Below are 54,653 nucleotides of genomic sequence, written 5' to 3' on the forward strand. Positions count from 1 at the left end.
GCGTTGAGCTAACCCATACTAATTGCCCGTGAGGCTTGACCATATAACACCCAAACAATCTGCGAAGGCATAGGCCGGAGACAGAGGGTGTCGATGGTGAAGTCGACAGAAAGCCGAAAATTTGCAAGAACTACAAATCATCTATCACGTATCCAAGGGATAGCGTCTAATCGCGAGATCCCAACCGAATTGCTTGACGACCATAGAGCGTTGGAACCACCTGATCCCATCCCGAACTCAGTAGTGAAACGACGCATCGCCGATGGTAGTGTGGTGCTTCACCATGTGAGAGTAGGTCATCGTCAAGCTCCTATACGAAACCCCAGATCGCCTAGCGGTCTGGGGTTTCTTCTTTGCAGCGCGGAAAACAGAGCTTCGCGAGCAGAGCTCGCTCCTACAGGCTTGGGGCACGCACCAATAAAAGCGCCGCTCGGGTAGAATGCGCGAATTCTGCTGGGGACTTTCATGTCTGACTCGCCGTCCGAACCTTCCTTGTCATCCTTGACGATCGAGCAGTTGGTCGCCTGTCATGAGTGCGATCTGTTGATGCGCAAGCCGGTGCTGCAGGATGGTGAGAGCGCCGAGTGCCCGCGTTGTGGTTATGAGTTGTTCAGCCACCGTCATCGCGTGGTAAGGCGCAGCCTGGCCCTAGTACTGACGGCTCTGCTGCTCTATGTCCCAGCCAACTTCCTGCCGATCATGCAGCTCAACCTGTTGGGGCAGACCTCGCAGGACACCGTCTGGAGCGGTGTAATCGGGTTGTATGAAAGCGGTATGCAGGGCATCGCTGTTGTAGTGTTTCTGTGCAGCATGGCGGTGCCATTGCTCAAGTTGCTTTGCCAACTGCTGGTGCTGCTCAGTATTCGTATGGATTTCGGTCGTAGCTACGGTCTGTTGCTCTACCGGATCTACCATCACATGCGTGAGTGGGGAATGCTCGAGGTCTACCTGATGGGCATCCTGGTGGCGATGGTCAAGCTGATGGACCTGGCTGACTTGAGCCTCGGCTTGGGCCTGTTCTGTTTCATCGCGCTGTTGCTGGTGCAAGTCTGGCTGGAGGTGACCATGTCACCGCATCAGATCTGGGAAGCCTTGTCCGGGGAGGATATCCATGCGGGCGATTGAGGCAGGATTGCTGGTCTGTCACGAATGTCATCAACTCAATCCGGTCGACGTTGATGCCAAGCACCAGTACTGCAGCCGCTGTGGTGGTCAGATTCATGCCCGGCGGCCCAATAGCCTGATCAGAACCTGGGCATTGCTGCTGACGTCGGCGATTCTCTACATCCCAGCTAATCTGCTGCCTATCATGACCGTCAACAGTCTCGGCAAAGGTGCGCCAGCGACCATAATGGGCGGCGTACTGGAGCTCATTAACTTTGGCATGCTACCTATTGCGGCGGTGGTATTTATCGCCAGCATTCTGGTGCCAACCTTCAAGTTGGTGGGGATTGCTCTGCTGTTGTATTCCGTGCAGCGCCATCAACCGATGTCTGCGCGCCAGCGGATCCTCATGTACCGCTTCATCGAATGGATTGGCCGCTGGTCGATGCTCGATATTTTCGTCATCGCCATTCTGGTGGCAGTGGTGAATTTTGGCAGCCTGGCCAGCATCGAAGCTGGAGCCGGCGCCGCTGCCTTTGCCAGTGTGGTGATACTGACCATGCTTGCCGCATTGACTTTCGACCCTCGCCTTATCTGGGATAATACGGAAACCGATCATGACTGACCTTCCTCTGGCCAAGACGCGTCCTGCTTCGAACTGGTCAGCCATCTGGGTTTTGCCTCTTATTGCACTGCTCATTGGCGGCTGGTTGGCGTGGCGTGCATACAGCGAAGCCGGCATTCAGGTGGAGCTGATATTCGCCAGCGGCGAGGGTATTCAGGCCGGCAAGACCGAACTGATGTACAAGGGTATGGCGGTGGGGAAGGTAACGGCCATCAGTCTTGATCAAAGTGGAAAGAATCGCGGTGTTGTCGCTCAGTTGGAGGTCAATAAGGAACTCGAGCAGTATCTGCGTGAGGGCACTCGCTTTTGGTTGGTCAAACCGAATGTCAGTCTGGCGGGTATCAGCGGTCTGGAGACACTGGTTTCAGGTAACTACATTACCTTCAGTCCCGGTGAGGGCGAATCTACCCGCAGCTTCACCGCCTTGGCTCAAGAGCCGCCGATGGGTGACGATGTACCGGGGCTGCACATCACGCTGAAAGCTGAGCGGCTCGGCTCGCTCAACCGCGACAGCCCGGTTTTCTATCGGCAGATCCAGGTTGGCCGAGTGAAGAGTTACACCCTGGGTGATGACCAGAGCACCGTAGAGGTGAAGGTGTTCATCGAGCCCGCTTATGCGCATCTGGTGCGCAAACATACGCGGTTCTGGAATGCCAGCGGGATCAGCGTCGATGCCGACCTGTCCGGCTTCAAACTGCGCAGCGAGTCGCTAGCCAGTATCGTCGCTGGCGGTATCGCCTTCGCCACGCCTGAGCATCGCAAGGACAGCCCGCCCACTGATCCAGCGCTGCCGTTCCGTCTCTATGAGGACTACGACGAGGCTCAGGCGGGTATCAAGATCGTCGTGAAACTCAGCGATTTCGATGGGCTGCAGGAAGGTCGAACGCCGGTCATGTACAAGGGCATTCAGGTCGGTTCGCTGAAAGCCATGAAGGTCGACCGCGACCTCAATAGCGCCACGGCCGAGCTGACCATCAATCCACTGGCCGAAGAGTATCTGGTGGAGGGCTCGGACTTCTGGGTGGTCAAACCCTCCATTTCGCTGGCCGGTATCACTGGCCTCGAGGCGTTGGTCAAAGGTAACTACATTGCCGTGCGTCCAGGTGAGAAGGGCAATCCGCCGGCGCGCAACTTCGTCGCGCGGAGCAAGGCGCCGCCTTTGGATCTCGGTGCGCCAGGACTGCATCTGGTGCTGTTCACCGATCAGCTCGGCTCTATCGAAGTCGGCAGTCCGGTGCTTTACAAGCAGATCAAGGTGGGCTCGGTACAGAGTTTCCAGCTTGGCCGCGACAATAGCCAGGTCGTGCTCGGGGTGCATATCGAGCCTGACTACGTACACCTGATCAATACGTCCACACGTTTCTGGAATGCCAGTGGCATCACCCTAAGGGGTGGATTGTCCGGTGTAGAGGTGAAGAGCGAGTCGTTGCAGACCCTGCTGGCGGGCGGCATTGCTTTCGAGACGCTTGATCTGCAAGCCGCCAGGTCGGATCGCCAGGTGCAGCGTTTCGCCTTGCATGCGGACCGCGAAAGCGCCTTGCAGCTAGGGCAGCAGATCACCATTCGGCTGGCTGATGGTGACGGTCTGCAACCAGGCACCCTGGTGCGCTACAAGGGGCTGGAGGTTGGCAAGGTCGAGAGCCTCAGCCTGACCGCTGACCTGCAAGCGGTGATCCTCAACGTGCGTATCAGTCAGGCAGCCGAGCAGATCGCCCGTGAGGGGACGCGCTTCTGGGTGGTGAAGCCGGAACTTAGCCTGATCCGTGCCGCGAATCTCGGCACGCTGGTCAGCGGTCAGTATCTGGAGGTACAACCGGCTGCGCAGAAAGGAGCGCGACGTACCGAGTTCGTCGCCCTGGCTGCTGCGCCGAATCAGGCCGTGCGTGAGCAAGGCTTGCGCCTGGTGCTGAGCGCGCCGCGGCGAGGCTCGATCAAGCCGGGTGTGATCGTCAGCTACCGCGAGGTGCCGGTGGGCAAGGTGGTGGATTTCGAGCTGGGGCCGACCTCGGATCGCGTATTGATCCATGTGCTGATCGAACCGCGTTATGCGCCGCTGGTGCGTTCGGGCAGCCGCTTCTGGAATGCCAGTGGCATCGGAGTGGATGCCGGGCTGTTCAAGGGCGTGAAGGTGCGGACCGAATCGCTGGAGGCGTTGCTCGAAGGCGGCATCGCCTTCGCCACGCCGAACAACCCTGAGATGGGTGGGCCGGCGCAGCCGGGGCAGACCTTTGCACTGTTCGACGAGCCGCAGGATGTGTGGATGCAGTGGGCCCCGAAGATCGTGCTGGAGCAGTGAGCAAACCACAGAAATGAAAGGGGCCGCATTGAGCGGCCCTTTCACTTTGGGTTGATAAAAGCTCGCGGCCGAAGCCGCTCCTACGGTCGTGTGGACCTTGGGAGGGGCTTGAGCTTCAAGCCGGCTCGACCGCCTCTTCCTGCTGAGGTGCCTGGGCCTTGGCACTCTCGCGCGGTTTGATGAACTTCCAGTCCGCCTCGTCGATATAGATGCCGTTGGGGCCGCTGCCGCCTTCCAGGTCGATGGCCACGTGGGCCGAGACCTGCGGCTTTACCGATGCCAGGATCGGCACGAAGCCGAGCTGCAGGCTGGTTTCGATCAGTGCCTGCTGGTTACGCTCGTCGATGTCCGCCGCCTCGTCGAGGTAGTAGGGCAGGCGCACGCGCCCGGCCTGCTCGCGATCCATCAGGTGCAGCAACAGGTACATGTTGGTCAGCGCCTTGATGGTCATGGTGGTGCCGTTGGAGGCGGCGCCATCGATGTCGGTGTGGATGATCGGCTGGCCATGCACCTTGGTGATCTCGAAGGCCAGTTCGAACAGATCCTTCAGGCCCAACTGGTTGCCGTTGGCAGCCACCAGGCGCGACAGGTAGTCCTTGGCTTCCTCGTTTTTGGCGTCCTGATCGGCCGACTGCGACAGGTCGAACACCGACAGGGTCTCGCCTTCCTCGTACTGGCCGGCGCTGTGAATGATCTGATCGATATGGCGCAGCGCTTCCTTGTTAGGCGCCAGGACGATACGGAAGCTTTGCAGGTTGGACACCTGGCGCTTGTTGATCTCGCGGTTGAACAGCGCCAGCTGGTGCTCGAGGTTGTCGTAGTCGCTGCGGATATTGCGCAAGGTGCGGGCGATATCGGTGACCGCCGCACGGCGCGCCTTGGCCAGGGTCAGGGCTTCGTCCTGACGGTGGGCGTAGGCGTTGACCAGCAGTTGCAGGCGGCGCTCGACATCGTCCTCGCTGTCGAACTTGGCCACGCCCTTGAGGCGTACCTGGGCATAGAGTGCTTCGATCTGGCCGTCGATGCGCTGCAGCGCCTGCCAGGTGTCCTGGTAGTCGTTGAGCAGCGGCAGCAGGTTGTCCAGCGAGTCGTCCACCGGCTCCATGAACGGCGTGCCGAAGGGCAGATCGGCTGGCAGCAGCTGGCGACGACGCAGGGCGTCTTCCAGGGTGCGCTCCTTGGCTTCCAGATCGGCCAGTTGGCGGCCGACCAGTTGCAGCTTGGCCGAGAGTTGCTGCACGCGCTCGGCGAAGGCATCGCTGGCACGCTTGAGTTCGTCCTGGGCGCCTTCCAGTTCGGCCAGGCGCTCCAGCTTCTGCGGCTCTTCGGCAGTCAGGGTCTGGCTCTTGCGGAAGTCTTCCAGGGCCTTCTGCGCGTCCAGCACGGCCTGGTACAGGGTTTCAGCCTGGGCCTTGCTGGCGGCGCGGTCGGCGGCGACCGATTGCTGGGTCTTGAGCTGCTTGAGTTCGCGCTCCAGGCGATCCTTCTGGTCGCGCAGGGCGGCGCGGTCGGCCAGTGCCTGCAGCGCCGGCGGCTCGATATGACTGAGGTCGATGGACAGGCCCGGCACGGCGAAGGTGTCGCCCTTGAAGCGATCCAGCACCGCTTCGACCGCCTTGACCCAATCGTCGCCCTCGGCCTGGATGCCTTTTTCACCCAGCGGCAGGCTGAACAGCTGGCCGTTGAACAGGCGCATCAGGCGATCGACATCGGCCTGGCTGAATTCCTCGCGCAGGCGCGAGTAGCTGTTGTTGTCGGCGTGGTCGAGTTGCTGCTTGACCGACTTGAGGCGTTTTTCCAGATCGCGCAGGCGCTCGTCCAGGTCTTCGCTGGAGAACTGCCGCGACTGCGCCAGGGCGCCGGCCAGTTCGTCGTGGGCGTCCTTGGCGGCGAGCAGTTGCTCTTCCAGCACCTTGGCGTTTTCCACCAGGGCGAAGCGGTTCTTCAGTACGGACAGCTCGCCAAGCCAGCGCTGGATTTCGCTGATCTCACGCTCCAGGCGCATCAGCTCGGTGGTGCCGCCGCGCTGTTCGTTCTGCAGGCCGTCCTGCTCGTTGCGATAGTGCTCGGCCTGGATCACCAGCTCTTCCTTGCGTGCATCGGCGTAGTCGTGCCAGGTGCCGAGCAGGTTGTCGAGCAGCGGCGAGAGACGATGCAACTTGCCGCGCAGCAGTTCGCGCTGACCAACGCCGGCCGCCAGTGCCTCGATCTGCGGGCCGGCAGTCACCAGGGCCTGGTAGTCCTGCTCCATGCGGCGCACATCGCGGAAGGCCTCTTCGGTGGCCGCGATGTAGTCGACGCTGCCGGAGCGCAGGCTGTGCTCGAAGGCGTCGAGGAACAGCTGCTTGAGCTTGGCGGCGGTGATCTCACGCATGTGCAGCAGGTTGATGAACAGCGCGCGGAAGGTCTTCAGGCTCTGCTCGCTGGTCGAGCGCAGCGGGATCAGGGTCAGATCCAGCGGGATACTGGTGTGCCCGCCGACCAGCAGGCGACGCAGTTCGTCGGGTTTCAGTTCGTAGGCGGTGATGCCGGCCTGGCCGAGGTTCTTGAACAGTTCGCGCTGACGCAGGCAGGTGCCGTTGCTCTGGTAGTGCTCCAGATCCAGCTCTCCGGCGTAGGCGAAGAACTGGTGGCCGAAACCGCCACCTGGGCCGCGACCAGCCACGCCGATCACGTGCGGGCCGTGGGGCAGGGCGACTTCGACGAGGATGTAGCTGGTGTCGCTGGCGAAGTAGAACTTGCGCGAGGCTTCCAGGCTGTACTTGCCGAAGCTCATGTCCGACATGCGCGCCAGGATGGGGAACTGCAGGGCGTTGATCGAGGCGGATTTACCCAGGTTGTTGGCGCCGTAGACCGACAGCGGGTTTTCCAGCGGGAACAGGCCGAGGCTGTAGCCGGCGGTGTTCAGCAGGGCGAAGCGGCGGATGCCGTAGCGTTCCTGGCTCATGCGTCCATCTCCTGTGCGGCGCGTTCTTCGGCCATGGCGCGGGCCAAGGCGTCTTCCTCGGATTCTTCGATATCGATGACAGCGGTCGCGTCGGCGTCGGCGTCGGCGTCGCCGTCATCGTCCAGCAGTACCGGCGCCGGCAGCGGCAGGTCGCTGCTGTGCAGGCTGGCGGCCAGGTCGCGGTCGTGCTGCACCGACAGGCAGACGTCGAGGAAACGGTGCATCGGCGGCAGGAAGCGGTACACGCCGTTGCTGTCCTCGGCGAAGCCGAGCTGGGTGAGGCGGCGGATGATCTTGTCTTCCAGCTCTTCGAAGGTGGTGACTTCGGCCTGCAGGAACAGGTCGCGGTATTTCTCCAGCAGCGCTGGCAGCTCGTCACGGCCGATGCTGCCGCCGTCGAGTACGGAGAGCGGGTCGCGGCCCTGGTCGGCCAGATGCTCGACCAGGATGAAGGTGAACAGCGCCAGGCGTTGGGCGGTCTTGTTCACCTGTGGGGCGACCTGCTCGGGGACGAAGTAGTAGAAGCCGCGCGGGTCGCACACCAGCTCGAAGCCGAGGGCGCGGAACAGCGCGCGGTACTGGTCCTGCATGCTGGACAGCTGGGCGTAGCACTCCGGCTCGCTGCGGGAGATGTGGTAGCCCTTGAACAGGTCGCGGAAGGCGGCCGCGAGCTGGGTCATTTCTTTCAGATCGATGTTCATACGCAATGCTCACGGGCAGTCGTAGGGTGCGCTGTGCGCACCAGGTCGTCGGTTGCGGTGCGCACAGCGCACCCTACGGGTAGCTCAGCCATTGGGCTGGCCTACCAGGGCGAAGGAGGCGAGGCTGACCTCGTGCTCGCGGGTCAGGTACTGGCGGCGCTCCAGGCGTTCACGCTGGAAACGCGACTCGCGCGACAGGCGCGAGAACCAGTAGAGCAACTCGTCGGTGGCACCTTCCGGCTCCTGCTCCAGCAGCCAGGCCATCAGATCCGGCAGTGGCAGGGCCTGTTCGCAGCGTTCGATCATTTCCCGCGCGGTCTTCGGCGCCTTGGGCGCGCCGCCCTTGCGGCTGCCGCTGGCCTTGGGGAAGTGCGCCGGCTTGGCCTCGAAGCGTGCCAGGGCGTAAACGTAGGCCTCGACCTGGCTGGCCGAACCGAGGAAGTTGCTCTGCGGCCGGGTGAACAGCGGCATGGCCGCTTGCGGCACGGCGTCGATGCCCTTCTTGCGGATCACCGACAGCGCCAGTGCGGCGCCGCGGGTCACTGCGTTGTGCCGACGCGCTTCTTCGCGCAGCGGCAGCAGCAGTTCGCGGGCCTTGCGCAGCGTCAGTTGGGCGGTGGTCTGCATCTCCAGGATGCGCGCGTGGGTGCGCAGCAGCAGGTCATCGTCGACCAGTTGGCCGAGGCGCTGCTGATCGCCGAGCAGGCGCAGCAGCACCTGTTCGACGCGGCGTACGCCCTGCTCGAAGGCGCCGTCGGCGGCGACCAGCTGGATCATCGGTTCGACGTATTCGTCCCAGGTGGCCAGCACCTCGGCGTAGCGCTGGCGCAGTGGAATCTGCCGGTCGCTGGTTTTGGCGCGGTCGGCCACGCTGACCAGCGCCTGTTCGTCGTTGGCCAGCTTCTTCAGCACGTCGCGCACGCGCATGTCGAGCAGACGCAGCTGGCGCGCCAGGTCGTTGGCATCGCGCACTTCGAAGGCGTCCTGGATATAGCCGGCCAGGCGCTCCAGGTGGCGCAGGTAGGCTTCGATCTCCAGGCACAGGCCGAGGCGGTGCTCGCGGCGCAGGTAGGCGAGAAAATCGTGGATCTGCGCGTTGAGCTCGAAACGGTTGGGGCTCTTGGCCACTGGCACCAGGATGTCCAGGCGAATCCAAGTGTCGAGCAGGGCAGTGGTGTCGCTGGGCGTGGCGTCGGGCAGTTGCGCGGCGAGCTGGCCACGCAGCTCGACCAGGCTCAGGGTGCCGGCGTCGAAGCGCTCGCAGAGCGGTTCGAGCAACGTCCAGTGTTCGGCGAGGGCGCGCAATACGCGCTTGGGATCGATCATCGAGGCGCCGGTTCCAGGCAGGTTAAAAGCGACGATTGTACTGCAAGGTGGATGCCGGGTTTGAGTCCGAATCGATCAGAGGCAGGTGACGCGATTCGGCACATTGGGACGGGCTGTGCGCAGGAAACCCTGGCAAGTGCCTGAAAAGCCGGGAAAACCTGGGTTGGAGAGGTGGCACACTTTCTGCCGTGGCAACAGCGAACCGGTTTTTGGAGTCCCTGATGTCTGCCCTTGCCCTGAATGTCGATGCCCGTTGGCATGAGCTGCAGCACCAGCGCGATCTGAACTGGGAGCTGCACGCGATTACCGATCGTGCTCAGGCCATCGCGTTTCTACGGCGGTTCGAAAACCGCCTGTGCATCTACTCCAGCTATGTCGAGAAGCTCTACAGCAACTACAGCTTCGTGGTGCCGCAGGACGAGCAGGGCGGTATCACCATCCTGCCGGACGAGATGGCCTGGCATGACACCTTTCACGATATTCCCGCCGATGCGGTGGAGCCCACCGGTGTGCACATCCTGCCAGGTGAAACGGTGGGGTTCGACGGCCTATATATGAAGGTACCGGGTGAGTCGCGTCTGATTGCCTCGCGTGAATTACCATTCCAGGCCGGCTTGCGTTTGCTGATCGAGCGCTATCGGGCGCGCGGCGAACATTTTCTGCCCGTGCTGGTGAAAGGCGATCTGCGTGAGTACGAGGCGCGGATGCCATCGCTGCACCTGCACCGTATCAACCCCGCCAAGCTAGCTCACTGCTCGCGCTTGAGCATCGACACCATTCGCGGCGCCATCGCCGAGCACCTGCTGAGCCTGTTTCGTCAGCATTGAGCGCGTCGGATATCGCGGCAATGTGACCCGCACCAGCCCTGTGCGCCTCGGGGCGCGGGTGATGGATAAGCCTTGCCCGGTCATATCACTGTAACCGCTCGGCCGTAGGGTCTCCGCTCAGTCAAGGCAGACTCCGGTCATCACCGGTTGTACAAAAAATCCCCAATGCCCTTTCGATATGCGTCGGTTATCGGCACAATTCGCGTCCACTTTTTTCTGGGGGGCTGAAACCCCTCCACTGGCCGACCTTGCTGGGGCGACGAGATGATCCAGACGCCGTACTACCTCATCGACAAACAAAAGCTTCTGGTCAACCTGGAGAAGATCGCCTATGTGCGCGAGAACTCCGGTGCCAAGGCGCTGCTGGCGCTGAAATGCTTCGCCACCTGGTCGGTGTTCGACCTGATGCAGCAATATATGGACGGCACGACCTCATCGTCCCTTTATGAGTTGAAGCTGGGCCGACAGAAGTTCGCCGGCGAAACCCACGCCTACAGCGTGGCCTGGGCCGACGACGAGATCGAAGAGATGGTCGCCAACTGCGACAAGATCATCTTCAACTCCATCGGTCAGCTCGAGCGCTTTGCCGCGCGTACCGAGGGCACCATCCGCGGCCTGCGCGTCAACCCGCAGGTGAGCAGCTCCGACTATCTGCTGGCCGACCCGGCGCGTCCGTTCAGCCGCCTGGGCGAGTGGGACCCTGCGAAGATCGAGCAGGTCATGGGGCAGATTTCCGGCTTCATGTTCCACAACAACTGCGAGAACGGCAGCTTCGAGCTGTTCGACAAGATGCTGACCACCATCGAGGAGCGTTTCGGCCACCTGATAGCCCAGGTCGAGTGGGTCAGTCTCGGCGGCGGCATCCACTTCACTGGCGAGGGCTATCCGATCGATGCCTTCTGTGCGCGCCTGAAAGCTTTCTCCGAAAAATACGGCGTGCAGGTGTATCTGGAGCCGGGCGAAGCGGCGATCACCCTCAGCGCCTCACTGGAAGTCACCGTGCTCGACACCCTGTACAACGGCAAGAACTTGGCCGTAGTCGACAGCTCGATCGAAGCGCACATGCTCGACCTGCTGATCTACCGCCTCAACGCCAAGATGGCGCCGAACGACGGCGAACACACTTACATGGTGTGCGGCAAATCCTGTTTGGCCGGCGACATCTTCGGCGAGTACCAGTTCGACAAACCGCTGCAGATCGGTGATCGCCTGTCGTTCATCGACGCGGCCGGTTACACCATGGTCAAGAAGAACTGGTTCAACGGCCTGAAAATGCCGTCCATCGTGGTGAAACAACTCGACGGTAGCGTCGAGGTGGCGCGCCAGTTTGGCTTCGACGACTACCTGTCCAGTCTGTCGTGACACCGTTGATGGTGGGCTGAAGCCCACCCTACACCGAGCCTTGAGCCGTAGGGTGGGCCGGGCGGCGATCCGCTTCAGCCCACCTCATCAAACGTTTTAAACAACGCAGTTCCCTGGAGGTGAAACAATTGAAGAAGAATGTTCTGATCATTGGTGCAGGAGGTGTTGCCAAGGTGGTGGCCCATAAGTGCGCGCAACACAATGACGAGTTAGGTCGCATTGCAATTGCGTCGCGCAACATCTCCAAATGCCAGGCCATCATCGACAGCGTGCAGGCAAAGGGCGGTCTCAAGCAGCCCGGCGAGATCAAGGCCTATGCGCTGAACGCCCTGGACGTGGAAGCGACCAAGGCACTGATCCGCGAAACCGAATCGCAGATCGTCATCAACGTCGGTTCGGCGTTTCTCAACATGTCCGTGCTGCGCGCCTGTATCGACACCGGCGTCGCCTATCTGGACACCGCCATCCATGAAGATCCGAGCAAGATCTGCGAAACCCCGCCATGGTACGGCAACTACGAGTGGAAGCACCTGGCCGAATGCCAGGAAAAAGGCGTGACCGCCATCCTCGGCGTCGGCTTCGACCCGGGTGTGGTCAACTCCTATGCCGCTCTGGCGCAACAACAGTACTTCGACAAGATCGAGTCGATCGACATCCTCGACGTCAACGCCGGTTCGCACGGCAAGTACTTCGCCACCAATTTCGACCCGGAAATCAATTTCCGCGAATTCACCGGCACGGTCTACAGCTGGCAGAACAGTCAGTGGACCAGCAACAGCATGTTCGAAGTCAAACGCACCGACGATCTGCCGGTGGTGGGCGTGCAGAACCTGTACCTGACCGGCCATGACGAGGTGCACTCGCTGTCCAAGCACCTCAACGTGCCGAACGTGCGCTTCTGGATGAGCTTCGGCGATCACTACATCAACGTGTTCACCGTGCTGAAGAACCTTGGCCTGCTCTCCGAGAAGCCGGTCAAGACCGCCGAAGGCCTTGAGGTGGTACCGCTGAAAGTGGTTAAGGCCGTGCTGCCCGATCCCGCCTCGTTGGCGCCGGGCTATACCGGCAAGACCTGCATCGGCGACCTGGTCAAGGGCACCAAGGACGGCCAGCCGCGTGAACTGTTCATCTACAACGTGGCCGACCACGAAGAAGCCTTCGCCGAGACCGACAGTCAGGGTATTTCCTACACCGCCGGCGTGCCGCCAGTCGCCGCCGCGCTGCTGGTCGCGCGTGGCGAGTGGGATGCGCAGCGCATGGTCAACGTCGAAGAGCTGCCGGCCGAGCCGTTCCTCAAGCTGCTGGACGTAATGGGCCTGCCGACGCGCATCAAGGATGAGAATGGCGATCGTCCCTGGGATCAGTAAGCCCAGGTGAACCCCGAAAGCCCCGCTGCGCAAGCTGCGGGGTTTTTGTTTTTTGGACGCTTTGTTTGCCCGCAATCTCGTTGCGACGCTTCCCGCTCCGGCCATTTCACGCGACAATCCGCCCCTGTTGAAAATCCTCTCTCTGGAGCGCCTGTGATTCCCGAACAGCGCCGTCGCGCCTACCTCGACGCCATGCAGGTGGCCACTTGGCTGCCGCGTACCGAACTGCCCTTCGCGGCAGCGTCGCGTCTGGAGCTGCTTGAGCCGCAGCAGGAGGAAGCGTTCGAGCCTGTGCCAGAGCCTGTTGCCGTCACTCCGGCTGCCGTGCGTGAAGCGCCGGTCGAGCGGCCGAAGATCGAGATTCCGCGCCCGGGCGCCCAGCCGCGCCAGGCGGCTGTCGAACCGGTGGCGGAGCCGGAACCTGTCGAGGAAAAGCCGGCTCGGGTCAGTGCTCCGCCGCCGCGTTTTTCCCTGCAGTTGCTGCGAGCCGGCGATTGCGCCCTGTTGGTGGAGCTGCCCACCGGCCAGCCATTCCAGAGCCGCGATCCAGCCTACATCCTGCTCAAGGATCTGCTGCGCGCCGCCGGCTTGCCGGATAGCCCGCAACTGCTCGGTGAGCCAGTGCGCTGGCCGCTGCTGGTGCGCGGCAATATGGATCAGGGCCCGCAAGCGGCGCTGGAGTTCGTGCAGAGCTTCGTCGCTGCGCGCCTCGAAGAACAGCCGAGCACCTGTCTGTGGCTGGTTGGTCTGCCGGCCATTCGCTTTGCCGGCGAAGGCGACGAGCACAGCTACAACTGCGAACTGCAGGTCGAAGGTCTTGGCGCTTGCTGGGCGCTGCCGGGGCTGGAGCTGCTGATGGAAGAACCAGCGCGCAAGCGCGAACTCTGGCAGGCCATGCGGCGCGTTCGCCAGCGCTGGCTGACGCCTGCACATTCCTGAGAACCCCCGTCTTTGCGCCCGAGTTTCCCTTAATGAGCGATGCGATTTCCTTCCGCCCGATGACCGAGGCGGATCTCGATGCCGTGCTGAAAATCGAATACGCCGCCTTCAGCCACCCCTGGACGCGCGGCATCTTCACCGACAGCCTCAAGTCCTATAACTGCTGGCTGATGTTCGAGGGCAATCAGCAGGTCGGTCACGGTGTGATCAACCTGATCCTCGACGAAGCGCACCTGCTCAATATCACCGTCAAGCCGGAAAGCCAGGGCCGCGGCCTCGGTTTGCGTCTGCTCGAGCACTTGATGAAAGAGGCCTTTGAACTGGGTGGGCGCGAATGCTTCCTCGAAGTGCGCGCCAGTAATCAGAGTGCCTACCGACTGTACGAGCGTTTCGGCTTCAATGAAGTGGGACGCCGTCGCGATTACTACCCGGCAGTCGGCGGACGCGAAGACGCGTTGGTGATGGCCTGCACGCTGGTCGATTGATGTCATTGCTTTAAAAACGTAGCCCGGATGCAATCCGGGAAATCGTTGCCCCGGATTGCATCCAGGCTACGGTCTAGCCGTTTGATCGCACCAGGCATTTCACCCCGGATGCCCATCCACCCGCGCCCGACACAGCATCGGCGCGTAATGCCAGGCGAACAGGGCGAAGGCCACGCCCCAGCAAAGCGCTGCCAACCATAGCCACCCGCCACCGCATGTGACCCGAATCAGCGCGCCCAGATTGAGCAGGCCGAAGGCCCAGCGCATTGCTTTTGGCGGTTGCAGCGCGCGGCCGGTGTGGCCGAGGCTGACCCGCGCCATCATCGCCAGGATCAGCCCGCCCATCGCACCCACCCCCAGCGCGTGGCTGGCCAGGCTGGGTTGCGCCAGCCAGCCCAGGTGCCAGGCGGCCATGCCGAGTGTGGCCAGCAAAAGCCAGGCGTAGGCCAGATGCAACGACCACAGCAGCGGCACGCGCCAGATGCCTGGCAGGTACCAGCGCCACAGGCGCAGGCCGTGCAGCGCGCTCAGCAGGATGAACGGTGCGGCCAGCCATGGGCGGGCCTGCAGGTTGTGCCCGCTGGCGAACAGCGCCGCGACCAGCACGCCGCAGGCCAGCAGCAGACGGTCCAGCCAGGGATGGGCGGCGAAGGCCTCGGCCCGCCCCAGGCCGCGCTGAGTGAAGAAGGGGATCACGCGGCCACCGATCAGGCTCAGCATTACCGCAATCAGCCACAGGGCGGCCAGCGCTCCCCGGCGTTGCAGGTCGTCGTCACCCATTGCCAGGCCGGCGAGAGTGAGTGACTGGCATAGTGCGAGCAGGCTCAGGACCAGCAGGATCGGGTAGTTGTTACGCTGCCTCGCTGCGATCAGCTGGCGCGCCATCTGCGTGATGAGCAGACCGATAAAGGCCAGTTGCACGGCGATCAGCAGGTGCAGCGGTACGGGTGCGAACCAGGCCAGACGCGCCGTCAGCCACAAGCCGAACAGCGCGATCAACGGCCGCCCGCTGAGGCCGGGGCGGCCCGTCCAGTTCTGTACAGCCGTGAGCAGGAAGCCGGCGATGATCGCCAGGCCGAAGCCGAAGGGCATTTCATGGCGATGCCAGGCCAGCATGCCGCCGGGCACCGCAGGGTTTGTCAGGCCGTGCAGCGCCGCCGCCCAGAGGGCGACGGCGAGCAGGGCGAACAGGGCGCCAGCGAGGAAGAACGGCCGAAAGCCAAGGCGCCAGAGCGGCGCAATGGCCAGGGCCTGCTGGCGATCAAGCAACTGCATGAGCACATGCCCTGTCGTTCAGGCGCTCCTGTGCGATCAGACGCAGCACGTAGCCGATCTTCAGTACGCTCGGACCGATCAGTGTCAGGCTGTGGGCCAATACCAGTGTCGGTACATTCAGGTGCTTCTCCAGGCCGTAGGCCGCGACCAGTCCGACGAGCAGCAGAATCAGGCCGCTCCAGAGCAGTTGGCTGGACAGATGAAGAATCTGCACAGGTGGAAGATTGAGCGGATACATGGTTTACCTCCTGATTGATCAGCTATCCAGTGCCGAAGCCGGGCCGAAGAATTCGTAGCGGCTTTGCTCGGCGGGAACGCCCAGCGCCTGCAGATGACGCTTGACCTGCGCCATGAAGGGTTTCGGGCCGAGGAAGTAGGCGTCCAGATCGCGCTCGGCCGGCAGCCATTGCTCCAGCAGATCGCGGCTCAGAAAACCGCTGGCGTCGGCCCTGTCACCCTCGCGCGGTTCGCTGTAGCAGACGTAGTGGCGAATCTGCGGATGCTCGGCGGCATGGGCATCGACCCAGTCGCGGAAAGCATGCACCTCGGCATTGCGCGCGCAGTGGATGAAGTGGATGGGACGGCCGCTGTGCCGCGCCGCGTCGAGCATGGCCAGCGCCGGGGTGATGCCGACGCCGGCACTGATCAGGGCCAGCGGTTTGTCCGAGGCGCTCAGGGTGAACTCGCCAGACGGTGGGAACAGTTCGAGTTCGTCGCCGACCTGAACCTTATCGTGCAGATGATTGGAGACACGACCGCCGACCTCGCGCTTGACGCTGATGCGGTATTCGCGACCGTTGGCCAGAGCCGACAGCGAGTAGTTACGGCGCACTTCTTCGCCATCCAGCAGCAGGCGCATGCCGATGTACTGGCCGGGTTGATGGTCGAGCAGGGCGCCGCCGTCGACCGGCACCAGGTGGAAGGAGGTGATCTCGGCGCTCTCTACCACCTTGCGCGCCACGCGGAAGCTGCGTGCGCCGCGCCAGCCGCCCGGCGCCGCTGCATTCTCGGTATAGAGCTGCTCTTCGGCGCCGATGAAAATATCGGCCAGTTGCTGGTAAGCCACGGCCCAGGCATCGATCACGGCATCGGTGGCGATCTCGGCACCCAGCACCTCGCGGATCGCGCGCAGCAGGCAGCCGCCAACGATGGGGTAGTGCTCGGGGAGAATCTGCAGGGCCACGTGTTTGTTCACCACCTGACGCACCAGCGGGCCGAGGGCTTCGAGACGGTCGATATGGCGGGCGTACATCAGCACGCCGCCCGCCAGGGCACGTGGCTGGTCGCCGCTGGCCTGGTGGGCCTGGTTGAACAGCGGGCGTACCTCTGGGTGTTCGCTGAGCATCATCCGATAGAAGTACGTGGTCAGCGCCTCGCCGCCGCTTTCCAGCAGGGGCACGGTGGCTTTGATCAGGTCGCGTTGAGCATTGGTCAGCATGGGGGGATCTCCGCAAGGCAAATGAAGAGCACCTCTAAAAACTATCTACGTTGTCATCACTGCGTTAAAAACAAGCTCAAAATGCTCATTTACAGCTCGTAAACTCCGCTTTTTCGCTTGTTTTTGCCTTGTGCTGACTGCCTCGACTACGTTTTTAGAGGCGCCCTGAAGGCGCCGGTGTGGCTCGTCTGGCCAGTTGTGGCGTGCTAGCGTTAGCGATCGATACCTATCAGTAAGTGTGCCAACTAAATAATCCTTAAAAATCAGTGGCTTATTTATTTTGTTGTGCTAATGACTCGCATCGCGTGTGAGTCATAAAGACTTTGAGTAGTCGAAATGACCGCTAATCCTCTGCTGGAAACTCTTATTCCTCTGGTCGCCGATCTGTCTCGCGAGCTGGATGATGGCGAGCGTTATCGCCGCCTGCTCGCGGCCTTGCGTCAGTTGTTCCCTTGCGATGCCGTGGCGCTGCTGCGACTCGATGGCGAAATTCTGGTGCCCCTGGCGGTCGAGGGGCTGAGTGCCGATACCCTGGGACGGCGCTTCAGAGTCAGCGAGCATCCGCGTCTGGCTGCGTTGCTGGAGCACGCCGGACCGACGCGTTTCGCTGCCGACTGCGGCCTGCCTGACCCCTACGACGGCCTGGTCGAGGGGCTGCATGGCCACCTGGAAGTGCACGACTGCCTCGGTTGCCCGCTGTACCTGGACGAGCAGCTCTGGGGCCTGCTGACCCTGGATTCGCTCGACCCGGCCAGTTTCGGTCGGCTCGATCTGGACAGCCTCGAGGCCTTTGCCAGCCTGGCCGCGGCCACGGTCAAGGTCAGCCAGCGCATCAGCGGCCTGGCGCAGCGGGTCGAGGCTGAGCGCCAGCTCACCGAGCTGTACAAACAGGCGCGGCAGCAACCGCGCGAGCTGGTGGGGCAGAGCGCGGCGCTGCGCAAGCTGCAGGACGAGATTCGCCTGGTCGGTGACAGCCCGCTGACCGTGCTGATCACCGGCGAGACCGGGGTCGGCAAGGAGTTGGTGGCCGAGGCGATCCACGCCGCCTCGCCGCGGGCGCAGCGTCCGCTGGTCAGCATCAACTGCGCGGCGTTACCCGATGCGCTGGTGGAGAGCGAACTGTTTGGCCATGTACGCGGCGCCTTCTCCGGGGCCATGAGCGAGCGCAGCGGCAAGTTCGAGCTGGCCGATGGCGGCAGCCTGTTTCTCGACGAAGTGGGTGAACTGCCGCTGGCGATCCAGGCCAAGCTGCTGCGCGTGCTGCAGAGTGGGCAGTTGCAGCGGGTTGGTTCGGATCGCGAACACCGCGTCGACGTGCGGGTGATCGCCGCCACCAACCGCGACCTGGCGGCTGAGGTGCGCGCCGGACGCTTTCGTGCCGACCTGTATCACCGCCTGAGCGTTTACCCGTTGCCGGTGCCGCCGCTGCGCGAACGTGGTCGCGATGTGCTGTTGCTGGCCGGCTACTTCCTCGAAGAGAACCGCGCTCGGCTCGGGCTGCGCAGCCTACGCCTGAGCCCTGAGGCGCAGAAGGCGCTGCTCGGTCATGATTGGCCGGGCAACGTGCGTGAACTGGAACACCTGATTGGCCGTGCGGCGATCAAGGCACTGGCGCGTCACGGCGAGCGCCCGCGCATTCTCAGTCTGGATGTGCAGGACCTGGATTTGCCGACGGCCCAGGCGATGGCTGCCTCAGACGATGTGCTGGCGCCCATTGATCTACCTCCGGCAGGCCTGGAGCTGCGTGCGGCGGTGGATGTTTTTCAGCGCCAACTGATCGAGCAGTGCCTGGCGCGCCATCAGGGCAAATGGGCCGATGCGGCGCGTGAGCTGGGTGTGGATCGTGCCAACCTCAGCCGTTTGGCCAAGCGGCTGGGTATTCGCTAGCCGGATTGTAGGAGGGGCTTTAGCCGCGATCTGTTCATGTCGCGGCTAAAGCCCCTCCCACAGGTTTATCCCTGTTGGAACACCAGCGCCTTCAGGCCGCTCTCGGGCGATATATCGGGAAACTCCGGCGGGTTGTCCAGGCGCTCGACGAAGCGCAGTTGCGGTGCTTCGGCGGCCATGCCCTCAATGAGAAAGTCCGGGCCGATATCCGGGTCATTGACGCAGGCCAGCACGATGCCGTGCTCGGTCAGCAACTCGGGTAGGCGACGGAGAATCTTGGCGTAGTCCTGGGTGAGGGCGAAGCTGCCTTTCTGAAAGCTCGGCGGGTCGATGATCACCAGATCGTATGGCCCGCTTTTGCGCACTTTGCCCCAGGACTTGAACAGCTCGTGACCGAGAAATTCCACCCGGCTCAGGTCATGCCCGTTCAGGCGGTGGTTTTCACGCCCGCGTGACAGGGCTGCGCGCGCCATGTCTAGGTTGACCACGTGCGCGGCACCGCCGGCGATGGCCGCGATGGAGAAGCCGCAGGTGTAGGCGAACAGGTTGAGCACGCGCTTGCCGGCGGCCTGTTCGCGCACCCACTGGCGGCCCAGGCGCATATCGAGGAACAGCCCGCTGTTCTGCTTGCTGCCCAGGTCGAGCAGGTAGTGCAGGCTGTCCTCGATGATGGGCCATTGCGCCTGCGGCTCGCCGGCCAACCATTCGCTCTCGCTGCCGTGTACATAACGGTGCTGCAGCAGTAGGGCGCGCGCGCCGCTGGCCTGCCATTGCGGCGTTTCCAGCAGTTCCATGAGCAGCGGTCGCAGCGCTGGCGATGGTTCGCGGAACAGCATCACCAGGACGATGCCGGACAACCAGTCGACGGTGATCTGCTCCAGTCCTGGCCAGCAGCGGCCACGGCCATGGAACAGGCGGCGCGTTTCGATGCCGGGGTGGTTTTCCAGTGCCTGCAGCAGGTGCTCGCGCAGGACGGCGAGTGGCGTGTCAGTCATCGCGGGTCAGCACTTCCAGCAGCTCGATTTCGAAGGTCAGGTCGGAGTTGGGCGGAATCGCGCCCATGCTGCGCTCGCCATAACCCAGATGCGCCGGCACCTGCAGCTTGCGCTTGCCGCCGACCTGCATGCCCATCAGGCCCTGATCCCAGCCCTTGATCACCCGGCCAGTGCCTATCACGCACTGGAACGGCTTGCCGCGCGACCAGGACGAGTCGAACTCGCTGCCGTCGGCCAGCCAGCCGCGATATTGGGTGGTGATCAGGGCGCCCTTGACCACGGCCTTGCCGTTGCCGGGTTGCAGGTCTTCGATGATCAGTTTGTCAGTCATGTCAGGTTTCCTTGCGGTGACGGTTTTGGCTGGCCTGCACGGAGCGTTCAGCGGGTACGCGCAGCTGGGTCAGCAGGTAGTCGGCGAAGGTCGGCGCATAACTCTGTAGAGCGATGGCGCCGGCCATGCAGCTCAGCCAGCTTTCCGCCAGCGCCTGGTCGATTGGCCATTGGGCATGGAAGGCCGGGATGCTGATGCTGCCGTATTTTTCGGCAAACAGGCGTGGGCCGCCCAGCCAGCCGCTGAGAAAGCACGCCAGCTTGTCGCGTGAGGCGCTCAGATCGGCAGGGTGAAGGGCGCGCAGGGCAGCGGCCTCGGGGCGTTCGTCCATCAGCCGGTAGAAGTCGTCGACCAGGCGGCGCAGGCCGTCGATGCCGCCGGCGGCCTGGTAGGAGGCATCGCCGGTGCCGTAGGCAGGTGTGTGACTCATCGCGTTGTTCCGCGGAAAAGGCGCCATTGTAACCGCTGGCGTAGAATGGTCGGCCAGTTTGAAGTACATGCCCTGTGGGAGGGGCTTTAGCAGCGACGGTCGCGGCTAAAGCCCCTCCCACAAGTAGCCCATAAGCACCGAGTTTGAATCCGTAGCCCAATCCCGATGACGCAACCCCAGCAAGGCTTCGTGCTCAGCCGCCATTGGCGCGATACGCCGGAGGGCACCGAGGTGGCCTTCTGGCTGGCGACCGATGCCGGCCCGCGTCAGATACGCCTGCCGTGCCAGGAGACGTTGGCCTTTATCCCCGCCGAGCAGCGCGCCTGGGTCGAGCCGTTGTTGCGTAATGAGAAGGGCGTCGAGCTGCGCGAACTGGCCTTGCGCGACTTCAAACGCCGCCCGGTGCTGGGCCTGTATTGCCGCCAGTACCGCCAGTTGCTGCAGTTGGAGAAGAAGCTGCGACAGGTCGGCGTCGACGTCTACGAGGCCGATATTCGCCCGCCGGATCGCTACCTGATGGAGCGCTTTATCACCGCCAGCGTGCTCTTCGAGGGTATCGAGCAGCCGGACGGCAGCCTACTGTGCAAGTCGCTCAAGCCCGCCGCCGATTACCGTCCGATGCTGCGCCTGGTGTCGCTGGATATCGAGACCAGCGCCCGTGGCGAGCTGTATTCCATCGCCCTGGAGGGCTGCGGCCAGCGCCAGGTGTACATGCTCGGCCCGGCCAATGGCGACGCCAGCAGCGTCGACTTCGACCTGGAGTACTGCGACAGCCGCAAGGCGCTGCTCGAGCGCCTGAATGCCTGGCTGCAGCGGCATGATCCGGACGCCATCATCGGTTGGAACCTGGTGCAATTCGACCTGCGGGTGCTGCGCGATCACGCTGAGCAACTGAAGGTGCCGCTGCTGCTGGGGCGTGGTGGCGACGTGATGGGCTGGCGCCAGCACAACAGTAGCCAGCACTATTTCGCCGAGGCGGCCGGACGGTTGATCATCGATGGCATCGAGGCGCTGCGTTCGGCGACCTGGAGTTTCCCCTCGTTCAGCCTCGAGTCGGTGGCGCAGACCCTGCTCGGTGAGGGCAAGGCGATAGACACGCCCTATGCGCGCATGGACGAGATCCAGCGCATGTTCGACGAGGACAAGCCGGCGCTGGCCCTCTACAACCTCAAGGACTGCGAGTTGGTCACGCGCATCTTCGCTCATACCGACCTGCTAGCCTTCCTGCTGGAGCGCTCCAGCGTCACTGGGCTGGCGGCCGACCGCAGCGGCGGCTCGGTAGCGGCTTTCACCCACCTGTACCTGCCGCCTATGCACCGCCTGGGCTTCGTCGCGCCTAATCTCGGCGATATTCGTGGCGAGAACAGCCCCGGCGGTTTCGTCATGGACTCGCGCCCCGGCCTGTACGACTCGGTGTTGGTACTGGACTACAAGAGCCTGTATCCGTCGATCATCCGCAGCTTCCTGATCGACCCGCTGGGCCTGGTCGAAGGGCTGCACCAGCCGGATGACGAACACTCGGTGGAAGGCTTTCGCGGCGCGCGTTTCTCGCGTACCCGACATTGCCTGCCGGCCATCGTCGAGCGCGTCTGGCAGGGCCGTGAAGTGGCCAAGCGCGAGGGCAACGCGGCCTTGTCGCAGGCACTGAAGATCATCATGAACGCCTTCTATGGTGTGCTCGGTTCCAGTGGCTGCCGCTTCTTCGACCCGCGCCTGGCCTCGTCGATCACCCTGCGCGGGCACCAGATCATGAAACGCACGCGCGAGCTGATCGAAGCCGAGGGGCATGCGGTGATTTACGGCGATACCGACTCCACCTTCGTCTGGCTCGGCCGCGCCCATGACGAGGATGAGGCGACGCGCATCGGTCGTGTGCTGGTGGCGCGCGTCAACGCCTGGTGGCGAGAACATCTGCAGCACGAGTACGGTCTGACCAGCGCCCTGGAGCTGCAATTCGAGACCCATTACCGGCGCTTTCTGATGCCCACCATTCGCGGCACCGAGGAGGGCAGCAAGAAGCGCTATGCCGGCTTGGTACTCAGCGCCGATGGTAGTGAGCGCATGGTGTTCAAAGGGCTGGAAACGGTACGCACCGATTGGTCGCCGCTGGCCCAGCGCTTTCAGCAGGAACTGTACCGACTGGTGTTCGCTGACCAGCCCTACGAGGACTTCGTGCGCGACTACGTGAAGCGCACCCTGGCCGGTGAGCTGGACGAGCTGCTGGTCTATCGCAAGCGTTTGCGCCGGCGCCTCGACGACTACCAGCGCAACGTGCCGCCGCACGTACGCGCCGCGCGCCTGGCCGACGAGCACAACCAGCGTCTTGGCCGGCCGCTGCAATATCAGCGTGGCGGCTGGATCAGCTATCTGATCACCACAGGCGGGCCGCAACCGCTGGAGCGTCTGCTGTCGCCGGTGGACTACGAGCATTACATCAGCCGCCAGCTGAAGCCGGTGGCCGATGCCATCCTGCCGTTCGTCGGCGGCGACTTCGAGCGGTTGGTGGACGGGCAGCTCGGACTGTTCTGAAACCTTCGGATAAACAGCGAACCCCGTAGGAGCCCGCTTGCGGGCGATCCTGGTGCCGGCGGCTGATCGCCAGCAAGCTGGCTCCTACAAGACGGCAGCAGGCTCTGTAGCGGCGTAGAGCCGGAAATACTTTGCAAAAATCTTCTCGTTGAGCAGCATTCTTGGCCTGAGTATCTTTGCGCCCGTGATGCCGGGCCCCTCTGGCGGTTAACACCGCGATGTCGGAATCACAGTCTGTTCAATCTGACTGTAGGAGGGGCTCATGACTGCCCTAGAACCGTTTCTCTTCGCCGACTTCCTCGGCACGGCCACCTGGTTGTGGCTGGTCTTCATCGCTGTCGTCATCTCCCTGCTGGCCTTCGACCTTGGCGTGCTGCATCGCGATAATCGCGAAATCGGTGTGCGCGAGAGCCTACTGCTGTCTGCTGGCTACATCACGGCCGGTCTGTTGTTCGGCGTCTGGGTGTTCTTCCAGAAAGGCGGCGACGCCAGCATGGATTACGTCACCGGCTTCCTGATCGAGAAATCGCTGTCGATGGACAACGTGTTTCTCATGGCCATGATCTTCAGCTTCCTCGCCATCCCGCGGCAGTACCAGCACAAGGTGCTGTTCTGGGGGATCATGGGCGTACTGGTGCTGCGGGCGATCATGATCGGCCTGGGCGCGGCGCTGATCCACGAGTTCGCCTGGATCCTCTATGTATTCGGCGCCTTCCTGTTCTTCACTGGCGTGAAGATGCTGTTCACCAAGCTGGATTCGACCCCCGACCTGGAAAACAACGTGCTGGTGAAGTTCCTGCGCAAGCACCTGCGCGTGACCGACGAGCTGCACGGCGAGCGCTTCTTCGTGCGCCAGGACGATGGCAAAGGACGCAGCGTGCTGTGGGTGACGCCGCTGTTCCTGGCGCTGATCCTGATCGAGTGCGCCGACCTGATGTTCGCCATCGACAGCGTGCCGGCGATCTTCGCCATCACCCAGGATCCGTTCATCGTCTACACCTCGAACATCTTCGCCATCCTTGGCCTGCGTGCCCTGTACTTCGCCCTGGCCGCGCTGATCCACCGCTTCGCCTACCTCAAGTACGCGCTGGCCCTGGTGCTGGTGTTCATCGGCGCGAAGATCTTCCTGGTCGGCATCATCGGCAAGATTCCGGCGGTGGTGTCCCTGAGCGTGACCCTGGGCCTGCTGATCGGTGGCGTGCTGCTGTCGCTGTACAAGACCCGTGGCCAGCCGCCCGCGCAGATCTGATCACAGACTTTAACCCGGCTATGCACAACGTCTGGCCGGGTCCTCGAAACTGGAGAGCCATGATGCACACACACTGGAAAAACCGACTTGCGCCTGTCGCACTGGGCCTGGCGTTGATAACTCTGGTCGGCTGCGATGCGGCCGAACAGTCAGCGCAGAAACTCGCGGAGGAGGCGAAGAAGGAAGCGCAGGCGCTGATCGAGGGGTCGGTCGGCGAAGTGGTCGATGAGGTCAACCGCCAGGTGGACTCTCTGCAGGAGTCCACCAATCGCGCCTTGGGCAAGGATGATAAGGAGCAGGACACCGAGGCACAGCAGGAAGATCCCGAGAAACCACTCGAGCAGGGCGTGGAAACCTGATTCCAGGGCAGGATCGGGTAATGAATTGAGTGTGTGAGAGCGGCAGTTGGCCTCAAAGAACGAGGCCACTGGCGGCTGAAAACCTTCCAACTGCTCAGCCCAGCAGGCGCCTTGGGCTGAGTATCGCCTCGTTAAGGCCGGCTTTTACCAAGTGTTCCGGCAGCGGCTGCCGGCGGATCAGCGCCGCACAGGCCTGGCCCATGGCCGCGCTGGTCTGGATGCCGTAGCCGCCCTGCGCTGCTACCCAGAAGAAGTCATCCGCGTGAGTGTCGAAGCCGCCGACCAGATCGCCGTCGGCGACGAAGCTGCGCAGGCCGGCCCAGGTATGCGCCGGGCGGCGAATCTGCAGGGTGGTGTGTGCCTCGATCTGATGGATGCCCAGTGCGATATCCAGCTCTTCCGGTTGCACGTCATGCGGCGCCACCGGGTCGGCATTGGCCGGTGAGCCCAGCAGCAGGCCGGCATCGGGTTTGAAGTAGAAGGACTCATCCAGGCTCACCAGCGCCGGCCAGGCCTGGCAGTCGACGCCCGGCGCACCATCAAAGGTGAAGGCCGCACGACGCTTGGGTTGCAGGCCGATGCCCGGCACGCCGGCCAGGCCCGCGATCTCATCGCACCAGGCACCGGCCGCATTGATCAGCACGGCCGCGCTGTAGCGGTGCCCGGCGCAATCCACCCGCCAGCCGCCAGCGTGGCGCATGATCGACACCACGTCGCGGTTGCAGTGAATCTCCCCACCTTGCTGGCGGATGCCACGCAGGTAACCCTGGTGCAGCGCCGCGGTATCGATATCGGCGGCGCTGGGGTCCAGCAGTGCGCCATGCACGAGCTCACGGCGCAGCACCGGAACCAGCGCGCAGGCCTCGTCAGCGTCGAGCAGACGAGCCTCGGTGACATGCTCGCGGGCTTGCGCGTACTGGCGCTGCAACTCGGCGGCATCACCACTGAAATCCACCACCAGCTCGCCGCGCGGCATGAGCAAGGGATGCTCGGCGAAACCGGCTGGCGGGGCATCGTAAAAGGCGCGGCTGGCGGCCGTCAGCGCGCGGACCTGTGGCGTGCCGTAGGCCACGGTGTAGAGCGCGGCCGAGCGGCCGGTGGCGTGATAACCGGGCTGCGCCTCGCGCTCGAGCAGCAGCGTCCTGCCGTGGCTGGCGAGGAAGTAGCCGGTGGACGCGCCGGCAATGCCGGCGCCGATGATCAGGTAATCGCAATGCTGCATGCCGCGTCTATCCACTGTGCAAGGTGATTTCGTCAGGGGGAGCTGTCCAGGTACTGCTCGAGAGGCGCAGGGGCGAACAGTGGCTCCCGGCTGATCATGCGCACGCCGTCAGGGCCAGTTTCCAGTAGACGCCGTTCGCTGTGCGCCACGAGCAGGTCGAGACTGTACCCTGACGCGCTCAGGCTGGCAGCGATTTTCCGGATGGCCTGCAGTGCCGCAGGCAGATCGGACTCGAAATGGCCAAGCAATTGATCGTCATGGCGGATGGTGAGGCGGAAGATGGGCATGGGTGATTCATCCTCGGATGCAATGCGACCTGGTTTCAGGCAGACGAGAGGCGTTCAGACGGCGCAGTAACTGTCAGCCAGCACGATCCTGCCGAAGCTGGCGCCGGTGTTGAGCGGGGTGATGGCCAGCAACCAATCCAGGCGCAGCTCTTGCTGGTCGGCTTCGCCTTGCACCACCAGAAATTCTTCCTTGCTGGCTGCCGTGCGCGTGGTCAGCGCCCTTGCCTCGAAGCTCGGACCTTCGAGTCGTTCGATCAGCAAGCGATAGCCATGCATGCAGGCAATTTCCAGGTAGTCGTGCAGGTCGCAGTTCAAGGGGTGATACGCGTTCATTTCGTCTCTCCTAGCAGCCTTGCAGAGGAATGATGAAATAGCCTTTGCTGCTGATGGCCGCAGCGACTTCGGGGTGTGCGGGCTCGCTGTGGCAGAACTGGCAGCGGCTTTGTTCGATATCGTCGCCTTGCAGGCCGCGTTCGGCCATCCAGTCCTGAGCGAACTGGTTGGCTCGCCCTTGGTCGTTACCCTCGATCAGTACATCGAAGTGCAGGTAGCGGCCGTCACGCGTGCGTACGTGGGTATCGAAAACATTCACTTTCATATCGTTTCTCCTCGCTGGGGAGCGAGACGCCGCAGGGCGTCTCGCACGCTCTGGGTTACTTCAGGTCGTCGATGGAGGCGCCGAAGTTCAGGTGCAGCACCTGGCCGTCGACCACCAGTGCGGGGACCGACTTGACCCCGGCCTGTTCGGCTTCCGCCACTCGGGTGGCCTGTTCGCCGAGGTGAACGATCTCCACCTTCACCTCCGGAGCCAGCAGGTTCAACAGGGTCTGTTCGGCCGATACGCAGACGGGGCAACCGGCGTGATAGAAGCGTGCTTGAGTCATGGTCAATCTCCTGTTCGTCAATTTGGTGTCGAATCGATACCGAATCACAGACTACGCTCAAATCGATCTTTGTCAACATGGTATTTAGTCGATACTATGTTTCGACAGGAGTGATACATGACCGACACGACTCTCTTCGATCTGCTCGAAAGACTTTCCAGCCTGACCCGTATCTGGTTTCGCCAGCACCCGCTGCTGGCCGAGTTGCAGCCCATCCAACTCAGTGCGCTGATGTACCTGGCGCGCTGCAACCACTATTCGAATACACCGCTGGGGGTGACCGACTACCTCGGCCTGACCAAGGGCACGGTGTCGCAGTCGCTCAAGGCGCTGGAAGGCAAGGGGTTGATCATCAAGACGCAGGACGCACGCGATAAGCGCAGCGTGCACCTGGCGCTCACCGACCCGGCCTGGGCGTTGCTGCAGGCGCTGCTGCCGCCGGATTTCCTCGCTGCAGGCGAAGCGCGCCTGGGGGCTCAGGCAGGGCAGTTGAAAACCCTGCTGACCGATCTTCTGCGGGAAATTCAGCGCGACACCGATGTGCCGGGCTTCGGTCTCTGTGGGAGCTGCCGTTTTCACCAGCAGGTCGATGGCCAGCCGTTCTGCGGTCTGACCCAGGAGCCGCTGCAGCCAAGCGATGCCAATTTGATCTGCCGCGAACATCAGCCCCCGGAGGCCGCATGAACAGCCTGCAACTCGATGCATTGCTGACCGGCCGTGCCCAGCCTTTCACCCGGCCTGGCTCGCGCAGCGGCATTGCCAAGGTGCCACGCCAGGAAGCCCTGGCGGTGACCACGCTGGGGCTGGCCGGAGACGAGCAGGGCGACCTGCGGGTGCATGGCGGCGTGGAAAAAGCCATTCATCACTATCCGCGCGAACACTACGCCGCCTGGCTGGCCGAGTTGGGCGAGCATCCACTGCTGATGCAACCCGGTGCTTTCGGCGAAAACTTCAGCACCACGGGCTGGACCGAGGGTGACGTCTGCCTGGGCGACCTCATACGTGCGGGGTCAGCCCTGCTGCAGGTTTCCCAGGGGCGCATGCCGTGCTGGAAACTGAGTGATCGCTTCGGCGTTGCCAACCTGGCGCTGAGGGTGCAGCAGTCCGGCCGTACCGGTTGGTATTACCGGGTTCTGCAGGAAGGCGTGGTTGGCGTGGGAGATCGGCTACAGGTGGTGGAGCGCATTCATGCCGATTGGCCGCTCAGCCGTCTTTCGGCGGTGTTGTTCGACAAGCGCGTGGAGCCCGAGCTGTTGCGTGAATGCCTGGCCCTGCCGCTGGTGCCGTCCTGGCGCAGAACCCTGGAGCGACGCCTGGAAAAAGCCGAGGTCGAGGACTGGGCGCCTCGGCTGCAAGGCACAGACATCATTGGGTAGCGAGCGAAATGCGCAGATGACTGGAACGGCAAACGGATGCGAATGCTTCTACACTGGTTTCTCTTGTTGATTCCAGGTGGTTCTATACCAAGCGCCTAGCGTTTGCTGTGGGGGCAAGATGAGCAGGTTGATCTGCGCCGACTTCGATGAGTTCGAGGAGGCCTTGTACGGGGTAGAGGGCCGTTATCTGCTGCGTTCACGGCAGCAGCGCGACTGGCGTTTACGTGTCGTCGAACTCGATGGCGTGGCGCTGATGTTCGGTCGCGAGGGGGCGGGCACGGTCTACAGTGGCGTCGGCCTGCCGGGCTTCTTCAATATCTTCCTGCCACTGAGCCGGCACGAATGCACGGTACTGGGCGGCAAGCGCCTTGACCGTCGATTGATCGGCTGGATGGTGCCTGAAGCCATGTTCCACATCGATGCCAGCCAGCCTGCGAGTTGGATGACGGTGGCCATGTCGTGCGAGCTGGTACTGCGTTGGGCGCAGCAGCATGAAGACGAGTTCGATCTGTCGATTCTTTCCCGCAACCTGGTCTGTGTGGCTCAACAGGATCTGGCGCCGCTGATATGGCTGGCGCTGCGTCTGTTACGCATCGACCACTGTGCGCCGCAGGACCTGCATGTGCCGGCGGCCGAGCGTGCAGCGCAGGCAGAGTTGATGGCGCTGGTGTTTCACAGCCTGTTGCCGGTGACACTGGCTCCGCGAAATCACGCCGGGCATCAGCAGATTCTCCACCGTGCCCTGGAGCTGCTGGAGGTGACACCGGATGCGCCGCTGCATATGTCCGATCTGTGTCAGGCGTGCAGCACCTCGGAGCGCACATTACGCAATCTGTTCACCCGCTACCTGGGCATGAGCCCGCACCGCTATCTCATGCAGCATCGTCTTCATGCGATCCGCCGGGCCATTGTGCATGCACAAGCCAATGAGACCCTCACCGAGATCTGTGCGCGTTTCGGGGTCTGGGATTTCGGTCGCTTCGCAGGTTTGTACCGGCTCTATTTCGGTGAGTTGCCGTCGCAATCACTGCGCAGTCGCCGCGTGCTCGCCGGGCCGCTCAACCCGCGTTGAGCGGTCGCTGCAAGGTGGTACTGGGATACTCGCCGAAAACTCTGTAGTACTCCGCGGCCATACGTCCGCAGTCGGTATAACCGAAAGGCTGTGCAATCGCCGCGACGCTGCTCTGTTGCCCATCGGCTATGGCCAGCGCGGCGCGCAGCAGGTGCAGGCGTCGCAGGCGCAGATAACGTGCCGGCGCCATGCCCAGCGTATGCACGAAGGCGCTGCGCAAGGTCCGTTCACTGACACCTACCATTCGACATAGCTCGGTCAGACGTGGCGTGCGCCCGCCCACCAGCGGTAAAAGCTCCAGCACCCGCTGCAGCAATTGCTCATGGGAGGCCTGGCGGGCGCGCTGGCGTGGCGTCATTCGCGGTTGCATGGCGGCGTCCTGGCCGGGGGGAGCACTCAGGCTGCGCGCGTGCAACGGTGCTCGCTACGTAAAACAGGCAAATCGCCGGGCAGTGAGATTTGCCGATTTTACGTAGTGAGCGACCACTCACTACGGCGAGCATCGACTCAACGCTCGCCAGTCGCCGTTCGAGCTGACGAGCCTTCAGAAGCGTTCGATGTGGATCGACGCGAGGGGAGGCTATATGAGTCCGTCGACGTGCAGCTGGGGCATATGCCTGGTGCTGGCTGGTGCGTTTGCCGCCAGCCAGGCGCCGCCGCTCGGGCCGCAGGTGCTTGAGGTCGAGCCATTCGTCGAGTTGCCGTCAGGGGTGCGCTACCCCGAAGGCCTGGCAAGCAACCCACGCAACGGCGACATCTACGTCGGCACGTTCGATATGCGCCAGCCCGCCTCCGAGCGCAACAATCAACTGCTTCGTTACGCAGCCGATGGCCGCCTGCTGGCGCAGCGATCATTCACCGGCATGCCGCTGACCGGGCTGGGCTATGCCGACGGCCAGCTCTACATCCTCAATTTCGGTGCCGGCAAGCTGCAACGCATCCTGGCCGACTTCACGGCGGACACCCCGGTGGAAGATGTGCTCGATTTCCCCCGGCTCGTTCCGCCAGCCCCGGCGGCTCGCATGGTGGACAACCCGGACGGCAGCCAGGACCGGATCGAGTTCGCTGCCAGTGGCATGCCTGCTCCCAACGGCCTGGTATTCGCCGGCAATGGTGATCTTTATGTGTCCGACTCCTTCCAGGGCGCGCTGTATCGAATCGCTGACGCCACGCACTGCAGACCCTGCTCGCTTGAGGTGCTGTCGCGTGATCCGCTCCTCGCGACGGCGGGCTTCCTGCCCTTTGGCGCCAATGGACTAGCCCTCGATGATGGCGAGCGCCATCTCTATATCAACAACGCGGGTGATGGTCGCCTGTTGCGCATGCCGCTGTCTGGCGGTGAGTTGCAGGTGGTGGCCGAAAGCCTGCCCGGAGCCGATGGTCTGCTGTTTCACGACGGTCTGCTGTGGCTGCTGGCCAATCAGGTCGACCAGCTTCTGGGAGTCGATGAACAGGGGCTGATCCGTATACGTGCCGGTGGTTTCCGGGGCCTCAGCGCCAGCGGAGCCCCGTTGGGCTTGCTGTTCCCTGCCAGCAGCGTGGTGCAGGGCGACTGGATGGTGATCAGCAATCTGGCGTTGCCTTTGACCCCCGCCGAAGGCGACGAGTGGGAAGAGCAGGTGCGTACCTGGAATCTGGTGCGGCTGCGTCTGCCGCGATCTTCGGCCAAGGGAGGGGCAACTCATGCCGCAAACCCCTGAACAACCTTTGAATAACGGACGTCGCCAATTGCTGCTCGGCTCTGCCGCGCTGGCAACGGTGATGTTGTTACCCCTGGGTGGTTGCGTGCGGGGCGCTGGTCCCGGCACTGCCCATCCGCAAACCGAGAATGGAGGGCGTAGAACCATGGGCACCATCACCACACGCGACGGTACACAAATCTACTACAAGGACTGGGGCAGCGGCCCGGTCGTGGTGCTGAGCCATGGCTGGCCACTGAACTCCGATAGCTGGGAGGCGCAGATGATGTTCCTGGCCAGCAACGGCTATCGGGTGATCGCTCATGATCGGCGTGGTCATGGACGCTCCGGCCAGCCCTGGAATGGCAATGAAATGAACACCTACGCCGATGATCTGGCTGCACTGCTCGATCACCTGGATGTGCGTGGCGCTTCGCTGTTCGGTTTTTCCACTGGTGGCGGTGAGGTGGCGCGTTACATCGGCCGGCATGGCACCGCCCGGGTGGCCAAGGCGGGGCTGATTGCCGCTGTTCCGCCGTTGATGGTGCAGACCGAGGCCAATCCGGGTGGTCTGCCACTCTCGGTATTCGATGGCATCCGCGCGGCATCGCTCGCCGATCGTTCGCAGCTGTACCGCGACGTCGCCAGTGGGCCGTTCTTTGGCTACAACCGCCCCGGTGCCAAACCCTCGCAGGGAGTGATCGACGCGTTCTGGATGCAGGGCATGATGGTGGGTCACAAGAATGCCTATGACTGCATCAAGGCTTTCTCCGAAACCGACTTCAGCGACGACCTGAAGAAGTTCGATGTGCCGACGCTGATCCTGCACGGCGATGACGACCAGATCGTGCCCGTGGACGCTGCTGCCAGAGCTTCGGCCAAGTTGGTGCCACACGCCAAGCTGGTCATCTACCCCGGAGCGCCTCACGGCATCACCGATACCCACAAGGAACAACTGGGCGCGGACATGCTGGCCTTCCTGCGTAGCTGATCGACCATCAACGGCCATTCAATGTCATTTCGAGGACTGACCCATGAGTAGCAAGACAGCCCTGATCGTGGTTGATATCCAGAACGATTACTTCCCAGGCGGCCTATGGACGCTGAGCAAGGTGGAGGCCGCCGCCGCGAAGGCGGCACAGGTGATCGCCGCTTTTCGTGAACGCGGCGATCTGGTGGTGCACATCCGCCATGAGTTCACCAGCGCCGATGCGCCGTTCTTTCGACCCGGCAGCGAGGGGGCGCATATCCATCCCAGCGTCATCAATCAGGGCGACGAGCTGGTGGTGCTCAAGCATTACATCAACTCGTTTCGCGAAACCGAACTCAAGGCGATACTCGATCGGCACGCCATCGACGCCGTGGTGATCGTCGGCAACATGAGTCATATGTGCGTTGATGGCATCACCCGAGCCGCGGTGGATTTCGGCTACGACACCACGGTGCTGCATGACGCCTGTGCCACGCTCGATCTGCAATTCAACGGTGTAAAGGTGCCGGCCGAGCACGTGCATGCGGCATTCATGGCGGCGCTCAGCTTCGGCTACGCGCCCGTGATTTCCACTGCTGAATATCTTGCCAAAGGCTAGGGACGCTTATGAACACGGTGACGCTAAGCGCGTGGCTGGCCGTGCTGGCAAGCCCGGCCTGGGCCCACGGCCCGGAAGGCATCCACAGCGAAAAGGGCGGGCAGGTCGAGGCGGCTTTCGATCTGGTGCATACCCGTGTGCTCAAGGAGGGCAGCGATCTGGTCTTCGAGCAACTGGTCGATGGTCAGGCCGGTAGTCGTCTGCCCACCGCCAAAGGCAGCTTTGCCGGTGCAGAGGTCTACAGCTACGTCTGGCCGACGAGTCTGGACAGCGGCTCGGTGGGATTCGAGCAGGAGTCGGGCATTCTTGTCCTGGCGCTGACCTCGCACCCTGATTTCGACGACACCCCGCAGCTCGATGGGCGACGCATCTGCTGAGATCAAACGGCGCCATATCGGCCATTGCAGCAAGGCTGATCCCGCCTATGGTGCGGGGGTGGCCAGGGCACTGGGTTTGGGTGACTGACGCTCAGGCATGAAAAAGGCGAAGCCTCGCGGCTTCGCCTTGGTTCTGCCTGCGCCGGCTCAGTGCTTGCGCGGTACCGGCTTGAGCAGTTCGTCCGGTGGCATTTCGCACTGGATCTTGCGGCCGATCAGCGCTTCGATCGGCGGCAGGGCGAAGGCGTCGTCCTCGCCGGCGAAGCTGATCGAGGTGCCGCTGGTACCGGCGCGGCCGGTACGACCGATGCGGTGCACGTAGTCGTCCGGGTCTTCCGGCAGGGTGAAGTTGATCACATGGCTGATGGCATCGACGTGGATGCCGCGACCGGCGACGTCGGTCGCGACCATGACGCGGATCTTGCCTTCGCGGAAGCCTTCCAGGGCGCGGATGCGCTTGTGCTGGGGAATGTCGCCGGACATCTGCACGGCGCTGATGCCGTCGCGAGTCAGGCGCTCTTCGATGCGCCGTACTTCGTCCTTGCGGTTGGCGAAGACCATGACCCGCGTCCAGTCGTTCTGGCTGATCAGGTTGTAGAGCAGTTTGTACTTGTCAGCCGAGGCTACGGCGTACACGTGCTGCTCGACGGTATCGCTGGCGACGTTCTCCGGCTCGATCTCGACGATGGCCGGGTTGACCGTCCATTGCTTGGCCAGGTTCATCACGTCTTCGGTGAAGGTGGCGGAGAACAGCAGGGTCTGGCGGTCACCTTTCATCGGCGTCTGGCGGATGATCTGGCGCACCTGCGGGATGAAGCCCATGTCGAGCATGCGGTCGGCTTCGTCCAGCACCATCACCTCGACCATGTCCAGGTGCACTTCGCCGCGCTGGTTGAAGTCCAGCAGGCGGCCCGGCGTCGCCACGAGGATGTCGCAGAAGCGCGATTCCAGCTGCTTGAGCTGCTTGTCGAAGTCCATGCCGCCGACGAACTGCATGACATTCAGGCCGGTGTATTTGGTCAGCTCGGCAGCGTCCTTGGCGATCTGCACCACCAGTTCGCGGGTCGGCGCGATGATCAGCGCGCGTGGCTCGCCCATGTAGCGCTCTTTCGGCGGTGGGGTTTGCAGCAACTGAGTGATGATCGAGATCAGGAAGGCTGCGGTCTTGCCGGTGCCGGTCTGGGCGCGGCCAATGGTGTCCTGGCCCTTGAGGGTGTAGCCCAGTACGCCGGCCTGGATCGGCGTGCAGTAGGGGAAACCCAGGTCATGAATGGCGTGCATCAGCTCGGGGGCGAGCTTGAAGTCATGGAAGCGCGTTTTGCCTTCGGCAGGCTCGACCACGAAGTCTTCCAGCTTCCAGGTATCCACCGGTTTGGCGGGGCGCTCGCGGCGCGGCTTGTCAGCCTTTGGCGGGCGGGGCTGTTGCTGCGCCGGGCTATCGCCTGCGGTCTCGCTGGTGGTGCGGGCGGGCTTGTTCTTGCGGGGACGCTTGTGCTCTGCGTCACCGCTCTGGGCGGGCGCTGTTACGGGTGACGGCGCTGGTTGTGGCTGCTCGTCTTCGGCTTTGCCGAACATTTTCTTGAGTGCTTTGAGCACGGGCTTCTCATCGACTGGTTAAGGAGTGAACGCCCGCCAGTGTAATGCAAGACGCGGGCGTGGCGAAGTGCTTCGCTCGCGTCTGTCAAGAGGACCGTGCGCTCAGGGCCTCATTTCTCCGGCAGGCTGGCCAGCAGCAGGCGCTGTACATTGCCGCCCATGATCGCGGCAATGGCGTCATTGTCGAAGCCGGCGGTTTGCAGTCCCTCGGTAATTTGCGCCAGGCCGGTGACGTCGAACGGCGTATGCACGGTGCCGTTGAAGTCCGAGCCCAGGGCGACGTGCTCGACGCCGACCTTGTCCGCCGTATAGCGGATGGCTTTGACGATGGCGGCGACCGAGGTGTCGCAAACGGCGGTGCTCCAGTAGCCGATACCGATCACCCCGCCCGTGGCGGCGATGGCCTGCAGGTGCTTGTCGCTGAGATTGCGCGTGCCGGGGCAGGTGCCCTCGACGCCGGTGTGCGAGACCAGCACCGGGCGCGTGGCCATGGCCAGCACATCGTCGATCAGCGGGCGCGAGGCGTGGGCCAGGTCCACCAGCATGGATTTTTCTTCCAGGCGCGCGATGACCTGGCGCCCCAGTGGCGTCAGCCCGCCTTTTTCCAGGCCATGGGCCGAGCCGCCGACTTCGTTGTCGAAGAAGTGAGTCAGGCCGGCGATGCGGAAACCCGCGTCATACAGCACGTCGATGTTCTCCAGCTTGCCCTCGATAGGTTGCAGGCCTTCGGTGGCGAGCAGGCCGGCGACGCGGCGCGGGTCCTTTTCCCAGGCATCGACGAAGTTCGCCAGGTCCGCGCGGGTGCGGATCAGCACCAGGCGCCCATCGCTGCCGGCGCTGGCGTCCTTGAGTTTCTGCGCCTGGTACAGGGCGCGCTGTAGCAGGCTGCTCCAGGTTTCCCGTGGCCAACGCTGGGCCATGGCCAGCAGTGTGATGTTGTCGCTGTCGGCGCCGTTGCTCTCCATGTTCAGGCCGCGTGGGGTTTTGGTCACGGTGGAGAACACCTGCAGGCCGAGGCGGCCTTCGAGCATGCGCGGCAGGTCGGAGTGACCGTAGTCGTAGCGCTTGAGCAGATCACGCTCCCAGAGCAGGGCGTCGTCGTGCAGGTCGGCGACGAACAGCCCCTGGTGCAGCTTCTGCGCGCTGGCGCTGGCCGGATAGGGTGGCGGGCTGGCGACGCTGTTCATCTGCGCGTCGATGACTCGGGGCAGGCCCAGTACGGCGAGGGCAGAGAGGGAAACCAGCAGAAGCAGGGCGATCAGCAGTTTGCGCATAAAGGGTGGCCATCCAGGCTTGTCGTTATGCTCGGCACTGTAGCAAGGGAAGGGGCGGCGGTGCGCGGCAGCTCTACGGGAGGCGCTTCAGCGGCGATTCGGTCGCGGCTAAAGCCCCTCCCACAATGCCTAGCGCACCAATGTCGCAAATTATCAGCCGCAGAGGCAGTTACGCCCCTGTTGCTTGGCCTGGTATAGCGCCGCATCGGCGCGCGCGATAAGGCTTTGCAGGCTGTCCTTGTGCTGCATCTGCGCCAGGCCGATGGAGATGGTGACGCCGGGCAGCACACCAACCGGCGAATAGAAGGACGCGATCTGCTCCAGGCCGATACGCAGGCGCTCACCGATACCGCGTGCAGCCTCATCGGCGATCTCCGGCAGGAGAATGACGAACTCCTCGCCACCGAAACGTATCAGGCTGTCCTTCGGCCTCAGCTGGCTGCTCAGGGTATGCGCCACCAGGCACAGGGCGTAATCGCCGGCCAGGTGGCCGTGCTGGTCGTTGTAGGCCTTGAAGTGGTCGACATCGAGCATCAGCAATGACATGGGTTCGTCGTTGAAGGCACAGCGGGTGCTCTCACGCTCGAACACGTGTTCCAGCCAGCGCCGGTTGAAGCAGCCGGTGAGGGTATCAACGTTGGCGTTCTGCTCACTGTCGAGAATCTGCCGGTTGCCTTGGCGCACGCGATCGCAGAGCAGCTCCAGCAGGTTCTGCATCATCTGTGGGGATTGCTGGAACAACGCCACCAGTGATTCTCGGTGCAGGCGCAGGACGATGGAGGGGCGCTCGGCCACGACGTAGGCGGAGGGATGTTCGTTGTCGATGAAGCTGATTTCACCGGCGCAGTCGCCGACTTCGAGGGTGCTGACGGCCTGGTTGTCCAGTGACCCGAGGTAGACGCGCAACTGGCCTTCGATCAGCAGATAGAGGTGCTGGTTGCGATTGAAGGGGGAGAGCAGTACTTCGCCGGCTTCCAGCTCGCAGGCGCGAAATTCCCGCAGCAACTGGTCGAGGCTGCTGGTGGCGACATTATGAAATAGTCGCAACTGTTGAATTTGCTGCAGGTCTGCCTGCCAGTGCGCCGGTTTCATCGTGATCTCGTCGGGCCTGGCCGGGCGAATAGGCCTGAGGGCACCACCAACGCTCCCTGTCGTGTCTACGAATAGGATTCGACAGTATTCCTGGGCATCAGGCGTGGCAATGCTTGCCTGAAGCTCGGCCGACCAGTGGTTGCACGAAAGTGCGAAGCTGTTAACTGGCGCGCGTCCTGGCGCGCTCCGGATCACGCTGAGAAGTGGATGCGATGGCCCACCGCGTAGCCGGACAGACGCTCGGCAATGCTGGCAGCCAATGCCTGATCCTGATTCGGCAGGTGGATATGGGCCAGTTGACCGGCCTTGTCATCGCTCAGCACTTCGACCCGAACATCCGGATGCAGCTCATCGACAGCCGCCTGGTAAACCCTGGCGATGGCATCGAAACGCAGCGCTGGCTTGAAGGTCTTGCCCACCGCCGTGAGCGGGATTGCATCGATGATCCAGGCGTCCTTGGGCACTGCGGCGCGCTCGGGAATATGTGCGGCGGCATGTTCCAGCAGCTCGGTTTCGCTGGTCTGCGCGCCCGGCTTGAGCTGCACGTAGACCACCGGCAATTCGCCGGCCTTCTCGTCTGGCTTGCCCACGGCAGCGGCCATGGCCACGGCGGGGTGTTTGTGCAGGGCTTCCTCGATCATCTGCGGGTCGATGTTGTGACCGCCGCGGATGATCAGATCCTTGCTGCGCCCGGTCAGCCAGATATAGCCGTCAGCATCGACGCGACCAAGGTCGCCGGTGTTGAACCAGTCGCCATCGACCCAGATGCCGGCGTTCTTGCTCGCCTGCAGATAGCCCTTGAATACCGTGGCACCGCGGATGCACAGGTTGCCGATCTCATCCTGCTCGGCATCCCGGAGATAGCGTCCCTGCTCGTCGAGTACCTTGATGCGCACTTCGCAGTACGGCATGGGCAGGCCGATGGAGCCGGGGCGCCGCTCGCCGGCAGGTGGGTTGGCGCAGCTGCCGCAGGTGCCCTCGGTCAGGCCATAGCCTTCGAGCAGGGTCAGGCCGGTCTTGGCCTCGAACTGGCGTATCAGTTCCACCGGCATGGGTGCGGCGCCGCACAGGGCGTACTTCAGCGAGGACAGGTCATGGCCTTCGCTGGGAATCTGCAGCAGGCCGGCATAGATGGTCGGCACGCCGCTGAAGAAGCTGACCTTGTGGCGCGCGATCACCTTCCAGAAGTTGCTGATCAGCGTTGTGTTGCGGTAGCCCTGCGGCGTGGCCAGCAGCACTTCTGCGCCGCCGATGAAAGCCGTCAGCCCGGTGACGATCACGCCGTTGACGTGGAACAGCGGCAGACCGCAGAGCGTCACGTCGCCGACACCGAAGCGGGTCACCAGATTCATGCTGTAGGCCATCGCCACTTCGTTGCCGTGGCTGTGCGGTGCCAGCTTGGGCGTGCCGGTGGTGCCGCCGGTGTGGAAGTAACTGGCGATGTCGTCGGCGGCGATCACACGACCGCTTTCCAGGTGATCGGCGGGGCAGGCGGCGATGGTTTCATCGAAATCCAGCACGCCTTCCGGCAGCGGGCCGCGCTGGGCCTTGAGCGCGCTGCGTTGCGGTTCGGGCAGCAGGTTGGCCATGTCCACGCAGAGCACCGCCTTGAGCTCCGGCAACTGGCCGCGCAGCGCCTCCACCTTGGCCCACAGGTCGGTGCCGGGAAAGGGCGCCAGGGTCACCAGCAGCTCGGAGTTGGACGCGTGGATCAGCTCGGCGATGTGTTCGGGATCGAGCAGCGGGTTGATCGCATTGACGATGCCGGCGGCCTCGCCACCCCAGATGGTGTAGTGGGTCTGCGGCAGGTTGGGCAGCAGGAAGGACACCGCCTTGCCGGGACGCAGGCCCAGGCGGTGGAAGGCGTTGGCGGTCTGGGTGATCTTGCCGAGCAGCTCGGCATAATTCAGGCGCAGCGGGGTTTCCTCTCCCGTGCCCTGGAGAATGAACGACAGCGCCGCTGCCTCGGGACTGGTCTGCGCCGTGCGGCGAATCAGCTCGAAGGTGCTGCTGGGCAGGTCGCGATCACTCAGCGGGGTGCTCTCGATCTGTTCGATATCCTGCAGGGTGCGAATGAGGGGCGCTGTGCTCATTTATTGTGCATCTCTCGGTTCGGTCAGTCGGCCAGCAGCTGGCTCAACCATTCGGCGATATCGCGAATCTCTTCCGGCAGCACCTCGTGCGCCATTGGATAGTCGCGCCATTGCACCGGCACCCCACAGGCGTGCAGGCGGTCGTACGCGGCGCGTCCCATGTCGGGTGTCACCACGTCGTCGAATCTGCCATGCAAACAAAGCACCGGCAGTTGTCTTTTTGTATCCGCCAGCGGCATGTCATCGCTGAAAGTCGGTGCGTAGGTCGAGAGTGCCAGCACCCCGCCGAGGGGCTGTGGATAGCGCATAAAGGCAGTGTGCAGCACCACCGCGCCACCTTGGGAAAAGCCTGCCAGGACGATGCGTTCAGGGGCGATGGCGCTTTCGCGCTCGGCTTCGATCAGGGCGATCACCTGGTCGGCGGACTCTTCCAGTTGTGCCTGGTCGATGGCCCGTGCCGGACTCATGGCGAGGATGTCGTACCAGCTCGGCATGCTCCAGCCGCCGTTGATGGTCACCGGGCGGGTTGGCGCCTGCGGCAGGATGAAGCGTGTGCTGGGCAGGCGTTCCTGCAGCATCTCGGCGACCGGCAGGAAATCGTAGCGGTCAGCCCCCAGCCCATGCAGCCAGATCACGCTGGCATCGGCGGATTGTGGGGGCTGTAAAATCATGGGTGCGGTCATTGGTAGCTCCAGTGTGGTGCGGGCGCCTTAATTTGGGGCGGCACCCTGCTCAAGGCTTGGCTAATCTGTGAATAAGTTGTCGCACGGGTGAAAGTTTTGCCCTTGACCCCCGTATATCCGGCAATTTGCCATGTGCTGGTACGGGGCTTGCTATGGCTCATTTGAACTGACGACGCGGTGCGGTAACGGTAACACTGTGCCACTGCGCACCGCTCAACAGGCAGGAATCTGCTGTGTGGGGTTCCTAATAGACCGTCGGGGCGATCGATCGCTCAGACGGATGACGATCCGTCTCTGGCCCGTTCAACCAATGGGCAGGGTGGGAGCAGTTGGCCAGCAGAGGGTAAAGCCGACTAGACTCCCGCCTGACGTTCGAACTTCTCGTCGATACCGTTGCTGCCAGCGGATCGCGTGCCTCAAAAGGGTGGGGAAGGCGGACGGAGACTCCAACACAATAAGAGCAACTGGAGGTTTTTGATGAAGATGGTGAAATCCACCCTGGCTGTGCTGACCACCGCAGCTGTGCTCGGTGTCAGTGGCTTTGCTCAGGCAGGCGCCACCCTGGATGCAGTGCAGAAGAAAGGCTTCGTGCAGTGCGGTATCAGCGACGGTCTGCCTGGCTTCTCCTACGCCGATGAAAAAGGCAACTACCTGGGTCTCGACGTTGACGTCTGCCGCGCTGTTGCAGCCGCGGTTTTCGGCGACGCGACCAAGGTCAAGTACAGCCCGCTGACCGCCAAGGAGCGCTTCACCGCGCTGCAATCCGGCGAAGTCGACATCCTGTCGCGTAACACCACCTGGACCAGCTCGCGCGACGCCGCACTGGGTCTGAACTTCACTGGCACCAACTACTACGATGGCCAGGGCTTTTTGGTGAACAAGAAGCTGGGCGTTTCCAGCGCCAAGGAACTGGACGGGGCTACCGTCTGCATCCAGGCCGGTACCACCACCGAGCTGAACCTCTCCGACTACTTCCGTGCCAACGGCATGAAGTACACCCCCATCACCTACGACACCTCTGACGAGAGCGCCAAGTCGGTCGAAGCCGGCCGTTGCGACGTGCTGACCTCCGACCAGTCGCAGCTGTACGCACAGCGCATCAAGCTGGCCAACCCGGACGACTATGTCGTGCTGCCGGAAGTCATCTCCAAGGAGCCTCTGGGCCCGGTCGTGCGCCAGGGTGACGAGGAGTGGTTCGACATCGTGCGCTGGACCCTGTTCGCCATGGTTAACGCCGAAGAGCTGGGTGTGACCTCGGCCAACGTCGAAGCCACTGCCAAAGACACCAAGAACCCGGACGTAGCACGTCTGCTGGGTACTGAAGGTGAGTTCGGCAAAGACCTCAAGCTGCCGAAAGACTGGGCAGTACAGATCGTCAAGCAAGTCGGTAACTACGGTGAGTCCTTCGACCGTAACGTCGGTGCCGGCAGCGAGCTGAAGATCGAGCGTGGTCTCAACGCCCTGTGGAACAAGGGTGGTCTGCAGTACGCACCGCCGGTGCGTTGACCGTCCACAGCGGCAGGCCTATGGCCTGCCGCTGTCGTTTCCGATTAAGTGAACGCCGGCCGGCTTGCGTGCGGCCGGGGCTTCCGTGAGGGTTGTCATGCACACGACTGCTAATGCCCCGCGCCCGCGAGGATCGTTTCTGAACGATCCGCAGGTGCGTGCTTGGGCTTTCCAGGTCATTGCCGTTATCGCCGTTGTGGCGCTCGGCTGGTTTCTCTTCCAGAACACCCAGGCTAACCTGGAGAAGCGCGGGATCATTTCCGGCTTCGCTTTTCTCAATAACAGCGCCGGTTTCGGTATTGCCCAGCACCTGATCGACTACACGGAAAGCAACAGCTACGCCCGTGTGTTTCTGGTCGGCTTGCTCAATACCCTGCTGGTGTCTTTTATCGGTATCGTGCTGGCCTCCATCCTTGGCTTTCTGCTGGGTGTGGCGCGGCTATCGCCCAACTGGCTGATCAGCAAGTTGGCCACCGTTTACATCGAGATTTTCCGCAACATTCCGCCGTTGCTGCAGATCCTCTTCTGGTATTTCGCGGTATTTCTTGCCCTGCCTGGTCCTCGGCAGAGCCTGGATATGGGTGAAATCTTCTTCCTCAACAGTCGCGGTCTGTACATGCCGGCGCCTGGCCCTTCGGAGAGTTTCGGCCTGTTCGCGGTGGTAGTACTGGCGACCATCGTCGGCATCATCGCCTTGGGACGCTGGGCCAAGAAGCGCCGCGAGGCCACTGGCCAGATCTTCCCGCTGTTGTGGACCTCGCTGGCGCTGATCGTAGTCATCCCTGGCCTCACCGTGCTGATCGGCGGTAACCCGCTGGTGTGGAGCGTGCCGGAGTTGACCGGTTTCAACTTCCGTGGCGGCTGGGTGATGATCCCCGAGCTGATGGCGTTGACCCTGGCGCTGACCATCTACACCGCGGCTTTCATCGCCGAGAACGTTCGCTCCGGGATCATGGCCGTCAGCCATGGTCAGACCGAAGCGGCGCGCTCGCTTGGGTTGCGTCCGGGCGTCACCCTGCGTCTGGTGATCATCCCGCAGGCACTGCGCGTGATCATTCCGCCACTGACCAGTCAGTACCTCAACCTGGCGAAGAACTCGTCCCTGGCCGCCGGTATCGGCTACCCGGACATGGTTTCGCTGTTCGCCGGCACCGTGCTCAACCAGACCGGCCAGGCCATCGAGGTGATCGCCATCACCATGAGCGTGTATCTGGCCATCAGTATCAGCATTTCCCTGCTGATGAACTGGTACAACAAGCGCATCGCGCTGACTGAGCGGTAAGGAGCAGCCATGCAGACTCATACATTCAAACCGGACCTGCCGCCGCCACGCCTGAGCGTCGGTGCAGTGGGCTGGCTCAAGGCCAACCTGTTTTCCAACTGGTTCAACAGCCTGTTGACTCTCTTCGCGCTTTATCTGATCTGGCTGGTGGTACCTCCGCTGCTGCAGTGGGCGATCATCGATGCCAACTGGGTGGGCAGCACCCGCGCCGACTGCACCAAGGAAGGCGCGTGCTGGGTGTTCATCCAACAGCGTTTCGGTCAGTTCATGTACGGCTTCTACCCCAGCGAACTACGCTGGCGCGTGGACGCCACGCTGTGGCTGGCAATCGTCGGCGCGGCGCCGCTGTTCGTGCCGCAGATGCCGCGCAAGGCGTTCTACGGCCTGGGCTTCCTGGTGATCTATCCGGTGATCGCCTGGTGCCTGTTGCACGGCGGCGTATTCGGCCTGAGCGTGGTATCCACCAGCCAGTGGGGCGGCCTGATGCTGACCCTGGTGATTGCCTCCGTCGGCATCACCGGTGCCTTGCCGCTGGGTATCCTGCTGGCACTGGGGCGACGTTCCAACCTGCCGGCGATCAAGGTCATCTGCGTCACCTTCATCGAGTTCTGGCGCGGTGTGCCGCTGATCACCGTGCTGTTCATGTCCTCGGTGATGCTGCCGTTGTTCCTGCCCGAAGGCATGCATTTCGACAAGCTGATGCGTGCGCTGATCGGGGTGATCCTGTTCCAGTCTGCCTATATCGCCGAAGTGGTGCGCGGTGGTCTGCAGGCCATTCCCAAAGGGCAGTACGAGGCGGCCGCGGCCATGGGCCTGGGCTACTGGCGGATGATGGGCCTGGTGATCCTGCCGCAGGCGCTGAAGCTGGTGATTCCGGGCATCGTCAACGTCTTCATCGCCCTGTTCAAGGACACCAGTCTGGTGATCATCATCGGCCTGTTCGATCTGCTCAACAGCATCAAGCAGGCGACCACCGACCCGGCATGGCTGGGTATGGCTACCGAAGGTTATGTGTTCGCCGCGTTGGTCTTCTGGATTTTCTGTTTCGGCATGTCCCGCTATTCGCTGCATCTCGAGCGGAAGCTGGATACCGGCCACAAGCGTTAGGAGCTGATCAGTATTTGCTGCGCGTCGGCCTGGCGGCGTTGAAAACACTCTCGGGATGCTCATGTACAACCGTACATTGCGCTCCCTCGAATGTTTTCGCTTTGCCTGGCTCTAGCTCGCTAAATCCTGAATCGAGCCCCTCAAGAGGAGTGAGTCATGAGTGAAGCAATCAAACAACCCAGCGCCGAGCCGATGATCCTGCTGCAGGGTGTGAACAAGTGGTACGGCCAGTTCCATGTGCTCAAGGACATCAACCTGAGCGTGCAGCAGGGCGAGCGTATCGTGCTCTGCGGGCCGTCCGGTTCGGGCAAGTCCACCACCATTCGTTGCATCAACCGCCTGGAAGAACACCAGCAGGGGCGCATCGTGGTCGATGGCACCGAATTGACCAGCGACCTCAAGCACATCGAAGCGATTCGCCGTGAAGTGGGTATGGTGTTCCAGCACTTCAACCTGTTCCCGCACCTGACCGTGCTGCAGAACTGCACGCTGGCGCCGATGTGGGTACGCAAGATGCCCAAGCGTCAGGCCGAGGAAATTGCCATGCACTTTCTCGAGCGCGTGCGTATCCCCGAGCAGGCACACAAGTTTCCGGGCCAGCTCTCCGGCGGTCAGCAGCAGCGTGTGGCGATTGCCCGCGCGCTGTGCATGAAGCCGAAGATCATGCTGTTCGACGAGCCGACCTCGGCCCTCGACCCGGAGATGGTGAAAGAGGTGCTCGACACCATGATCGGTCTGGCTGAAGACGGCATGACCATGCTCTGCGTGACCCACGAGATGGGTTTTGCCCGTACCGTGGCCAACCGCGTGATCTTCATGGACAAGGGCGAGATCGTCGAGGAGGCCGAACCGAACGCCTTCTTCACCAACCCGCAGAACGAGCGCACCAAGCTGTTCCTCAGTCAGATCCTGCACTGAGCCGGCATTGCGCCATGGATCAGGGAGCCTTCGGGCTCCCTTTTTCGTTGCCGGTGCCGCTCCCTGGCGGCTGTGCCACCAATCTGTAGGAGCGGCGCCCCGCCGCGAATCTGGGCGGCGTGCATTCGAAAGCTTCGCCCCGGGGCGGGGCTCCTACGAAAATCCGTTTTGATTGGCATCAGCCATCGGACTTCCTTGGTTTGTTGCTGAGGCCACTCGATCAGGCGGCCATGCCAACAATTTGTAGGAGCGGCGCCCCGCCGCGAATCTGGGCGGCGTGCATTCGAAAGCTTCGCCCCGGGGCGGGGCTCCTACGAAAATCCGTTTTGATTGGCATCAGCCATTGGACACCTTGAGTGCCTAGTGGCGCCGCATGCGTTTGCGGAAGGCGCCCGGCGTTTCTCCGCATAACTGCTTGAAGCGCTTGGCGAAGGTGGCGCGGTCGGCGAACCCGACCTGACTGGCGACCTGCTCCAGCGACTGCGCCGAATCGGTCAGTGCCTGCTGCGCCAGACTGATACGCAGGCGCTGCAGGTAATCGCCCGGGGTCAGCCCGGTGGCGTGTTTGAAGCGGCGTAGCAGGGTTCGCGCCGAGCAATGGGCTTGTTGTGCCAGACGGTTGAGATCGATTGTCTCGGCGTGATGTTCGCGTAGCCAGGCCAGCAGTGGGGCAAGGGACTTGTCCTCGCTGCTGGGCAGCAGGGGCGCGAAACGCGTCTGCGTACCGCGCTGGCGCTCGATCACCATGGCACTGGCCACCTGTTGCGCCAGCCATTCGCCGGCATGCAGGGCGATCAGGTGCAGGCACAGGTCGAGCCCGGCCTGAGCACCACCGGAGCAGAACAGCGGGCCGTCCTCGGTCAGCAGCAGGTCACTGCGTAGGTTCACTCGGGGGAATAGACGGGAAAACGAATCGGCCAATGCCCAGTGGGTGGTCGCCTGGCGCCCATCGAGCAGACCGGCAGCGGCCAGCAGGAAGGCGCTGCTGCACAGACTAGCCACCTGTTGCTGATCACGTTGGGCCAGCCAGGGCAGCAGCTTGGCGTTGCTCTCCAGCGTGCGGGTGATGGCGCTGCCGGTGGCGGGAACGATCAGCAGGTTGGCCTGCTCGGCCAGCTCAAGGCCGCCATCGACCTGAACCTGCGCGAACTCCAACTGCACGGGCTGGCCATCGAGGCTGAAACGTTGCAACTGAAAAGTGGGCGCGCCGGCCAGGCGATTGGCCAGGCTGAAGGCATCCTGCGCCATGCTCAGGCTGGAGCAGATGGTTTGCGGGCAGACGTACAAGGCGATGCGCAGCATGACAGTGACCTGAATTGGATTGGCGATTATTGACACAAAGTTGTCTTTATAGCCAATCGCCACGTCCTCGCCGGACGAACAGACTGGGGTGAACCATCCTTGCGAACGTGTAGGGTGCGCTGTGCGCACCAGTGAGCGACGCCGTGACAGCGGTGCGCGCGGCGCACCCTACGTAATGAAAAGCCTGTAGGAGCGACTCATGAGCCACCCCAATGCCGATCTGATCCAGCGTTTTTACAGCGCCTTCCAGAAACTCGATGCCGAGAGCATGGCAAGCTGCTACGCCGAAGATGTGCGTTTCTCCGATCCGGTCTTCGTCGACCTGCACGGCGCGGAGGCGGGCGATATGTGGCGCATGCTGTGCAGCCGCGCCGAAGACTTCTCGCTGACCTTCGACTCGGTGCACGCTGACGATCATGCCGGCAGCGCGCGCTGGGTCGCCAGCTACCGTTTCAGCGCCACCGGTCGTCAGGTGGTCAACCATATTCAGGCGCGCTTCGTGTTTCGCGACGGGCTCATCGTCGAGCATCGCGATCACTTCGATCTCTGGCGCTGGGCACGTCAGGCGCTAGGTGGCAAAGGGCTTCTGCTGGGGTGGGCGCCACCGGTTCAGGCTGCCATTCGTCGACAGGCGGCACGCGGGCTGGCCCAGTTTCGTGGCACGCGCTGAGGCGAGCGAAGGAACGCAGTGGTAGGCTAGCCGGTCTTAGCCTTCAATAAAGAGTGCGCACACCGGGTGCCGCACCTCCACTGCCAATCGAGACCTGCCGTGACCGAACTGATCGTTGCCGTAAAACAGGCCAAAGCCTGGGGGGTCCATGCTGTTACCGCCAGCGGCGTGATCCTCGCCCTGCTGGCATTGCTGGCCGTACTCGACGGCCAACCCACGCAATGCCTGTTGTGGCTCGGCCTGGCACTGCTGGTCGACGGTCTGGACGGCTCGCTGGCGCGCCGCTATGACGTCAAGGGTGTACTGCCGCATTTCGACGGATCGACCCTCGACCTGGTGATCGATTACCTGACCTACGTATTCATCCCCGCCATCTTTCTTTACCGCTTCATCCCCCTGCCGGATTACACGCCGCTGTTCGCCGTGGGCCTGATTCTGCTGTCTTCGCTGTTCTGCTTCTGCAACCTGAACATGAAGAGCAAGGACAACTACTTCGTCGGCTTCCCGGCGGCGTGGAACGTGGTTGTGTTGTATTTCTACATCCTCGACGTGCACCCCTGGATCACCCTGGCCATTATCGTCCTGCTGGCCGGCCTGACCCTGACCAAGATGAAGTTCCTGCACCCGTTCCGCGTGCGTCAGTTCATGCCGCTGAACATCCTGGTGACCTTCGTCTGGATGCTCTCCAGCGCGCTGTTGATCCTGCAGTACCCGGTCAATCAGTTCTGGCTGCTGGCGCTCTGGTGGTTGGCTTCTGCCTACTTCGTCGGCATGTGCCTGTGGCGCTCGGCGCGTGAGTGGTTTCCCGCGCGCGGATGAATGCAGCAGTCGAAAAGGCCTGGTTCGTCTATCTGGTGCGCGCCGCCAATGGCGCGCTGTATTGCGGCATCAGCGATGACCCGCAGCGGCGTTTCGCCCAGCACCAGAGCGGCAAGGGTGCCCGATTCTTCCATACCAGCCCGGCGCTGGCGCTGGCCTACGTCGAAGCCTGTGCCAGCAAGGGTGATGCGTTGCGCCGTGAACGGGCGATCAAGCGCCTGAGCAAAAGCGCCAAAGAAGCACTCATTCTGGCCGTTGATGGCGGTTCATCAGCCTCAGGCGGTTGCGTGCAGGTGTCGCGCGGGTAAGCTGAGGACTTTTGAGCCGACGCGGAGCGCGCCATGCATGAGTTGATCCTTCATCACTACCCGACCTCGCCGTTTGCCGAGAAGGCCCGCCTGATGCTGGGCTTCAAGCAACTGTCCTGGCGTTCGGTGATGATCCCGCCACTGATGCCCAAGCCCGATCTCACCGCGCTGACTGGCGGCTACCGCAAGACCCCGGTGCTGCAGGTCGGCGCCGACATCTACTGCGATACCGCGCTGATCGCTCGCCGCCTGGAAGCCGAGAAGGCAACCCCGGCGCTGCTGCCCGAAGGTCAGGAGTTCAATGTCAGCCTGCTGGCGCAGTGGGCTGACTCGGTCTTGTTCCAGCATGCCGTGGCGCTGGTGTTCCAACCCGAGTCGATGGCGCTGCGCTTCGCCAAGGTGCCGCCGGAGTTCGCCAAGGCTTTCGCCGCCGACCGTGGCGCGCTGTTTTCCGGTGGTACGGCGACTCGGCTGCCACTGGAGCAGGCCAAGCACAATTGGCCGGCACTGATGGGCGCATTGCAGCGCCAGTTGCAGCGCGAGCAGGGCGATTTCCTCTTCGGTGAATCATCGCTCGCCGATTTTTCCGTGGCTCATTGTTTGTGGTTCCTGCGCGGCACGCCGGTTACCTCGCCGCTGGTCGACGATTACCCGGAAGTCGCTGCCTGGCTTGGCCGTGTGCTCGGCTTCGGCCATGGCTCGTTGAGCGAGATGAGCAGCGAACAGGCGATCGCGGTGGCGCGTGAAGCGACTCCGGCAGCGCTGCCGCACGAGGATTTCGTCGACCCCAATGGTTTCAAAGCTGGCCAGGCGGTGAGCATCGCCGCGGTGGACTATGGTGTCGACCCGGTGCAGGGCGAGTTGCTGCATGCCGGGCGCGACGAGCTGATTCTGCGGCGTGAGGATGAGCGTGCCGGCATCGTGCATATGCACTTCCCGCGCCTGGGGTTCCGTATCGAGGCGCGTTGAGGCCTCTCGCGCCGTCTGTCAGTAGGCGGCGCGGATGGCGCGCACGTCGTAACCGTGAATGACTTGCCCGCGCAGGTCGATCACCGGCACGCCGCGGCCGCCAAGCGCCTGGTACTGGGCGCGGCCGGCGGCATCGGTCTCGATATTCACTTCGCGATAGGCGATGCCGTCTTCGGCGAACAGCTCGCGCGTCTTGGCGCAGTAGCCACACCATTGCGTGGCGTAGAGCACGATCTCGCCGCTGCCATTGCCGGCCTGCGGTGGGTTCAGCCAGCGGTCGATCTTGTCCCAGTTCTGCCACAGAGCCAGGGCGGCGAGCAGCAGCACAATCGTCTTCATGGTTTCGCATCCTTGTGTGATAGCGCGGTCATCTCAGGGTAAACCGCACCGGGTCGTACCGCCATATCAGCCCGTGGCTCGTAGGGTGGGCGGGGCGGCGATCCGTTTTAGTTTTCGTAGGGTGGGCTACAGCCCACCGAAATAGAACAGATGGGTCAGGATCGTTTTGGTGGGCTAAAGCGGATCGCCGCCCGGGCCACCCTACAAATGCATCAATCCTGACGACGCTTGAGCTGATCCTTCAACTGGGTCGGCAACTGACGAATGATCAGCATGTCGCGGCCTTCGTCGTACTCGATCTTCGAACCCAGCAGGTGCGCCTCGAAGCTGATCGACAGGCCTTCGGCACGACCAGTGAAACGCTGGAATTGGCTGAGGGTGCGTTTGTCCGCCGGAAATTCCGGGGCCATGCCGTAGTCTTTGTTGCGGATGTGCTCGTAGAAGGCCTTGGGGCGCTCTTCATCGATCAGTCCGGAGAGTTCTTCCAGGGTGATCGGCTCGCCCATCTTGGCCTGGCCGGTGGCGTAGCCGACCAGGGTCTTGGTCTTCTCGCGGGCCTGCTCTTCGGGCAGATCCTCGCTTTCCACGTAATCGCTGAAGGCCTTGAGCAGGGTGCGGGTCTCGCCCGGGCCGTCGACGCCTTCCTGGCAGCCGATGAAGTCGCGGAAGTAGTCCGAGACCTTCTTGCCGTTCTTGCCTTTGATGAAGGAGATGTACTGCTTGGACTGCTTGTTGTTCTGCCACTCGCTGATGTTGATGCGCGCGGCCAGGTGCAGCTGGCCCAGATCCAGGTGCTTGGCCGGGGTCACGTCCAGCGCGTCGGTCACCGCCACGCCTTCACTGTGGTGCAGCAGGGCGATGGCCAGGTAGTCGGTCATGCCCTGCTGGTAATGGGCCAAGAGCACGTGGCCGCCGGTGGAGAGGTTGGATTCTTCCATCAGCTTTTGCAGGTGTTCGACGGCCTGACGGCTGAAGGCGGTGAAATCCTGCTCACCGTCGAGATAGGCCTTGAGCCAGCCGCTGAACGGGTAGGCGCCGGACTCTTCGTGGAACAGACCCCAGGCCTTGCCCTGCTTGGCGTTGTAGCTCTCGTTGAGGTCGGCCAGCAGGTTCTCCATGGCTTGCGACGTGGCCAGCTCGCTGTCGCGAGCGTGCAGCACGGCGGGGCTGCCGTCGGGCTTCTTGTCGATCAGGTGGACGATGCAGTGGCGGATCGGCATGGCGGTCTCGTGGGCAAATTCAAACAGGGGCGCAGTTTACCCGAAGCGGGTGATGGATTCTGGTGCGGATACATCTGTGAATGGTGTGGACGTCATGTGGCAAGTCGCGGCTAAAGCCCCTCCCACAGTGCTTGCGCAAGCTATAGGAGGGTACATCCACTGCCGTGGTGTATCGATGAGGCGTGATCCACCCTATGCCTGCCGGCGCCGCTGCAACACGCGCAGTCGCTCGATCACGTAGCGCACATGCATGTGTAGTTCGTACAGCTCGTTGGAGTACGAAAGCGGCACATCCACGGCCGCCAGCTCGTCTTCCATCTGCTCCAGGCGTTCGATCTCGCTGTCCAGTTCGTCGGGCAAGGAACCTGCGTGCAGCTTGCGGTCGATCTCGCGCAGGTACTTGTACCAGCGGTAGATGCGTGCGCGGATGCGCCACTGGTAAATCGGGCCGACAGCCTTGAACAGCGGAATCATCACCACGATCAGGGGGATCAGCAGGATGATGTAGCGGTCGGCCAGCGAAGCGATGCGAAACGGCAGGTAGCGCTGCAGGATAGGCAGGCCCTTGTCGTAGTAATGCCCGGCATCCTTGTGCAGCTCGAAGGTGCGCGGCTCGGCGCTGGGAAAGGTGCCTGCGGTATCGAGCAGGGTACCGCCCCGCATCACTTCACGGCTGGCCTCGAGAAACAGCGGCACCAGGCCTGGGTTGAAGTCGTCGTTGACTACCAGGGTGGCGACCGGAGACAGGGTGATGATGTCGCGGTCCGGTGCGTTGCTGGCCAGATCGAGCAGGCCTTCACCGACCTTCACCTGATTGAAGAACGGCAGGCGCGCCTCGTAGGCGGCTGCGCGCCGAAAGTGCGCCAGGGTGATGTCCGGGTTGGCCGCCAGTTGCTGCACCAGTGAGTTTTCTGCCGGGCCGACGAAGAATGCTGCATCCAGTTCGCCGGCCATCAACGCGCGGGCAGCTTTGCCACCCCCGATGCTCTGCCAGCTTTCGGGATATTGTTCCGGCTCGATGGCATTGGCGCCGAGAATGGCGTCACTGGCGGCGCGGGTGCCACTGCCTTCGCCGCCCAGACCGAGGCGCAGTGGCAGCAGGTCGGCAATGCGATCCAGCTCCACGTCACGTCGAAAGAACAGCCACAGCGGTTCCTGATAGATCGCCCCCAGGCTTTCCAGCTGACGCTGCTCCTCGGCTGTCAGCTGGCGCTCCAGGCCGCTCTGCACCAGGGCGATCTCCACTTGCGGATCGTTGGCCAGCAGGCGTTGCAGGTTGTCGCGCGAGCCCGAGGTCGGTACCAGATTCAGTTCGAAACCTTCCTTGGCCAGTTCTTCCTTCAGGCGTTCGGCGAACTGCTGGTAGGCGCCCCCTTGGGCGCCGGTGGCCATGCTGGCGCTCATCGGCGGTGGCGGCGCGACGAACTGGAACAGGGCCCAGACCAGACCAGCCACCACCGGGACTATCCACAGGTTGGCCAGGATCATGATTTTCAGGTCATTGAGTACGCGGCGCATGGGGCTTCCTTTCAGCGAGTTCAGGGTAAGGATAGAACCCCATACGCCTCACGGTCACCCTGGAGGGTGGATGACACTCTTTCATCCACCATCAGGTTCGCGGTGGATCGATTACGCCAGCGCCTTGTGCCTTGCACGCAGATGACTGCACAGCAGCAGGGCGGCGAGCAGCCCTAAGGCATACAGCGCATCGCTGCCAAGCATCGCCAGTACTGCGGCACAGAGCAGCCCACTGAGCCCGGCCAGCAGGCGCCAGATGCCACTGAGCAGCACCCAGCCAGCGGCCATGCTCAGCAGGTAGATCAACACGAAGTTGCCATTGGCGTAGCGGATCAAATCGTCCACCGACAGGTTCAAGGTGGCCGAGAGCATGGCGCACAGTGCGCAGCTGATCACTACCAGCAGCAAGGCTTTGCCGGGTACGCCCCGGCGGTTGCGCACGGCCAGCCTGGCCGGCAGACGGCCCTCATCGGCCAGGCTCCAGATCAGCCGGGCGAAGCCCTGGATGTACACGTTCATCGAGGCGAAGCAGGCCAGGTAACCGAGCACCGCTACCAGGACACGGGCGCGCTCGCCCAGCAGTTGCTCGAACAGACGGGGCAGGGCAGTGGTGTCGCTGTGCACGTCACCGTAAGTGGCAAAGCTCAGCACCGCCACCGAGCAGGCCCAGTACACCAGGCCGGCCAGCAGCACGCCGAGCAGCAGCGCCAATGGGAAGTCGCGCTCGGGGTGTTTGAACTCCTCGCCCAGGTGGGTGAAGGCCTCGATGCCGACGAAGCACCAGAACATTACCCCCAGCGCCGTTGGCAGCAGGTGCCACTGGCCGTCCATCGCCGGCAGCAGCGGTTGGCTGGCGCGCGGCAGATCACCGACCCACCAGATCAGCGCCACGCTGGCGACGATGGCCACGGCGATCAGCCCCTGCAGCATGCCCGATGCTTTCGGTGGACGCTGGCCGAGCAGGAGGATGGCGCCCAGCGTGGCCAGTTCGATGAGCAGCAGGTCGCTGCGATCGAGATCGAACAGCGCCAGCCAGAAACCGCTGGCGATATGCAGCGCAGCGGGCAGACCGACCGGCAGTACGGCAAGGAACAGCAGGGCGCTGACCCCCTCCATGCGCAGGCCGAAGGCGCGGCCGATCAGGTGCGGCGCGCCGCCAGCGTGAGGGAAGCGCTTGCCCAACTGGGCGAAGGTGAACGCCACCGGCAGCACCAGGGCAATCAGGATCATCCATGCCCACAGTGACGCTTCGCCGGCTGCCGTGGCTGCCAGCGCCGGCACCACGAAGATGCCGGTGCCGAGCAGCGAGGTGCTGAGCAGGGCGATGCCCTGCAGCAGGCCCAATTCCTTGTTCAATCGACTCATGGGGTATGCTCATCATTTTCCAGATACCGCCATGGTAGGGCGCCAGCCAGTTGCAGGCTGTCGCCTTTTGCCGACGAAATGGCGGTTTTCACCGTCAATCCGATTGCCGCCCGAGAAGCCCCGTGGACAAGTTCGATCGTCAGATCCTCGCTCTGCTGCGCAGCGATGCGCGCACCTCCGTCAGCCAGATCGCCCGTGAGGTCAACCTGTCACGTTCGGCGGTCAGCGAGCGGATTCGCTATCTGGAGAGCAGCGGGGTGATTCGTGGTTATCACGCGCAGGTGGCCGAGCCGGGCGAGGCGGGCGTGAAGGCCTTTCTCGAACTCTTCTATCAGGGCGGACGCTGTGAGGACTACGTCGAGCGCATGCGCGCCCTGCCCGAGGTGCGTCACTGCAGCGGCATCAGTGGGGAAACCGACATGCTGGTATTCATCGAAGCCCCGAGCATGACGCGCCTGAGCGAGGTGCGCGGTGCCATCGAGGCGTTCCCCGGCATGCAGAAGGTCAAGACCCATGTGGTGGTCAAGGACTGGGCAATGTAGTGCTGCTCACTCGGCGTGTTCGCCCTGCTCGACGGCTTGCGGGCGCTGCAGGGCCAGCAACGGCAGGCCGGCACCGAGTACCAGCAGACCCAGCAACGCGCCGCTGCCGGCATACAGCGCGCTGGAATACAACAGGCCCAGGCAGGTTGCGGCGAACAGGATCGGCGTCAGCGGATACAGCGGTACGCTGAATGGCCGCCGTACCCAAGGTCGCCTTTGGCGCAGGCGAATCAGCGCCAGCGCGACGAGAAACATGAACAGCCAGAACACCGGTGCGGTGTAGGCCACCATGGTTTGTACACCGTTCGCACTCAGGGCGCCGAACAGGATCAGCGGCAGGGTAAGTGCGCACTGCAGCAGCAAGGCGCGTACCGGGGTGGCGCCGCGTTCGTTCCAGCGACCGATGAATGCCAGTTGCGGCACATCGCGGCCCAGCGCGTAGTAGACCCGCGCACCGGTGAACAGCGTGGCGTTCAAGGTACTCAATGCGGTCAGGCAGACGAACACTGCCAGCAGCGCCTCGGCCCGTGGTCCGGCGACGATGTTCATCAGGTCCGCCGACACGGCATCGCTCTGGCGCAGGCCGTCGAGGCCGAAGATATTGAGAAAGACCAGGTTCGCCAGCAGGTAGATGGCCGTCACCAGCGCAGTGCCGATCAGCAGCACGCGACTCATGTTGCGCGCCGGGTTGCGCAGCTCACCGGACAGGTAGGCCGCCTCGTTCCAGCCGCCATAAGTGAGCAGCACGAACACCATACCCATGCCCAGCATCGCCGCCAGATTGCCGCCGGCAGGTGCGGCGCTGGCGGTATGCGGCTGCGGTTCGGCCAGCACCAGGCCGGCCAGCACCACCAGCAGCAGGGCCAGCACTGTCACGCTGGTGAAGAACAGCTGGGCGCGTCGCGATTCACGCGTGCCCAGCACATTGAGCAGAGTCAGCGCCACCACCACCAGAGCGGCGTGCCAGGCGCTGCCATAGTCTCCAAGCGGCAGCAGGCGCTGGGCATAGTCACCGTAGATGAACGCGACCACGGCGATGGCGCCGGTCTGGATCACCGTACCGCGCGCCCAGGCGAACAGCAGGCCGACCTG

Annotated in this window: 54 protein-coding genes, 1 rRNA gene and 1 pseudogene (1 of these 56 running past the window's edge); 30 read left to right on the forward strand and 26 right to left on the reverse strand. The window is 63.0% G+C overall.

Annotation, left to right across the window (positions count from 1 at the left end):
- Positions 1–192 precede the first annotated feature (192 nt).
- From rrf to BLS08_RS24290, 4 genes are all read left to right on the forward strand, one after another.
- A 5S ribosomal RNA gene (rrf, locus tag BLS08_RS24275) occupies positions 193–308 on the forward strand.
- 157 nt (positions 309–465) lie between these two features.
- Positions 466–1,125: a paraquat-inducible protein A gene (locus BLS08_RS24280; RefSeq protein ID WP_026088414.1), complete on the forward strand. Its 660-nt coding sequence runs from the start codon at positions 466–468 to the stop codon at positions 1,123–1,125.
- The gene (locus BLS08_RS24285; protein WP_021488741.1) at positions 1,112–1,729 is read left to right on the forward strand and encodes a paraquat-inducible protein A; all 618 of its coding nucleotides are present in this window, start codon (positions 1,112–1,114) and stop codon (positions 1,727–1,729) included. Before BLS08_RS24280 ends, BLS08_RS24285 begins: the two co-directional genes overlap by 14 nt.
- Positions 1,722–4,025 (forward strand): PqiB family protein, encoded by a 2,304-nt coding sequence (locus tag BLS08_RS24290; protein WP_017675283.1) that lies wholly within the window; start codon positions 1,722–1,724, stop codon positions 4,023–4,025. The genes BLS08_RS24285 and BLS08_RS24290 overlap by 8 nt, the downstream gene beginning before the upstream one ends.
- A gap of 115 nt (positions 4,026–4,140) precedes the next feature.
- Here the strand turns inward: BLS08_RS24290 and mksF are convergent, their stop codons facing one another.
- From mksF to mksB, 3 genes are all read right to left on the reverse strand, one after another.
- Positions 4,141–6,972 carry an Mks condensin complex protein MksF gene (gene mksF, locus BLS08_RS24295; RefSeq protein WP_017675282.1) on the reverse strand — a complete coding sequence of 944 codons (2,832 nt, stop codon included), beginning with the start codon at positions 6,970–6,972 and terminating at the stop codon, positions 4,141–4,143.
- Positions 6,969–7,673 carry an Mks condensin complex protein MksE gene (mksE, locus tag BLS08_RS24300; protein ID WP_017675281.1) on the reverse strand — a complete coding sequence of 235 codons (705 nt, stop codon included), beginning with the start codon at positions 7,671–7,673 and terminating at the stop codon, positions 6,969–6,971. Before mksE ends, mksF begins: the two co-directional genes overlap by 4 nt.
- An 84-nt stretch (positions 7,674–7,757) precedes the next feature.
- Positions 7,758–8,999, reverse strand: coding sequence for an Mks condensin complex protein MksB (gene mksB, locus BLS08_RS24305; RefSeq protein ID WP_017675280.1), 1,242 nt, complete (start codon positions 8,997–8,999; stop codon positions 7,758–7,760).
- A gap of 221 nt (positions 9,000–9,220) precedes the next feature.
- Between mksB and BLS08_RS24310 the strand changes: the two genes are divergently transcribed.
- From BLS08_RS24310 to rimI, 5 genes are all read left to right on the forward strand, one after another.
- On the forward strand, positions 9,221–9,826 hold the full coding sequence (locus BLS08_RS24310; protein WP_017675279.1) for a hypothetical protein: 606 nt from the start codon (positions 9,221–9,223) through the stop codon (positions 9,824–9,826).
- 264 nt (positions 9,827–10,090) lie between these two features.
- On the forward strand, positions 10,091–11,188 hold the full coding sequence (locus tag BLS08_RS24315) for a carboxynorspermidine decarboxylase (protein ID WP_017675278.1): 1,098 nt from the start codon (positions 10,091–10,093) through the stop codon (positions 11,186–11,188).
- A gap of 128 nt (positions 11,189–11,316) precedes the next feature.
- Positions 11,317–12,555: a saccharopine dehydrogenase family protein gene (locus BLS08_RS24320; protein WP_017675277.1), complete on the forward strand. Its 1,239-nt coding sequence runs from the start codon at positions 11,317–11,319 to the stop codon at positions 12,553–12,555.
- Positions 12,556–12,708: 153 nt separating this feature from the next.
- Positions 12,709–13,494, forward strand: coding sequence for a hypothetical protein (locus BLS08_RS24325; RefSeq protein WP_017675276.1), 786 nt, complete (start codon positions 12,709–12,711; stop codon positions 13,492–13,494).
- A 32-nt stretch (positions 13,495–13,526) separates the two neighbouring features.
- Positions 13,527–13,979 (forward strand): ribosomal protein S18-alanine N-acetyltransferase, encoded by a 453-nt coding sequence (gene rimI / locus BLS08_RS24330; RefSeq protein WP_017675275.1) that lies wholly within the window; start codon positions 13,527–13,529, stop codon positions 13,977–13,979.
- A 99-nt stretch (positions 13,980–14,078) separates the two neighbouring features.
- Here the strand turns inward: rimI and BLS08_RS24335 are convergent, their stop codons facing one another.
- From BLS08_RS24335 to hmpA, 3 genes are read right to left on the reverse strand one after another with little or no spacing between them, the layout of a single operon-like run.
- The gene (locus BLS08_RS24335; RefSeq protein ID WP_017675274.1) at positions 14,079–15,254 is read right to left on the reverse strand and encodes an NnrS family protein; all 1,176 of its coding nucleotides are present in this window, start codon (positions 15,252–15,254) and stop codon (positions 14,079–14,081) included.
- Entirely contained in the window at positions 15,241–15,492 is a 252-nt protein-coding gene (locus tag BLS08_RS24340; RefSeq protein WP_017675273.1) for a hypothetical protein, read from the reverse strand. Before BLS08_RS24340 ends, BLS08_RS24335 begins: the two co-directional genes overlap by 14 nt.
- Before the next feature lie 18 nt (positions 15,493–15,510).
- Positions 15,511–16,692 carry an NO-inducible flavohemoprotein gene (gene hmpA / locus BLS08_RS24345; RefSeq protein WP_017675272.1) on the reverse strand — a complete coding sequence of 394 codons (1,182 nt, stop codon included), beginning with the start codon at positions 16,690–16,692 and terminating at the stop codon, positions 15,511–15,513.
- A gap of 336 nt (positions 16,693–17,028) precedes the next feature.
- Here hmpA and norR point away from each other — a divergent pair, with 336 nt between their 5' ends.
- Complete coding sequence (norR, locus tag BLS08_RS24350; RefSeq protein ID WP_017675271.1) at positions 17,029–18,579, forward strand: nitric oxide reductase transcriptional regulator NorR; 1,551 nt, start codon at positions 17,029–17,031, stop codon at positions 18,577–18,579.
- Positions 18,580–18,644: 65 nt separating this feature from the next.
- On the opposite strand, the gene BLS08_RS24355 is transcribed toward norR, so the two are convergent.
- From BLS08_RS24355 to BLS08_RS24365, 3 genes are read right to left on the reverse strand one after another with little or no spacing between them, the layout of a single operon-like run.
- A complete protein-coding gene (locus tag BLS08_RS24355; RefSeq protein WP_017675270.1) occupies positions 18,645–19,574 on the reverse strand; it encodes a class I SAM-dependent methyltransferase in 930 nt (309 codons plus the stop codon).
- Positions 19,567–19,905, reverse strand: coding sequence for an FKBP-type peptidyl-prolyl cis-trans isomerase (locus tag BLS08_RS24360; protein ID WP_017675269.1), 339 nt, complete (start codon positions 19,903–19,905; stop codon positions 19,567–19,569). Before BLS08_RS24360 ends, BLS08_RS24355 begins: the two co-directional genes overlap by 8 nt.
- A 1-nt stretch (position 19,906) precedes the next feature.
- A complete protein-coding gene (locus tag BLS08_RS24365) occupies positions 19,907–20,335 on the reverse strand; it encodes a group II truncated hemoglobin (RefSeq protein WP_017675268.1) in 429 nt (142 codons plus the stop codon).
- A gap of 165 nt (positions 20,336–20,500) precedes the next feature.
- Here BLS08_RS24365 and BLS08_RS24370 point away from each other — a divergent pair, with 165 nt between their 5' ends.
- The 3 genes from BLS08_RS24370 to BLS08_RS24380 all read left to right on the forward strand — a co-directional run bounded on the left by BLS08_RS24370 (position 20,501) and on the right by BLS08_RS24380 (position 24,472).
- Positions 20,501–22,864 (forward strand): DNA polymerase II, encoded by a 2,364-nt coding sequence (locus tag BLS08_RS24370; protein WP_017675267.1) that lies wholly within the window; start codon positions 20,501–20,503, stop codon positions 22,862–22,864.
- Between the two features lie 262 nt (positions 22,865–23,126).
- On the forward strand, positions 23,127–24,113 hold the full coding sequence (locus tag BLS08_RS24375; protein WP_017675266.1) for a TerC family protein: 987 nt from the start codon (positions 23,127–23,129) through the stop codon (positions 24,111–24,113).
- A 62-nt stretch (positions 24,114–24,175) separates the two neighbouring features.
- Positions 24,176–24,472 carry a hypothetical protein gene (locus tag BLS08_RS24380; RefSeq protein WP_017675265.1) on the forward strand — a complete coding sequence of 99 codons (297 nt, stop codon included), beginning with the start codon at positions 24,176–24,178 and terminating at the stop codon, positions 24,470–24,472.
- 94 nt (positions 24,473–24,566) lie between these two features.
- Here BLS08_RS24380 and BLS08_RS24385 read toward each other — a convergent pair whose 3' ends face one another.
- Genes BLS08_RS24385 through BLS08_RS24405 form a run of 5 tightly spaced genes read right to left on the reverse strand, consistent with a single transcriptional unit; the run spans position 24,567 to position 26,865 of the window.
- On the reverse strand, positions 24,567–25,694 hold the full coding sequence (locus tag BLS08_RS24385) for an NAD(P)/FAD-dependent oxidoreductase (RefSeq protein ID WP_017675264.1): 1,128 nt from the start codon (positions 25,692–25,694) through the stop codon (positions 24,567–24,569).
- A gap of 32 nt (positions 25,695–25,726) precedes the next feature.
- Complete coding sequence (locus BLS08_RS24390) at positions 25,727–25,981, reverse strand: hypothetical protein (RefSeq protein WP_017675263.1); 255 nt, start codon at positions 25,979–25,981, stop codon at positions 25,727–25,729.
- 54 nt (positions 25,982–26,035) lie between these two features.
- A complete protein-coding gene (locus BLS08_RS24395) occupies positions 26,036–26,314 on the reverse strand; it encodes a Rho-binding antiterminator (RefSeq protein ID WP_017675262.1) in 279 nt (92 codons plus the stop codon).
- A 10-nt stretch (positions 26,315–26,324) separates the two neighbouring features.
- Positions 26,325–26,579 (reverse strand): DUF2024 family protein, encoded by a 255-nt coding sequence (locus tag BLS08_RS24400; RefSeq protein WP_017675261.1) that lies wholly within the window; start codon positions 26,577–26,579, stop codon positions 26,325–26,327.
- A 55-nt stretch (positions 26,580–26,634) separates the two neighbouring features.
- Complete coding sequence (locus BLS08_RS24405; protein ID WP_017675260.1) at positions 26,635–26,865, reverse strand: thioredoxin family protein; 231 nt, start codon at positions 26,863–26,865, stop codon at positions 26,635–26,637.
- A gap of 117 nt (positions 26,866–26,982) precedes the next feature.
- On the opposite strand from BLS08_RS24405, the gene BLS08_RS24410 reads away from it, so the two are divergent.
- The 3 genes from BLS08_RS24410 (at position 26,983) to BLS08_RS24420 (ending at position 29,313) form a co-directional block, all read left to right on the forward strand.
- Positions 26,983–27,549, forward strand: a complete 567-nt coding sequence (locus BLS08_RS24410) for a MarR family winged helix-turn-helix transcriptional regulator (protein ID WP_055984833.1) — start codon at positions 26,983–26,985, stop codon at positions 27,547–27,549.
- Complete coding sequence (locus tag BLS08_RS24415; RefSeq protein WP_017675258.1) at positions 27,546–28,241, forward strand: MOSC domain-containing protein; 696 nt, start codon at positions 27,546–27,548, stop codon at positions 28,239–28,241. The genes BLS08_RS24410 and BLS08_RS24415 overlap by 4 nt, the downstream gene beginning before the upstream one ends.
- 118 nt (positions 28,242–28,359) lie before the next feature.
- Entirely contained in the window at positions 28,360–29,313 is a 954-nt protein-coding gene (locus tag BLS08_RS24420; RefSeq protein WP_055984836.1) for a helix-turn-helix domain-containing protein, read from the forward strand.
- Here BLS08_RS24420 and BLS08_RS24425 read toward each other — a convergent pair.
- A complete protein-coding gene (locus BLS08_RS24425; protein ID WP_082469367.1) occupies positions 29,300–29,683 on the reverse strand; it encodes a helix-turn-helix domain-containing protein in 384 nt (127 codons plus the stop codon). The two genes, BLS08_RS24420 and BLS08_RS24425, sit on opposite strands and share 14 nt — an antisense overlap.
- Before the next feature lie 214 nt (positions 29,684–29,897).
- On the opposite strand from BLS08_RS24425, the gene BLS08_RS24430 reads away from it, so the two are divergent.
- From BLS08_RS24430 to BLS08_RS24450, 5 genes and pseudogenes are all read left to right on the forward strand, one after another.
- A complete protein-coding gene (locus BLS08_RS24430; protein WP_139204305.1) occupies positions 29,898–31,013 on the forward strand; it encodes an SMP-30/gluconolactonase/LRE family protein in 1,116 nt (371 codons plus the stop codon).
- 145 nt (positions 31,014–31,158) lie between these two features.
- On the forward strand, positions 31,159–31,983 hold the full coding sequence (locus BLS08_RS24435; protein WP_055984844.1) for an alpha/beta fold hydrolase: 825 nt from the start codon (positions 31,159–31,161) through the stop codon (positions 31,981–31,983).
- 43 nt (positions 31,984–32,026) lie between these two features.
- Positions 32,027–32,581 carry a cysteine hydrolase family protein gene (locus tag BLS08_RS24440; protein ID WP_055984847.1) on the forward strand — a complete coding sequence of 185 codons (555 nt, stop codon included), beginning with the start codon at positions 32,027–32,029 and terminating at the stop codon, positions 32,579–32,581.
- Between the two features lie 8 nt (positions 32,582–32,589).
- Entirely contained in the window at positions 32,590–32,958 is a 369-nt protein-coding gene (locus tag BLS08_RS24445; RefSeq protein WP_236699048.1) for a hypothetical protein, read from the forward strand.
- Positions 32,936–33,046, forward strand: a pseudogene (locus BLS08_RS24450) (catalase-related domain-containing protein); the annotation flags it as partial. The gene BLS08_RS24445 and the pseudogene BLS08_RS24450, both read left to right, overlap by 23 nt.
- Before the next feature lie 59 nt (positions 33,047–33,105).
- Here BLS08_RS24450 and rhlB read toward each other — a convergent pair.
- The 5 genes from rhlB to BLS08_RS24475 all read right to left on the reverse strand — a co-directional run bounded on the left by rhlB (position 33,106) and on the right by BLS08_RS24475 (position 39,696).
- Entirely contained in the window at positions 33,106–34,554 is a 1,449-nt protein-coding gene (rhlB, locus tag BLS08_RS24455) for an ATP-dependent RNA helicase RhlB (protein ID WP_055984850.1), read from the reverse strand.
- Between the two features lie 110 nt (positions 34,555–34,664).
- On the reverse strand, positions 34,665–35,828 hold the full coding sequence (locus BLS08_RS24460) for a dipeptidase (protein WP_055984852.1): 1,164 nt from the start codon (positions 35,826–35,828) through the stop codon (positions 34,665–34,667).
- A gap of 153 nt (positions 35,829–35,981) precedes the next feature.
- Entirely contained in the window at positions 35,982–36,920 is a 939-nt protein-coding gene (locus tag BLS08_RS24465; protein WP_017675248.1) for a GGDEF domain-containing protein, read from the reverse strand.
- 191 nt (positions 36,921–37,111) lie between these two features.
- Positions 37,112–39,013 (reverse strand): acyl-CoA synthetase, encoded by a 1,902-nt coding sequence (locus BLS08_RS24470; protein WP_090337630.1) that lies wholly within the window; start codon positions 39,011–39,013, stop codon positions 37,112–37,114.
- 23 nt (positions 39,014–39,036) lie between these two features.
- The gene (locus BLS08_RS24475) at positions 39,037–39,696 is read right to left on the reverse strand and encodes an alpha/beta hydrolase (protein WP_021488710.1); all 660 of its coding nucleotides are present in this window, start codon (positions 39,694–39,696) and stop codon (positions 39,037–39,039) included.
- 477 nt (positions 39,697–40,173) lie between these two features.
- Between BLS08_RS24475 and BLS08_RS24480 the strand changes: the two genes are divergently transcribed.
- The 4 genes from BLS08_RS24480 to BLS08_RS24495 all read left to right on the forward strand — a co-directional run bounded on the left by BLS08_RS24480 (position 40,174) and on the right by BLS08_RS24495 (position 44,509).
- On the forward strand, positions 40,174–41,202 hold the full coding sequence (locus BLS08_RS24480) for an amino acid ABC transporter substrate-binding protein (RefSeq protein ID WP_017675245.1): 1,029 nt from the start codon (positions 40,174–40,176) through the stop codon (positions 41,200–41,202).
- A 97-nt stretch (positions 41,203–41,299) separates the two neighbouring features.
- A complete protein-coding gene (locus BLS08_RS24485) occupies positions 41,300–42,484 on the forward strand; it encodes an amino acid ABC transporter permease (protein ID WP_167375892.1) in 1,185 nt (394 codons plus the stop codon).
- Positions 42,485–42,493: 9 nt separating this feature from the next.
- On the forward strand, positions 42,494–43,591 hold the full coding sequence (locus BLS08_RS24490; RefSeq protein ID WP_017675243.1) for an amino acid ABC transporter permease: 1,098 nt from the start codon (positions 42,494–42,496) through the stop codon (positions 43,589–43,591).
- Positions 43,592–43,747: 156 nt separating this feature from the next.
- Complete coding sequence (locus BLS08_RS24495) at positions 43,748–44,509, forward strand: amino acid ABC transporter ATP-binding protein (protein WP_055984860.1); 762 nt, start codon at positions 43,748–43,750, stop codon at positions 44,507–44,509.
- Between the two features lie 360 nt (positions 44,510–44,869).
- On the opposite strand, the gene BLS08_RS24500 is transcribed toward BLS08_RS24495, so the two are convergent.
- Positions 44,870–45,811, reverse strand: a complete 942-nt coding sequence (locus BLS08_RS24500) for a GlxA family transcriptional regulator (protein ID WP_017675241.1) — start codon at positions 45,809–45,811, stop codon at positions 44,870–44,872.
- 199 nt (positions 45,812–46,010) lie between these two features.
- Here BLS08_RS24500 and BLS08_RS24505 point away from each other — a divergent pair, with 199 nt between their 5' ends.
- The 4 genes from BLS08_RS24505 (at position 46,011) to BLS08_RS24520 (ending at position 48,577) form a co-directional block, all read left to right on the forward strand.
- Positions 46,011–46,481, forward strand: coding sequence for a nuclear transport factor 2 family protein (locus tag BLS08_RS24505; RefSeq protein WP_017675240.1), 471 nt, complete (start codon positions 46,011–46,013; stop codon positions 46,479–46,481).
- Between the two features lie 99 nt (positions 46,482–46,580).
- A complete protein-coding gene (pcsA, locus tag BLS08_RS24510) occupies positions 46,581–47,300 on the forward strand; it encodes a phosphatidylcholine synthase (RefSeq protein WP_017675239.1) in 720 nt (239 codons plus the stop codon).
- Positions 47,297–47,608 (forward strand): GIY-YIG nuclease family protein, encoded by a 312-nt coding sequence (locus BLS08_RS24515; protein ID WP_017675238.1) that lies wholly within the window; start codon positions 47,297–47,299, stop codon positions 47,606–47,608. Before pcsA ends, BLS08_RS24515 begins: the two co-directional genes overlap by 4 nt.
- A 33-nt stretch (positions 47,609–47,641) precedes the next feature.
- Positions 47,642–48,577, forward strand: coding sequence for a glutathione S-transferase family protein (locus BLS08_RS24520; protein WP_017675237.1), 936 nt, complete (start codon positions 47,642–47,644; stop codon positions 48,575–48,577).
- Positions 48,578–48,595: 18 nt separating this feature from the next.
- Here BLS08_RS24520 and BLS08_RS24525 read toward each other — a convergent pair whose 3' ends face one another.
- The 4 genes from BLS08_RS24525 to yjeH form a co-directional block, all read right to left on the reverse strand.
- Positions 48,596–48,916, reverse strand: a complete 321-nt coding sequence (locus BLS08_RS24525) for a glutaredoxin family protein (protein WP_017675236.1) — start codon at positions 48,914–48,916, stop codon at positions 48,596–48,598.
- A 212-nt stretch (positions 48,917–49,128) separates the two neighbouring features.
- The gene (gene yejK / locus BLS08_RS24530; RefSeq protein ID WP_017675235.1) at positions 49,129–50,136 is read right to left on the reverse strand and encodes a nucleoid-associated protein YejK; all 1,008 of its coding nucleotides are present in this window, start codon (positions 50,134–50,136) and stop codon (positions 49,129–49,131) included.
- A 192-nt stretch (positions 50,137–50,328) separates the two neighbouring features.
- On the reverse strand, positions 50,329–51,654 hold the full coding sequence (locus BLS08_RS24535) for a TAXI family TRAP transporter solute-binding subunit (protein WP_017675234.1): 1,326 nt from the start codon (positions 51,652–51,654) through the stop codon (positions 50,329–50,331).
- A 111-nt stretch (positions 51,655–51,765) separates the two neighbouring features.
- The gene (gene yjeH, locus BLS08_RS24540; RefSeq protein WP_055984863.1) at positions 51,766–53,019 is read right to left on the reverse strand and encodes an L-methionine/branched-chain amino acid transporter; all 1,254 of its coding nucleotides are present in this window, start codon (positions 53,017–53,019) and stop codon (positions 51,766–51,768) included.
- 122 nt (positions 53,020–53,141) lie between these two features.
- Here yjeH and BLS08_RS24545 point away from each other — a divergent pair, with 122 nt between their 5' ends.
- The gene (locus BLS08_RS24545; protein ID WP_017675232.1) at positions 53,142–53,561 is read left to right on the forward strand and encodes an Lrp/AsnC family transcriptional regulator; all 420 of its coding nucleotides are present in this window, start codon (positions 53,142–53,144) and stop codon (positions 53,559–53,561) included.
- 6 nt (positions 53,562–53,567) lie between these two features.
- Here BLS08_RS24545 and BLS08_RS24550 read toward each other — a convergent pair whose 3' ends face one another.
- On the reverse strand, positions 53,568–54,653 hold the 3' portion of the coding sequence (locus BLS08_RS24550) for an APC family permease (RefSeq protein ID WP_017675231.1). Its footprint extends 264 nt past the window's final position; only the last 1,086 of its 1,350 coding nucleotides appear in the window; its start codon lies beyond the right edge, outside the window — the gene reads right to left on this strand; it ends in the stop codon at positions 53,568–53,570.

Origin of the sequence: Ectopseudomonas chengduensis (genome assembly GCF_900102635.1) — a bacterium.
GTDB classification, from domain to species: Bacteria; Pseudomonadota; Gammaproteobacteria; order Pseudomonadales; family Pseudomonadaceae; genus Aquipseudomonas; species Aquipseudomonas chengduensis.

What these genes read in the sequence shown, in the direction of transcription:
- BLS08_RS24280 (WP_026088414.1), top strand. Translation starts at nt 466, where the DNA reads ATGTCTGACTCGCCGTCCGAACCTTCCTTGTCATCCTTGACGATCGAG.
- BLS08_RS24285 (WP_021488741.1), top strand. Translation starts at nt 1,112, where the DNA reads ATGCGGGCGATTGAGGCAGGATTGCTGGTCTGTCACGAATGTCATCAA.
- BLS08_RS24290 (WP_017675283.1), top strand. Translation starts at nt 1,722, where the DNA reads ATGACTGACCTTCCTCTGGCCAAGACGCGTCCTGCTTCGAACTGGTCA.
- mksF (WP_017675282.1), bottom strand. Translation starts at nt 6,972, where the DNA reads ATGAGCCAGGAACGCTACGGCATCCGCCGCTTCGCCCTGCTGAACACC.
- mksE (WP_017675281.1), bottom strand. Translation starts at nt 7,673, where the DNA reads ATGAACATCGATCTGAAAGAAATGACCCAGCTCGCGGCCGCCTTCCGC.
- mksB (WP_017675280.1), bottom strand. Translation starts at nt 8,999, where the DNA reads ATGATCGATCCCAAGCGCGTATTGCGCGCCCTCGCCGAACACTGGACG.
- BLS08_RS24310 (WP_017675279.1), top strand. Translation starts at nt 9,221, where the DNA reads ATGTCTGCCCTTGCCCTGAATGTCGATGCCCGTTGGCATGAGCTGCAG.
- BLS08_RS24315 (WP_017675278.1), top strand. Translation starts at nt 10,091, where the DNA reads ATGATCCAGACGCCGTACTACCTCATCGACAAACAAAAGCTTCTGGTC.
- rimI (WP_017675275.1), top strand. Translation starts at nt 13,527, where the DNA reads ATGAGCGATGCGATTTCCTTCCGCCCGATGACCGAGGCGGATCTCGAT.
- BLS08_RS24335 (WP_017675274.1), bottom strand. Translation starts at nt 15,254, where the DNA reads ATGCAGTTGCTTGATCGCCAGCAGGCCCTGGCCATTGCGCCGCTCTGG.
- BLS08_RS24340 (WP_017675273.1), bottom strand. Translation starts at nt 15,492, where the DNA reads ATGTATCCGCTCAATCTTCCACCTGTGCAGATTCTTCATCTGTCCAGC.
- hmpA (WP_017675272.1), bottom strand. Translation starts at nt 16,692, where the DNA reads ATGCTGACCAATGCTCAACGCGACCTGATCAAAGCCACCGTGCCCCTG.
- norR (WP_017675271.1), top strand. Translation starts at nt 17,029, where the DNA reads ATGACCGCTAATCCTCTGCTGGAAACTCTTATTCCTCTGGTCGCCGAT.
- BLS08_RS24355 (WP_017675270.1), bottom strand. Translation starts at nt 19,574, where the DNA reads ATGACTGACACGCCACTCGCCGTCCTGCGCGAGCACCTGCTGCAGGCA.
- BLS08_RS24360 (WP_017675269.1), bottom strand. Translation starts at nt 19,905, where the DNA reads ATGACTGACAAACTGATCATCGAAGACCTGCAACCCGGCAACGGCAAG.
- BLS08_RS24365 (WP_017675268.1), bottom strand. Translation starts at nt 20,335, where the DNA reads ATGAGTCACACACCTGCCTACGGCACCGGCGATGCCTCCTACCAGGCC.
- BLS08_RS24370 (WP_017675267.1), top strand. Translation starts at nt 20,501, where the DNA reads ATGACGCAACCCCAGCAAGGCTTCGTGCTCAGCCGCCATTGGCGCGAT.
- BLS08_RS24375 (WP_017675266.1), top strand. Translation starts at nt 23,127, where the DNA reads ATGACTGCCCTAGAACCGTTTCTCTTCGCCGACTTCCTCGGCACGGCC.
- BLS08_RS24380 (WP_017675265.1), top strand. Translation starts at nt 24,176, where the DNA reads ATGCACACACACTGGAAAAACCGACTTGCGCCTGTCGCACTGGGCCTG.
- BLS08_RS24385 (WP_017675264.1), bottom strand. Translation starts at nt 25,694, where the DNA reads ATGCAGCATTGCGATTACCTGATCATCGGCGCCGGCATTGCCGGCGCG.
- BLS08_RS24390 (WP_017675263.1), bottom strand. Translation starts at nt 25,981, where the DNA reads ATGCCCATCTTCCGCCTCACCATCCGCCATGACGATCAATTGCTTGGC.
- BLS08_RS24395 (WP_017675262.1), bottom strand. Translation starts at nt 26,314, where the DNA reads ATGAACGCGTATCACCCCTTGAACTGCGACCTGCACGACTACCTGGAA.
- BLS08_RS24400 (WP_017675261.1), bottom strand. Translation starts at nt 26,579, where the DNA reads ATGAAAGTGAATGTTTTCGATACCCACGTACGCACGCGTGACGGCCGC.
- BLS08_RS24405 (WP_017675260.1), bottom strand. Translation starts at nt 26,865, where the DNA reads ATGACTCAAGCACGCTTCTATCACGCCGGTTGCCCCGTCTGCGTATCG.
- BLS08_RS24410 (WP_055984833.1), top strand. Translation starts at nt 26,983, where the DNA reads ATGACCGACACGACTCTCTTCGATCTGCTCGAAAGACTTTCCAGCCTG.
- BLS08_RS24415 (WP_017675258.1), top strand. Translation starts at nt 27,546, where the DNA reads ATGAACAGCCTGCAACTCGATGCATTGCTGACCGGCCGTGCCCAGCCT.
- BLS08_RS24420 (WP_055984836.1), top strand. Translation starts at nt 28,360, where the DNA reads ATGAGCAGGTTGATCTGCGCCGACTTCGATGAGTTCGAGGAGGCCTTG.
- BLS08_RS24425 (WP_082469367.1), bottom strand. Translation starts at nt 29,683, where the DNA reads ATGCAACCGCGAATGACGCCACGCCAGCGCGCCCGCCAGGCCTCCCAT.
- BLS08_RS24430 (WP_139204305.1), top strand. Translation starts at nt 29,898, where the DNA reads ATGAGTCCGTCGACGTGCAGCTGGGGCATATGCCTGGTGCTGGCTGGT.
- BLS08_RS24435 (WP_055984844.1), top strand. Translation starts at nt 31,159, where the DNA reads ATGGGCACCATCACCACACGCGACGGTACACAAATCTACTACAAGGAC.
- BLS08_RS24440 (WP_055984847.1), top strand. Translation starts at nt 32,027, where the DNA reads ATGAGTAGCAAGACAGCCCTGATCGTGGTTGATATCCAGAACGATTAC.
- BLS08_RS24445 (WP_236699048.1), top strand. Translation starts at nt 32,590, where the DNA reads ATGAACACGGTGACGCTAAGCGCGTGGCTGGCCGTGCTGGCAAGCCCG.
- BLS08_RS24460 (WP_055984852.1), bottom strand. Translation starts at nt 35,828, where the DNA reads ATGCGCAAACTGCTGATCGCCCTGCTTCTGCTGGTTTCCCTCTCTGCC.
- BLS08_RS24465 (WP_017675248.1), bottom strand. Translation starts at nt 36,920, where the DNA reads ATGAAACCGGCGCACTGGCAGGCAGACCTGCAGCAAATTCAACAGTTG.
- BLS08_RS24470 (WP_090337630.1), bottom strand. Translation starts at nt 39,013, where the DNA reads ATGAGCACAGCGCCCCTCATTCGCACCCTGCAGGATATCGAACAGATC.
- BLS08_RS24475 (WP_021488710.1), bottom strand. Translation starts at nt 39,696, where the DNA reads ATGACCGCACCCATGATTTTACAGCCCCCACAATCCGCCGATGCCAGC.
- BLS08_RS24480 (WP_017675245.1), top strand. Translation starts at nt 40,174, where the DNA reads ATGAAGATGGTGAAATCCACCCTGGCTGTGCTGACCACCGCAGCTGTG.
- BLS08_RS24485 (WP_167375892.1), top strand. Translation starts at nt 41,300, where the DNA reads ATGCACACGACTGCTAATGCCCCGCGCCCGCGAGGATCGTTTCTGAAC.
- BLS08_RS24490 (WP_017675243.1), top strand. Translation starts at nt 42,494, where the DNA reads ATGCAGACTCATACATTCAAACCGGACCTGCCGCCGCCACGCCTGAGC.
- BLS08_RS24495 (WP_055984860.1), top strand. Translation starts at nt 43,748, where the DNA reads ATGAGTGAAGCAATCAAACAACCCAGCGCCGAGCCGATGATCCTGCTG.
- BLS08_RS24500 (WP_017675241.1), bottom strand. Translation starts at nt 45,811, where the DNA reads ATGCTGCGCATCGCCTTGTACGTCTGCCCGCAAACCATCTGCTCCAGC.
- BLS08_RS24505 (WP_017675240.1), top strand. Translation starts at nt 46,011, where the DNA reads ATGAGCCACCCCAATGCCGATCTGATCCAGCGTTTTTACAGCGCCTTC.
- BLS08_RS24515 (WP_017675238.1), top strand. Translation starts at nt 47,297, where the DNA reads ATGAATGCAGCAGTCGAAAAGGCCTGGTTCGTCTATCTGGTGCGCGCC.
- BLS08_RS24520 (WP_017675237.1), top strand. Translation starts at nt 47,642, where the DNA reads ATGCATGAGTTGATCCTTCATCACTACCCGACCTCGCCGTTTGCCGAG.
- BLS08_RS24525 (WP_017675236.1), bottom strand. Translation starts at nt 48,916, where the DNA reads ATGAAGACGATTGTGCTGCTGCTCGCCGCCCTGGCTCTGTGGCAGAAC.
- yejK (WP_017675235.1), bottom strand. Translation starts at nt 50,136, where the DNA reads ATGCCGATCCGCCACTGCATCGTCCACCTGATCGACAAGAAGCCCGAC.
- BLS08_RS24535 (WP_017675234.1), bottom strand. Translation starts at nt 51,654, where the DNA reads ATGCGCCGCGTACTCAATGACCTGAAAATCATGATCCTGGCCAACCTG.
- yjeH (WP_055984863.1), bottom strand. Translation starts at nt 53,019, where the DNA reads ATGAGTCGATTGAACAAGGAATTGGGCCTGCTGCAGGGCATCGCCCTG.